Origin of the sequence: Bartonella sp. Raccoon60, assembly GCF_002022585.1 — a bacterium.
GTDB lineage: Bacteria > Pseudomonadota > Alphaproteobacteria > Rhizobiales > Rhizobiaceae > Bartonella > Bartonella rochalimae.
Map to the genome: position 1 here is coordinate 1,538,357 of NZ_CP019786.1, position 57,671 is coordinate 1,596,027.

The window sequence follows — 57,671 nt, forward strand, 5'->3', positions numbered from 1 at the left end:
TTTCCCATTGTTTAAGTGTTTGTTTGGGGCGTGCGTAAATTAAGTCAAAAGATAAACGTGGGAAAATTTCACGTGCTAAATTAATAGCATGAAGAGCTTGCTTAACGTTATGGAGACGACCAAGTTGTTGTAATGCTTTATCATTGAGTGCTTGTACACCTAAAGATAAACGGTTAACACCTGCTAACTGATAACTACGGAAGCGATTTGCTTCTACACTAGAAGGATTAGCTTCAAGTGTGATTTCAGCTTTGTCATCGATTGTCCAGTTTTTTGCGACAGCTTGTAATAAACGATCAACAGTTTGAGGTGCCATAAGGGAAGGTGTTCCTCCTCCAATAAAAATGCTTGTAATGTGGCGAGGGCCTATTTCCTTAGCTTGTGTTGTTATTTCACGTTCAAAAGCGTTTGCAAAACGGGGTTGATCTACTCCATTTATACGAACATATGAATTAAAATCACAATAAGGACATTTGCTCGTGCAAAATGGCCAATGAATGTAAATGCCAAAGGGTTTCGTCATGAGAGAACTAAAAGATTTTCCGCAAAGAGTTTAAAGGCCCGTGCGCGATGCGAAAGAGGAGTTTGACCATGAAGTTTCCAACTGTGTTTTTGTTCTGTTGACATTTCACCAAAGGTATTTTCGTATCCATCAGGTAAAAAAATAGGATCAAAGCCAAAACCTTTATTTCCTCGTGGTGGCCAAATGAATGTACCTTCAACACTACCGCGAAAATAATCCGCATGTCCATCGGGATATGCAAGGCAAACAACCGATATAAATCGACCTTTACGTTGATTTTTTTTCAGAGGGTCAACTTTTTGTAATTCATTTTCTACTTTTTGCATAGCCTTTACAAAATCACGTGTACCATCGGGTTGGAGAGCCCAATCAGCTGTATAAACACCGGGTGCACCATTTAAGGCGTCTATTTCCATGCCGGAATCATCAGATAAAGCAGGAAAATTTGTGGCTTTTGCGGCTGCAAAAGCTTTGATATAAGCATTTTCTTCGAATGTTGTTCCTGTTTCTTTTGGTTCGGGCAAGCCAAGTTCTTTTACCGATTGTGTTGTTATACCAAAAGGAGCAATCAATGTGGTAATTTCATGGAGTTTACCAGTGTTATGCGTAGCAATAATAAGTTTTTTGATTGTGATATTTCTCATGTGTATGTTTCCTGAAATAAGGCAATAATCTCGGTTTAACTCAGCGTTTATTTATAGAATAAAAATTGGTAACAGTGATTTTGACAATTCGCATACAACGAAACAATGCAACATCATTAAAATTTTTTAGTAGTTGCTTAAATTTTTTATATCAATGTATTGATTCATTAAATAATAAAATTGATATCAATTTTAATTTGTAAATTTTTATAGCATGGATTAATATTTTATATATCGTAAAGAATAAATTTCAAATGATTTTTAAAAATTTATTGCAGAGTACAATGAGCTGTATTTGTCATCAGTTCGATAATTATAAAAAGAATTATTTTTTATTTTCATGAGACATAATTCTGCATATTTTTATATTTATTTTTAGGTGATTATTCATATTTAATAATGGTATTATTGTAATAGATATTCGATATATTTTTTGCACTGTATTTAGATTATTTGACCATATCTTTGAAAAACTTATATAATCTTATATAATAAAGAAGGATTTTTAAAATAGTGAAACAGTTGTGATGAAGAAAATATCCCTTGATGACTCCTTAAAAAATCTTGATAAGCGTTCACGTGATATTTTTTGTCATATTGTTGAGGCTTATCTTAATGATGGTGAACCGGTGGGTTCACGTAATCTTTCGCGCCTTTTACAACAAACGTTATCACCTGCAACAATTCGCAATGTAATGAGTGATCTTGAGCATCTTGGTTTAATTTATGCGCCGCATGTGTCTGCAGGGAGAATGCCAACACAATCAGGTTTGCGATTTTTTGTTGATGCATTTATGGAAGTAGGTGATTTACCAACCGAGGAACGTGAAAACATTGAAAATAAAGTTAAAGAAGTTGGTAATGCACAATCAGTTGAACATTTTTTAATTCAAGCAAGTCAAATTCTTTCGGATCTTTCACGAGGAGCAGGATTGGTTCTCGCAACGAAACAGGAAGGTACACTGAAACATATCGAGTTTGTACGTCTTGATAGAGAACACGCTCTTGCAATTTTAGTGACACAAAAAGGCGATGTTGAGAATCGTATTATTCAGTTACCAGAAGGTGTGACTCATGCACAATTGACAGAAGCAACAAATTTTCTCAATGCTCATATACAGGGATGTACACTTAATGAAGCAAAAGCAGAAGTTGCACGTTTATGCTCAGAGACACGAGCTGCTCTTCATCAATTGTCTCAACATCTTGTTGAAACTGGTTTAGCTCTCTGGGGAGGGGAAGATTCAGATAATAAAATACATCTTATTGTTCGGGGGCGGGGCAACTTACTTGAAGATGTGAAGGCAGGAGAAGATTTAGAGCGGCTGAGATATTTGTTTGATGACCTTGAAACACGTGAAAGCATGGCGCAGTTACTTGATTTAGCAGATGAAGGATCAGGAGTGCGTATTTTTATTGGTTCAGAAAATAAATTATTTTCACTTTCTGGTTCTTCTTTAGTGGTAGCCCCTTATTGTGATACACAGAAAAGAGTCATTGGTGCTGTAGGTGTTATTGGACCAACACGTCTTAATTATGCAAGGATTGTCCCTATGGTTGATTATACAGCTCAACTTGTATCACAATTATTACGTTAGCATAGTTGAATGTTGTCTTAGGAGCGATCATTGTGCTAACCGATAAGTAAAAAGCTCTTGATTTTTGTTTGAAAAATTTCGATATCAGGAGTATAAATTTTATGAAGGAATAGAATTTTTATGTTTGATGAAAAGAACAAATTTGCTGATGCTTCATTTGAAAATTGTGATTTGAAGAATCCAATTGATTGTGATGTACTTAAACAAGATTCTGATGAGTTTTTAAAGATACATGAGGGAGAAAGTGACCCAAATGCTGAGGTAGAGGAAATTCAGTCTGCTGACCCTTTGGTTATTTTGCAGGATGAAAATAAGCAGCTAAAAGATCAAATTTTACGTCTTGCAGCAGATATGGAAAATCTTCGACGTCGAACAGCTCGTGATGTAGCTGATGCTAAAGCATATTCAATTGCTAATTTTGCTCGTGATATGTTGTCTGTTTCTGACGATTTGCATCGCGCATTGGCAGCAATTCCAAAAGATGCAGGTGAGAATAATTCCGGTTTGAAAACATTAGTGGAAGGTGTTGAAATGACCGAGCGTGCAATGATGACAGCTTTAGAGCGTCATGGGGTCAAAAAAATTGATCCAGAAGGACAAAAATTTGATCCTCATTTCCATCAAGCAATGTTTGAAATTCCCAATGCTGATGTGCCAGAAAACACTGTTCAACAAGTTGTTCAAGCAGGTTATATTATTGGTGAACGTGTCTTACGCCCGGCAATAGTTGGCGTAACTAAGGGGGCAGTAAAAGAAGTTTCTGTTGAATCTGAAACGGTGTAAATATATTGGAAAAAAATTTTATCGTGAAATGCCAATTTTTAAATCTACATTCGTATAAAGTATTGCATTGAATGGTTTAAAACTATTCCGATTTTGAAGATATAAAACAATTCAATTATTTTGTAGAGCCTTTTATGCAAAAAATTATACTTGAGATTCAAGATATAAAAACGATGAGATTATTTGAGAAAGTTCTTAGGCTTTCAATTAATTGAGATCTGCAGCTATTAGTTGTATTATAAAGAATTTAAACTCTTTCACTTATTTCTTAATTTTCAATTTAAAAATATCTTTGCATATTATTTGATTTTACGAGGATTTATAATTAATTATTCTTGTTTTGTACCTAAATGAGTATAGAAAATTATTATTTTCTTTTTCATTTGAAAGGGAAATTATTTGGTAAGTGGAAGGGTGATAATAAATCGAGCACCAATTTTTTCTTTTTTAGATTTGGGATCAATAATATTTTCAGCCATGAGAGTTCCATTATGAGCTTCAATGATTTGCTGACTAATTGCAAGGCCAAGACCTGAATGTTTCCCAAAAGCATCTTTGCCTGACCGATCAGTATAGAAACGTTCAAAAATACGTTCAATATTTTCTGAACGAATACCTGGTCCATTGTCTTCGACAGTTAAAATGAGATTTGAAGCATTATTTTTCATTGTAATACAAATTTTACCATTTTTACGAGGTACAAAAGAACGTGCATTTTCAATGAGATTGGAAATCACCTGCCCTAAACGTAATTCATGCCCTACAATTAGGTAAGGTTTGCCATTAATTCGTGGAATAATATTCAAATTAATATCAATATTTTGTTTATTACAATGGATTTCACGAATAGCTTGAATAAGGCTTTTTAACAATGAACCCATATCAACTATTTTAGCAGTTTCGCGAACAAGTTCTGCATCTAATCGCGATGCGTCAGAAATATCGGTAATTAAACGATCAAGGCGATGCACGTCATGTTGGATAATTTCAAGTAATTGTGTCTGTTGTGCTTTATTTTTAGCCAGTGGTAATGTTTCAACGGCACTGCGCAGCGAGGTAAGAGGATTCTTTAATTCATGACTTACATCGGCTGCAAAACGTTCAATGGCTTCAATGCGTGTATAAAGAGCGTTGGTCATATCACGAATAGAGGTAGAAAGACGACCAATTTCATCTTCACGTTTTGAAAAATCAGGAATTGTTATTCTCTTACTGCGACCATGACGCACGCGATTAGCGGAGGAAGATAATTTACTTAGTGGATGCGCAATAGTATGAGCTAAAAATAGAGAAAGAACCAAGAAAACACTTCCAACAACGGCAAAGATTTTAAAAATTCCTAATCTTTCACTTTCCACAATATCATCAATGTCTGTACCAATAGTTGAAAGCAAAAGAGCACCAACGACTGCACGATAACGTTGAACAGGTACAGCAACTGAAACAATTAATTGACCTTGCCTGTTACGTCGTTTAGCAGTGGCAGAAGAGCCATTTAATGCTAGATAAACTTCAGGATGAAGAGCTTCATTATCTTTTGCTTGTCTTCTATCAACAGCAATACCGTTGCCATAGAGTGTATTAAAAAACAATAATTTTAAGTGCTCCCATAAATTTTGTTTTGTTTGGATAGGAGGTAAATCATAAGTAAAAACCTCACCACTCGAATAAAGAACACGTGAATCAAGAAGCAAAGTTGCGTCACGGTCATATATCCGTGCTCTTGTTGTTTTTGGTGTAATAAGACGTCGTAAAAGTGGAGCAACTTGTTCGGAATTAATGGGAAAATCCCAAGTATCAGTGGATTGAAGCATTGGTGTAACACTTTCTCCAGCTTGTAATTCCAACAGTTTTTGAGGGTCAATTAAAATAGAGTTTGTGTCTATTGTTGCAGAAGCAGCAATAGCTCCAGCAATAATTTTTCCTTGGGTGCGTAAACTTTCAATTTTTGCTTCAATCAAACCATTACGAAATTGGTTAAGATACAAAATACTTATAACTAGAATACCAAGGGCAGCAAGATTTAAAATCACAATACGGCGTGTGAGACTGGAAAAGAACAATTGTCTCAAAAGTCGCTGTATCTGAAAATACAAATGAAAAAACATAGAAAGCTGTATCGGAGAAGTATTATTTGATGATTTATTTAGTAGAGTATTTTTTCTCATCGAGTTCTTCGCCGTTTAACCTATTGTGGCAAAATGGTTTCATACTTCATGAAAACGGTAACCTACACCATAAAGCGTTTCAATCATTGCAAAATCATTATCTACTTGTTTAAATTTTTTACGCAAACGCTTAATGTGGCTGTCAATGGTACGATCATCTACATAAATTTGATCGTTATAGACAGCATCCATTAAAGCATCACGACTTTTAACAACTCCTGGCCGTTGCGCTAAAGTTTGCAGAATTAAAAACTCTGTAACTGTTAATATAACAGGTTTGTTTTTCCATGTACATATATGGCGTTCTTGGTCCATAACAAGATCACCACGTTTGAGAGAAGAAGCTGGTGTTGTGCCTACCGGAAGTGGTTGGTTGCGAGCATTAGAACGACGCAAAACAGCTTTTACTCGCTCAATAAGAAGACGTTGAGAAAAAGGTTTTGTAATGAAATCATCAGCTCCCATCTTGAGACCAAAAAGTTCATCAATTTCATCGTCTTTAGAGGTTAGAAAAATAACTGGAAGATCAGATTTTTGACGCAAACGGCGCAAAAGCTCCATACCATCCATTCGTGGCATTTTAATATCAAAAATAGCTAAATGTGGAGGGTGAAGTGTTAAGTTTTTAAGTGCAGCTGATCCATCTGTATAACTTTCAACCCGATAACCTTCTGTTTCAAGGGCAAAAGATAAAGATGTTAAAATATTACAATCATCGTCAACCAGTACAATCGTTTGGGTGACGGTTGGAGTATCTTTCATGGTTTCTTAAACCTTTCTCACTATAGAAGCGAACCTTTCATATTATATATATGGGAGTTCACATTTTATTTGCAAAACAAATATGGAACAAATTGTAGCAAAGACAAGAACCTTTTGTTTTGTAGCAAAGGTTATTTTTCTTTACAATTTTGTAATGCTTGTGTGCGTATTAAGATCCCTTTTTTCGATATAAAATTTTTATTAAGATGTTTTTTATCAAATTTTACTCTGTTTCTGCCTAAAAAAATAGAGTAAGTTTATTCAATTTATCTATCTGTTATTTAAAATAATAGTTTATAATAATATCAAAAAAGTGCACTTTTTGCGAAAAAGGAAACAATTTTGAAGGTACATTTGATAAATTTCAACTTGAGATAGAAAAAGGAATATTAAGATTAAAAGGGAGATAATGAATGATTATTTGCAAAGTGTTGTTTTGTTTACAGTGATAAATGAAAGATAATAGGACTTTTTACAAAAGTATACATCTTATAAGAAAGTGAAATATTGGGAATTTTAACATAATCAAATTAAATAATTACGAAAAAACTTATTTAGAAGGAAATGTTGCTCCTGTTGTTTTGGCCAAAAAGTCAACTTCGATTATTCCTGCTTTTTCAAAAATTAATTTTGCATTAATTTTTTCATTGTGTTGAAATGGTTTTGAAAGCCCTATAAACATAATATGATTACCGCCAGGTTTAAGGATGATTTCACCCTTTCCTGGAATTTCAATGCCATTTGGTATCTTTTTCATTTGCATAATATTATTAGTTACTGACATAGAATGAATTTCTGTTTCTTTTGCTCTATTTGTCGAAATGGCAATCAACTGGTCAGGAGTATCGCTATGATTAATAATGTAAAGATAACCACTACCCACTTTTGCATTTTTAGCTGTTGTACGTGTCCAAGGGTCAATGATTTCCAAATTACCGAGTTTATATTGGTGGGCGTTTGTAGCTGAGGGACAAGCTATAAAAATAAAAACACACAAGAGATTCAGAATATTATTTTTGTTTAAGTATTTTACAGTGGTGTTATATATAAAGAAATCTTTTATTCTTTTGGTAATAAAAGTCATGATTATTTGGTCCTCTTTTTTATCTTCCTTTTATATAAATGCTTTTTTATTTAGAGCAAGAACTTTATTCAAAATAAAGGAGAGTGTTGTTTGCATTATATTGATTTATGAGAGAGTGAAAAGTATGTACATATTGGTTAAACAACTAAAAATAATTATAAGAGATTATAAAGACAAACGATTTAATTTTATGTTTCTGCAAATTTTAAAAAATGTCTTTAACAATATAATTAAAATAAAAAACGCTTTGTCTCAATATAGATCACATTATAATCAAATATGATTATATATAATAATTTGCGATGAACTATTTTTTGTAACGAATATTTACTTGATATTTTTTATAGCTATGAGAAGAAAAAGAAAAAGCTAAAAACTAATTCTATCCTTGATAATTTTATTATAAATTCATGTTTTTATAAGAGTTGTAAGAGGAATACAGTATTCTATTTAATTTTATGCTGTAAAAATGGTTTTGAAATGAAGGTATTAAGGGTAAATTTTTATTTTAGTGATGTTTCTTTCGTTATTCTCTTGTAGGGATCAAGAGATATTCTTATATACCAAGAAACAAGCTTGTTATGATTCTCAATTTATTATTTGTTTAATTTAAAATTAATGTAAGATATAAAATGTGATAAGGAGCTGTCAAAGAAAAATGCTTGATAAAGATTGCTTGATAAAGATTTAGACAGCTTGCTGAGTGGAGATTAAAATATGGCAAAAGTAATTGGTATTGATTTGGGAACAACTAACTCCTGTGTTTCTGTTATGGATGGCACGAATTCAAAGGTTATTGAAAACTCAGAAGGAGCGCGGACAACACCTTCAGTTGTTGCTTTCACTGATAGTGGAGAACGGCTTGTTGGACAACCTGCTAAACGGCAAGCGGTTACAAATCCTGAAGGGACAGTTTTTGCAGTTAAACGTTTGATTGGGCGTCGTTTTGATGATCCTATGGTTGAAAAAGATAAAGCGCTTGTACCTTACAAAATTGTTAAAGGTGACAATGGCGATGCATGGGTTGAGGAAGCAGGTAAAAAATATTCTCCATCACAAATTTCAGCAATGATTTTGCAAAAGATGAAAGAAACTGCCGAGTCCTATTTGGGTGAAAAGGTTGAGCAAGCTGTCATTACTGTCCCTGCTTACTTTAATGATGCACAGCGCCAAGCTACTAAAGATGCTGGTAAAATTGCTGGGCTTGAGGTTTTACGGATTATCAATGAGCCTACAGCAGCGGCTTTAGCTTACGGTTTAGATAAGAAAGATGGAAAAACAATAGCTGTTTATGATCTTGGTGGTGGTACATTTGATATTTCTGTTCTTGAAATTGGAGATGGTGTTTTTGAAGTTAAATCAACCAACGGAGATACATTCTTAGGTGGTGAAGACTTTGATATGCGCCTAGTTAGTTATTTTGCAGAGGAATTCAAGAAAGAGCAAGGGATTGATCTGAAAAATGATAAACTAGCGTTGCAGCGTTTGAAGGAAGCTGCAGAAAAAGCGAAGATAGAGCTTTCTTCTTCACAACAAACTGAAGTTAATTTACCGTTTATTACAGCTGATCAGTCTGGTCCTAAGCATTTAACGATGAAATTGACACGAGCGAAGTTTGAATCTTTAGTTGAAGATTTAGTCCAGCGAACTATTGAGCCCTGTAAAGCAGCATTAAAAGATGCAGGATTGAGTGCAAGTGAGATTGATGAAGTTGTTTTAGTGGGTGGTATGACCCGTATGCCTAAGATACAGGAAGTTGTACAAAATTTCTTTGGTAAAGATCCACATAAAGGTGTTAATCCTGATGAAGTTGTTGCTATGGGTGCGGCTATTCAAGGGGGGGTGTTGCAAGGTGATGTAAAAGATGTATTGCTTCTAGACGTAACACCTTTGTCTTTAGGTATTGAAACATTGGGTGGAGTATTTACGCGTTTAATTGAACGTAATACCACTATTCCTACTAAAAAGTCGCAAACTTTTTCAACGGCTGATGATAATCAGAATGCTGTGACTATTCGTGTGTTTCAGGGTGAACGTGAAATGGCTAATGATAATAAGTTATTAGCTCAATTTGATCTCGTTGGTATTCCGCCAGCACCACGTGGCGTTCCTCAGATTGAAGTTACTTTTGATATTGATGCGAATGGTATTGTGAATGTTTCTGCTAAGGATAAAGGAACTGGTAAGGAACATCAGATTCGTATTCAAGCATCGGGTGGTTTAAGTGATGCTGATATAGAAAAGATGGTTCAGGATGCAGAAGCACACGCTGCTGAAGATAAAAAACGTCGTGAAAATGTTGAAACTAGAAATCAAGCGGAGTCTCTTGTCCATTCAACTGAGAAGTCATTGAATGAGTATGGTGATAAGTTGTCAGCTGAAGACAAAGGTCAGATTGAAACCGCGATAGCTGATCTGAAAACAGCTCTTGAGAGTAATGATGCTGAAGAAGTCACCACAAAAATGCAAAAATTAGCAGAAGTTAGTATGAAACTTGGGCAGGCTATGTATGAAGATTCGTCAGCTAAGACTAATGCTGAAACAGATACGAAAAATGATGATGTTGTTGATGCTGATTTTGAAGAAATTAATGATAAGAAGAAATAGTTAAAGCAAATGCATTGGTGAATTAATAACCCGGCCTGTGAGATATAAGGCTGGGCTTTATTGTTTAGTTGCAGTTTTTTCTATGTTTTTCAAAAAACTAAATTAAAACAAGTGTTATCTAGAATGGGTAACAAAAAATTTATCGGGAATACATGATGAAGGTTGATTATTATGAAATTCTTGGCGTAACCCGTGGGTGTGATGATAAAAAGCTGAAATCTGCTTTTCGTAAGCTAGCGATGCAGTATCACCCGGATCGTAATGCAGGGGATAAAGAAGCGGAACAGAAATTTAAAGAAATTGTTGAAGCCTATGAAATTCTTAAAGATCCTCAAAAACGAGCGGCTTATGATCGATTTGGTCATGCAGCTTTTGAAAATAATAGCCGCGAAGGATCTCATCCATTTGGTGGTGGATTCGCTGATATTTTCGAAGACTTTTTTGGTGAAATTATGGGAGGTGGGAATCGTAAACGTAGTGATGGCCGTGAACGTGGAGCTGATTTAAGCTATAATATGGAAGTGACATTGGAAGAGGCTTTTACGGGAAAAACTGCGCAGATTAATATTCCAAGTTCTATTGTTTGTGATGCTTGTGAAGGATTAGGTACAAAAAAAGGTTCTAAACCAACAACTTGTGGGGCTTGTCATGGAGCTGGGCGCGTACGTGCCGCACAAGGGTTTTTTTCTATTGAACGGACATGTCCAGTTTGTCATGGTCGTGGCGAAATTATTACGGATCCATGTTTAAAGTGTCATGGGACAAGAAGAGTTGAAGAAAATCGTTCATTGCATGTCAATATTCCAGCAGGTATTGAAGATGGTACGCGTATTCGTCTTTCTGGTGAAGGAGATGCAGGTATTGGTGGTGGTTCTGCAGGTGATCTTTATATTTTTCTTTCTATTAAAGCACATGAATTTTTTCAGAGAGATGGCGCCGATCTTCATTGTCGTGTGCCTATTTCAATGGTTACAGCTGCTTTGGGGGGTGAATTTGAGGTTTCCAGCCTTGATGGTGTTAAAGCACGGGTTAAAGTTCCTGAGGGTACACAAAATGGGCGTCAATTCCGCTTAAAAGGTAAGGGAATGCCTATGTTACGTCAACAAGCCAAGGGTGATCTTTATATTCACATCACTATTGAAACACCACAAAAATTGACTCAAGAACAACGCGCATTATTACAAGAATTTGATAAGCTTTCAAATCATGAAAATTCACCCCAATCACATGGTTTTTTTGCACGTATGAAGGAGTTTTTTGATAATATTGCTAATCAAAATTAAATAAATTTAGTGTAAAGAAAACCTAAAAAGCTAATGTATAATTTTTAATAACAACTCAAAATTATTAATTATATATTTGATCATTTTAAGTAAGTTATGCTTATTTGTTTTTCATTATTATTTAAGGTGGTTTTGATAAAAATTATTGATTTTCAATGGATTGCATAGTTAAAACTTGTTTTTACTTTTCCGAAACTCTATTAATAAAAGGTAGAAATGATGCGGAGACTCTTTGATGAGTAATATCAAGAAAAATGATGAAAAAGTTTTTGAAAAACAGGCAGCATTTTTATCATCTGCTTTACCTTATATGCAAAAGTATGAAAATGAAACAATTGTTGTGAAGTATGGTGGGAATGCTATGGGCGATCCTGCTTTAGGACAAGCTTTTGCTCGTGATATTGCTTTGTTAAAACAGTCCGGCATTAATCCTATTGTTGTTCATGGTGGAGGTCCTCAAATTGCTGAAATCTTAACTAAAATGGGGGTTGAATCACGATTTGAAGATGGTTTACGTGTAACCGATGAAAAAATTGTTGAAGTCGTTGAAATGGTTTTAGCAGGCTCAATAAATAAGAAAATTGTAGCCCTTATCAATGCTGAGGGTGAATGGGCAATTGGACTTTGTGGTAAAGATGGTAATATGGTTTTTGCTGAAAAGTCTTATAAGACTGTAATTGATCCTGATTCACATATTGAACGTATTGTAGATTTAGGATTTGTTGGTGAACCTGTTAAAGTTGATCGAACATTGCTTGATCTTTTAGCATGTTCTGAAATGATTCCGGTTATTGCTCCTGTTGCTCCAGGACGAGATGGTAAAACTTATAATATTAATGCTGATATTTTTGCTGGAGCAATTGCTGGTGCTGTAAAAGCAAAACGTCTTTTATTTTTAACGGATGTTTCTGGTGTTTTGGATAAAGAAAAGAAACTCTTAAAGGAATTGACCATTTCTAAAGCTAAAAAACTTATCAAAGATGGAACAATTTCAGGAGGTATGATTCCAAAAGTAGAAACTTGTATTAAAGCTATTCAAGAAGGTGTAGAGGGTGTAGTGATTTTGAATGGAAAAACGCCTCATTCTATTTTGCTTGAACTTTTTACTGAACATGGAGCAGGAACGTTCATTGTTTCGTAAGTAATATAGGATGAATTTGAAAGATGAAGCCTTTTATAGCTAGAATGAAACAATCGAGATATCTCCTATTTAGTAAGCAAGAATTGGCATTGTTTTTTGCGACAGTATTGTGGGGTATTACGTTTCTCATTATTCATATTGCGGTACGTTATAGTGGGCCTCTGTTTTTTGTAGGATTTCGTTTTATTGTTGCAACACTTATAACTACAGTGATTTTTTGGCGATCTATAAAAGATATAACTGTTTATGAAATTTTTGCTGGAATGGCTATAGGTTTTGGAATATTTCTTGGTTGTACTTTTCAAACGGCAGGGCTTCAGACTGTTATTAGTAGTCAGGCAGCTTTTATTACTGCGATGTATGTTCCGATAGTTCCAATTTTACAATGGATTTTTTTTAGAAAGCTACCCCATTTATGTAGTTGGATTGGTACTGTGTTTGCTTTTGTTGGACTCATACTAATTTCTGGACAAAATTTCAAAGATATTCATTTTTCAAAAGGTGAAATTTTTATTCTGCTGGGAGCTTTGGCAATTGCTGGAGAAATTATACTGATCGGATTTTTTGCAAATAAGGTTGATAGCCGACGTATAACAATTATACAGTTATTTTTTTGTAGCCTCTTTGCATTTTGCTTTATGCCTTTAATGGGTGAAAGTATTCCTGAATTTTCGTGGGTTTGGTTTAATGTAGGTTTGGGATTGGCATTAATGAGTGCGGTTATCCAATTGACTATGAATTGGGCGCAGAAATCTATTTCACCCACTCGGGCAACAGTTATTTATGCTGGTGAGCCTGTATGGGCTGGTATTATTGGGCGTTTAGCTGGGGAGTATTTATCTCCCTCAGCTTTATTGGGTGGTTTGTTTATTATAATAGGGATTGTAGTGGCTGAGTTACGACCTTCACAATGGCGTAAAAAAAATAAAATAACTGAAAAAAAGTAATTAGTCTGTTTTTTTTTGTAATATTTAATCTTACCGTGATTATTCTTTAAACATCATACTAAGATTCTGTAGAGTTTACACACCTGAATGTAGCATTAACAATGCTCTATATGGATTAAGATAATTTCAAAATATTTCTATTTATATATATTCACATAAAGAACATATTTTTAGCTTGGTACAATAACTATTTTTCAAGATTCAATACTGGTGTTTTTATTTGTTGGGATATTTCTTTAGATTTTTGAGCAACTTTTATGATTGCTGCTGCTTTATCTTCTGAGATGCCAACACTTTTAGCAAATTGTTGATGATTACTTTCATGGATATTTTTATGCTCGCTTGGTGAAAGACGAGCATTGAGTGCTTTCATAAATTCCTTGAGTTCTTTGCCAATCGAAGAAGATAACTTTTTATTTGATAAAAATTCCTTCCGTTTTTCTTCTGGTAAGTTAAGAATGTCTCGTAATGCTGCACTAGGTAGTTTTACCGTTGTTTGACGGCGTTTTTGTTCTGATTGGTGCTCTTGAATTATTGTTGTCTCAACATTTTTTACAGCAGACGCGTAACTGTCAATTGAATTAGCGAGTTTGATAATATGATTTTCAGCTTTTTTACGTGCCAAGTTTTTCATACCCAATATTCCTATACCAGCAAGATTAGCAATAGAATTAGGAGAAGACATAATTTGTGTGGAAAGCTGTTTGCTTACCTTTGGATTATTAGTAATCATCTTGATCTGTTCATTTAATATTTTGGGGTTGCCATAAACAATTTTTGATAAATGCGTAATTTGCCTTAGTTTAGCTTGGATACAGGCATCTTTTATAATACTTTTAGTTATTTCACTCTTTGTTAAAGAGGGAAATTTTTCTTTTGGAATGAGAGTGTTTTTAAGATTTTGTTGCATTGGAATTGTAAAGGTGTATTCATTATTAAGCTTTAATGTTTTTAGTTGTTCTGGTGCTAAATAATCTTTGCTACAGACTGTGTAGATATTGTCCGTTTTGATTACAATGCTATTTGGGCTTTCACCTTTATAAATTCCTGTATAAGTTGCACCTTCATCTTCTGTTACAATAATACAGTTATTAATATCCTCTTGATCAAGATTTTGTGTATTACTTATGAATTCTTTTAAAATAGCCGTTTTTTTGGGATCAGAGATATCATCAAAAAGCTTTTTCATAGGTTCTAGATTGCCATCTTGCGCTGCTGCAATACTAACCTCAGACATACGCTCTTTTGTTACAATTGAAAAATCAAGATTATAATTTGCAGCTTGAGCAAGTTTTTCACAAAATATCCGTTGTGTACGTCCATTGCCTTCTCTGAAAGGATGCGTGTAGTTGAGAGAAGCAAATATTTCTGCTAGATGATGAATAAATTCTCGACGCGGTAAGTTTTGTAAATTGTTTTTTTCGACAAGTATTCTATCTATATTTCTTAAACCATCTTGAACTTTATTGCCAGTTGCAAAAATAATTGGTTGGTCTGTTTTCCAATTTGATCTCATCATTTCTGGCATAACCGCGACTGTACCATCTTTAAATGCAAAAGGGATATCGCGGGTACACCCAGCCCACTCGAATGTATTCTCAAATAAGCATTTGTGAAGATATTCTAAATAGGAAGAATTAAATTCTTTTGGCAGTGCTTCTTGACGCAAATTAATAGCTGCTTTTGCTGAATCATGGGCACATTTATCCGTAAACTCTTTATGATCTATTATACCATATTTATTCTTTAGTGTAAGACTATTGGGATAGGTATAATGACTAGGTAAAGGCGGCTTGAATGATAATTCTGTTTCTATTGCTATTGCTTCATTTGAGAGTATCTCTTTCATTATTCTCTCCTTATAGTGTAATTTTTTCTATAGAATGTTTAATCAATGTTTTTTTACAGCTGGTAGTATAACAATTTGAATACGCTCATTATTTGGCAAAGTAGCGGATAATATTGGGTTTTTATCGGAAATACTTTGCTTAGAATAGGCCGCGATCACTTTAGCCATACCCATGAGCTCATTAAAGGAGAATTCTGGTACTTCTATTGTTTTCCATCCTGAAATTCCTTCAATCATGATTTGATAGGGACGATTAATAACGATCTCAAAAAGACTTTCATCTTTGAGAAAGTTATCAATTGGTTTAAGTTTTGTTAAAACGATAGCAGTGGCTTCATCGCTTAAATTTTGGAAGTTTTGTTTCATTTTAATGTCACTGTAGAATTTTTATGAAAGTCTCCTGAAAAGGCACGACGAATGACCTGTTTATTATTTTCAACAATTTTCAATTTATATACAGTTGAGAAATCCAGGTCGCGGGCAACAAAAACATTAACCATTTCACCCTGATTTTTGGTCAAGGTTGGAGGGATATTAGCGTAATTGTCCGCGATAATCTTTGCCATATATGTTCCTGCAGAAAGGGTATATTTTTCTGAAGACACGGTATCTGTTGTTTGTTCTTGTGTTGTTGGCATTTTTAGTGAATCTAGCTGGTTATTTAAATAATTTGTTCCATCTCTGACGATTGAAACAAGAAGTGCAGAACCAAGTCGTTCAAACCAATGATTGTCAATATCGCCATCAACACCTGATCGACCTAAGAAATCTGTTGCGGGTGAGGATAATGTTATAATAATACCGTCTGGTGTTTTGGCTCTATTCCATAATATAAAGAGACGCGATTGGCCTCTTTTTAAACCCGCACGATATTCACCAATGATTTGCGTTCCTTTATCGAGCAAGACGACACGACCATTGTCTGATAAGATATCTCTAGAAACGATACAGCTCACAAACCCTTGTTGTTCACTACTGATTGCTGTTTCTAAGATACATGGGATGGAAGCTCCCATTGCAATGATGTAATTTCGGTTACCAAGCGTTGATGCACGAACACCATCTAACTTTGTTGGTTCGAGAAGTTGATTAAAGGATTGTGTTGTTTTATTCGATTTATCATTGCTTTGGTTAGAAGGCACGCTATTATTTTCTGGAATACCCTGTTGCTGATTTGGATTAAAATAGGCTAAAACGGGAGCACGTTGCGCTGCTTCTAATAGTTTATGATCAGATTTTGGCTGATTGATTGTTGGCGCTGGTATTTCAACCTTAGGCAGCAGGGGGGTATTTTTATCAGCTAGCTCTAGAGGAGCTATTGTTGGTTTTATCGATTGGAAAAGCTCTGTTTGTCTGCTTCTTTCTTCTTTCGGCAATTCTATGGGCTGTTTTTTTGTGTCTTTTGAAGTTGAAAGGATTGCATATATTAAATAAATACAGACACCAAAGAGAATAAGAAGAGCAATGGCTTTTCCTAAATTAAAGCCCTCTTTTTTTTCTTGACCATCCTTTATTGTATCGCGGTCATTAAGATTTATTTCGTCCAATTCATCATTATTCATGGCTATTTCTCTACGTTTATTTCACGTTGGACAGAAGGTGATGTTGTACCGGTTTCTGGGTTAATTCCTCTTGGTATGAACCCTTTATTAAAGATACACAGGACTTCGTTACCACGTCGCAAAGTGAATTGCATGGCTATGGCGTGAACAATGACCTGGTTTCCTTTAATTGATTTTGGAACGATAGTTTCTTGTCCATCAAGTGTGACAAGATAAATGGCGGGGATTTCATTATTGTCTAAAAAGGTAAATGTTGTAGTTTTACCATTATCATAGACTGAACTTGGTTCAATGAGGGGTGAACCTTGAGCGACATAAGCCCAATTGCGTGGTCCAAAATGTTCATGCATATTGAGGATATTATCGACAAATTCTTCTTCATTTTTTTGTGCTTTGGCTTGTTCAGCTAATTGTTTACGCAATGCTTCATCTTCTGGATAACGAAACTTTACAAGGAAATATGTGTCATTACCGACGGAAACATCACCTTCACGCACTTGAAGTTCAAATTGATAAGATCGTTTTGTTCCATCTTGACGAGTTGTGATGATTTGTAGATTGGTAATCGGCTGAACTTCACGCGGTTTGAGAAAGACAAAGTGACCAGCTGGTGCTACTTGCCAAGCAACTGAATTGCCAATTCCAATATAGGCAATATTTTCATCATTAGCGAATTCAATCTGTACTGAAGAGCGAATAGATCCAATGATTTTTGTCACATTGTGTGGATCATAATTAATAAATCTAATTCGGTTGTCTTTATGTGCGCTTACGGGAGAAATTTCTGCCCATAAGAAAGACATATGACAGTTTATTGCAACGAGGAGAGTTAAAAAAAATATTTTTATGACTCTAGTCATTGGACCACCTCTGGATCAGATCTATATGCTGATACTTGAAAGCCAAGCGGGTTAATTAAGCGATCTTCTACTGAAATGCGTGCATTAACGTAAGAAAAATTTAAGACTGAAACCCAATGGAAAATATCTTCTTTTCCATTGGAGTCTCTAATTGTTTTATAGTAACGTACTTGAACGAGATCTTTACTTAAAAAAGAGATCGATTTTATTGTGATTGTCACGGACATATTTTTATAGATATTTTGCGGACTGTCTGGATTATTTCCAGAATACCATTTGGCAAAGCGATTTTGTTCTTCTAGGGAAGATAAAAGAGAAACGATACGAAAGTTATTTTCTGTCTCTGATAATTGGAAACCTTCGCGTGCACGAATATATTTGCTGGCGAAGTAGCGCGTTATTACTTCATCGTAGTTTTGGGGTTCTTCTTTTAGAACACTGACAACATCGACAATACCTGTAGAATTATCCACACGAATAACGAAAGGCTCTACGGTTTTTAAGGGTGTTAATGCCACTACAGCTAAGGCTAAAGCGATTGTCATCAACCCAAAAAGCACAGTCAAGGCTACAGCAATTTTCATTTGTAGTCGCGTACTACGCATACGGTCAATATCAAATGACCGCGCTTCTCTTATATATTCTTTAAATTCATCACTTTTCATGTGTGATCTCCGCATTTTTATAAGAGGGCATTTGATGGTTTATTGTGTCTACAGAAGATGCGGGGAGTCCAATATGAGCTTTTGGTGCCTCATTTTCTTGTGTATTTAGGATAATAGGAGTTGTAATGGGTTTGATCGCCGTATTGTGAATGATGTTATAATGATTCCAGTTCCACTTACCATGATTGAGCATACGAGCGTTCTGTCCATTACAGCGTGGAAGTTTTTGGGCTCCACTTTTTAAAGAAGCACAACCAGTAAGTGTTATCAAAAGGATCAAAATGATAGTGATTTTTAGTTGCATCATTTGGACTCGCAAACATTTTGAAAAATAAAACATTGGTGTTTTTCAGTCCATGATTTTACGAAAACATGAACACTAATCTTTTGAAAAAGCTGAGAGAGCTTTGCATGGATTGTGCATACAGTTAATATCTTGTGTGTGAAGGTATTGACTATAGCTACATTGAAGAGACGTTTGAGATTAAAATGAGCCACGTCCACCCCCTCGCATCATTTGCGCAGCTTGTGCAGCGTGTTGTGCAGCCGTAGAACCTCTCGTTGCTGCTGCTGCACTTGCTGCACTTCTACCGGCACCAAAGCCTCTTCCAACAAAACCCAAAGTATTAGAAGCCATTGAGATCATTTGTGATCCTGTTGATACTCCAGCATGATGATATGGTCCTCCACTAGAAAGTGCAGAAGCAATGGTGGGAAGTGATTGGAAGAGAACTACGCCCACTATTGAGACGACAAGAACAGGGGGGAGCAAGAAATAGATTGAAGTATATGAACTCTCGAAAACATAAAGCATAATTTTGCACATCATTGTTCCAAGCATCATTACGAGAACTTGCAAAATTGTAAAATTAACTAATGTTGTAATCCATGCATCAGCATATCTGCGGGTTACATTGAACAAATATAAACTAATAAAAAGAGGTCCAAGACCTATCACCATGATTAATGTAATTTTTGCAAACATTTGAATAATAAAACCGACTGTACAAAAAAAGATAACTGCCAAAAACATTAAACCACCAATCAGTGCAACCGTAATTTTATTGAAAAGTGAAGCATTATTTAGAAACTCTTGATAACGCGTATTTGTAATTAATAAGAGATAATCAAAAACATCAGAGTCGACCGGACTGCTATTAAACGCATTCCCAATAGCATTGGCTAAATTACCGAAAAATATATCTTTGATATAAATATTAAATAGGTCTGCATTAGTTGCCATTGTTGTCACAACAACGATTTTAATAACATTATTAAGAAGACTATGCATTGAAAGGGCGACGTGGCCAGTCATAACATTGTAACCATATAAAAAGATAAAAATAATGGCCGCAAGATTTAATGGTGCTGCAATAGCAGAAGATAAGCTACTGACTGTTGTATCTATGACATCATTGAGTGGTGTCAAAATATACGAAGAAACAGTTTCGAATGGAGTAAATTTAAAATCTGACTCCTGAGTTGTCGTATTCATCAATTTCATCAGTTTTATCTCATTCCAATTTTATTTTTAATGTTTGATAAATATGAATTTATGATCTTTTGTTGCATTTTCTCCATGCTCTTTCTGTGATTGATGATTTCCATTTAATAATAGAAAGAGCTTGAATGAGAGTATTCATTTGAAGATTAGCCAACTACATTTGAAGAGCTTCCTTTTCTTCTTTTTGACTAACTGGAGTTAATTTAATACTTGACCTTAGCTTTAGCTTGATCCAATTTGTCTTGCAGTGTTTGTTGAAGAGCTTCCTGATTTTTCTGTTCTTCTTTTTCACGTTCTTGTTCTTTTGATTGAGCATTTTCCGATTTCATAATAGAAGAAGCCTGAAGTTTTAGAGTATCTACTTGAAGATTAGCTTGAAGAATAGCCAACTCCCTTTGAAGAGCTTCTTTTTCTTCTGGTTTAAGAGTCTGTGATGAAAATTTGTTATTGATTTCTTGAATCTTTTTCTGATTTTCAACTGCTGAAGTATAAATAGATTCAGCTATTTCTGATGTGGGCCGACTATCTTCTGATAGGGGTGTTCCTTGTTGTGTGACATTTTGATAATATGAATCAACTTCTGTGCTTCCCGATTGCGATATTGCATGAGAGATAAAGCATAATGATAAAAACATAATCAGATATTTTTTCATTGGGTTTGTTTCCTTTTGTAAAATATAGGTAGCCATATATCCGGATTTGCTCCATATTCACTTATAATTTGGTTGACGAGTTCAACATTTCTACTTGTTCCGCTTAAGACAGCAATTTCGTTATCCATTCCACGTAAATTAAGTTCTGCAACAATGGAACTTTGGCCTTGTTTAATGAGAAAACGACGAGATTCCCTGCTTAATTCTGATTGGATTAGCTCAAATTCACGTTCAGTGAGTTTAAAGTTTTCAACATAATCATTGTAATTGGCTTTTTGATTTGGAAAAAACAGTTGGGTAGGACATTGCTCAATGATTGTGTGAGCAATTGTTGAATTCAAAGCATCTCTGGGGCTTTGTGTGGCAAAGAGCATCATGCCATTTTGTTTACGAATCGTTTTGAGACGATCTTGAGTAAAAGCTTTAAATGAATCATCTTCAAGGGCTTTCCAGAATTCATCGATAACAATAATGATACGTCGACCATCAATAAGATCGAGAATGCGGTTAAACAAATACATCATCAAAGGGCGACGAATTTCTTCATTATCTAAGAAATCCGTCATGTCATAACCTATAAATTGAGCATCTAAATTGAGATCATCGTGATCATTATCAAAGACCCACCCTAAAGCATTACCTTTGATCCAACGTTGTAAACGTATGGCAATACCTTCTGTGGAAGTATTATCAAAAAACAGTTGAAGCGCACTGAGGGAGCGTTGTGATAGAGGAAGACTTTCTAAGGAATTAATCGCTCTAGCGATATCCTGCCGCTCTTGTTCTGTTACTGTTTGGCCATCCGCGGTAACTAATTTTAAGACCCAGTGCTGAAGAAAGAGTTTGTTTTTTTCAGTGTATTCCATCCCTTTTAATGGAGCAATACCAATAGGTTGACCATTTTTCAGAGGCTTATATTTGCCTCCTCCAGCACGAACAAAGATCTCTGCTCCTTGATCTTTATCAAAAAAGACTATTGTTGGGTTGTGTTTTTGCAATTGTGCAAGAAGAAAATTAACAATGACTGTTTTTCCAGACCCTGATGGACCACATACAAAGGTATTACCAACATCACCAAAATGAAAATTAAAATAATAAGGAGAGCCAGCCTGTGTTTGTAATAAGGCGACGGCAGAACCCCAAACATTACCTTTGAGTTTGCCAATAGGAAAGGAATGGAAGGGGGATAATGCTGCAAAATTCCTGCTGCTAATAGCTCCAGAACGTGCTCGATAGTTAAAGTTCCCAGGAAGTTGTGCCCACCATGCTGCTTCTAACCCTAAATCTTCTCTGGCTATAACGGCCCCACCATTAGTAAGGTATGAACGGGCTTTCGACAGATATTCTGTCAATTCTTGTGGACGATCAGAAAAAACAGCTAAAGAGAGATGATGTTCTCCCAAAACAAAACGATTCGATTCTAAATCATCAAGGGCCTCATCAAGGCCATCAATTTGTGAGCTGGCACGATCAGCTACATTAATCATTTGATTTTGTTTACGGCTCATAATAGCGCTTGCAACTGCTTTACTTTTAAAAACAAAGGATTGCGTTAAGATGAATTCAAAGGGCGCCGTCAACAAGCCATCTGTCATACCAGGACGCGTTTTAGAAGGATATTCTTTCCATCCAAACATACCAACAAAGCGTTCATTGCTTTCATGACGAATTTCAATAATTTCTTTGCCGAAAATAACACGATCTGAATAAATCGTTGAGGCAATAGTACCAAATGTAAGGGGTATGCGCTCACGCCTTCCTCCCACCAATTGATGAAGAAATTCACTTTGCTCAGAAAATACAACATCATTGTATTCGTAAGTAGATAAAAGCCGTGCTCCATAACACTCCAGACCTTGTATAAGATCTTGACTTAACTCTTCAATTTTCCGAATAGCTTCAGAATCTGGTTCCGATTGCATCTTCTTTGCTTGCGTTAAGCGGTGAAAAAAAGAAGCTAACTGTTCAGTTTTATCTGCTGCAGGATTCCAGATAACCGAAAGGAATAGATCATTTCGATAAAGATCTTGCAAAATCATTTTTTGTTTGTATTGCCGATCTAAAGCTGTTGCAAAAGATGAAGAAAATTGACTCTCTGGGTAAATTTTTTCGCGTCGGCGAATGATGTGAGAATATAAAGCGACACGTTCATCTGCTATATTTTTCAAAAGCGTGTTTAATTGGGTATGTAAAGAATTTAATTGGCTGATATCTGCAGTATCAAAATTGATTCCTTCGATAGAAATCACTGTCATCAAGCAACGGGAGTCTAATGCAATCACATGCTGATTGACATGACGAACATAAGGAATAAATTCCTCAGGTAGAGATTCCCGTTTCATCACTGACAGTTGTCTCACTTATTTTAGCTCCTTGTATGTACGGACAAGACGGAGAGGAGACGTAGATCCTCCACCCCATCTTGTCAGGTTTTTTTGTTTCCCTCGAGTATTGAGCCACGCGAATAAAACACGAAATTGGTTATGATCGCGTTTTGTGATTTCGCGTAAAATAAAATGCAAACCAACTCCAAGACCGATCATTGAAAAGCTGCTTGTTATGATAAAAAGAGTAGATGTTGCCATGACATTTAAGGCCATTGCTTCTACGGTAACACCTGCAAACATCGCTGGTCGTGTGCAAGCAAGAAAAAGAGTATCTTCATTCATTTATGATGAACTCCCCATTAATAGCGTAACAAGAGCCGAAGCACCAAAAACAATACCAATACCAAGAACACAATATGCTGCTTTGCGTAAATCAATAACACCATACATCCAACCAATACCCACAGCGGCAACACAGATCGTTGCAATGAGCTTCGCTGTTGTCCCTGTCATCATTGTAACAATATTCCGCAAAACCGTATCAAGATTTCCCATACCGGCAGCAGCAGAATTAGCATACGCAGGGGTTAACACTGCAAACATTGATAAAAGTAGCGCAAAAGCGATATAATAAATATGCTTAGATATAATGTTTGGCATTTAATCTCCTCTTCAGAAAGAATATTGATTACAAACTGACATCATATTGCCTCTAAGTTTAGAAATTTCTACTGCCTTAGATTCACAGCTTAACTCTTAATGAATGATCTTCATTCTGTTAAAAAATTTTGATATTAAATTTTCTTCCCCCTCAAAATACCTAAGAAATAGGATATTTTTCATTCTATTATTTAATATAGACAATTTTAAGTTATGCTTTTTTATCAAAACGACAATATCAAGAGTGCAAGATAATGTTTTTCTTTGCAAAATGTGTTTAATTTGCAACAAATGCTGTTGAGACGCTTTCTTTAAGATCTAGGAAAAAAGCAGAGATGCATAAAAAATTATAGGATATAGAAACAATAAGGATTGAGCAAATGCGATTTAAATTAATTATTATTGTCTATATTATCTGTTCTGTATTATGAAATATTGATCACAATAAAGATAAAATTGCTTTAAACATTTTTCAGATATTAAAGAGCAAAAGTATAATTGATATCAATTTGGAACACAATTAGCAAAAAGATCATTTAAATTATAAGCATTGGCTTATGTAATAAATTCGATGTTTGGTATTATTGGTTGCAGTTTGAAAAATATGTACATCAAGAAACTAAGGTGATTTATTTTCATCGTTACAGATTGAAGTAATACAGAATTCAAAATATTGAGACCTAGAAAAATAATGTGAGTATAAAAATTTAGTGTTTTTCTCTTAGAGAGCTATCTTGTACTCTTTCTTAGTCATTTTATTGACTGCATGTATTTCTTCATGTAACATAAATCGTCAAGAATAAATCTTGGTATTTTTGACTGTTTAATGGGTTTTTGGTAGTGACTAGTCTCATACAACTTGAAGAAATTATTGAAAGAGCTTTTAATAATAGAGATTCTATCAATTCTGCTACAAAAGGCGAAATTCGTGAGAGTGTTGAGCACATATTGAATCTTCTCGATAAAGGTGAGATTCGTGTAGCTCAACGTCAAGATAATGGTCAATGGCGCGTTCATCAATGGTTAAAAAAGGCTGTTCTTTTGTCCTTTCGACTTCATTCTATGTGTATCATTGCTGGTGGTGCAAATGAATCATATTGGTGGGATAAAATACCTTCAAAATTCTCTGGTTGGCGAGAAGTTGATTTTAAAAAAGCCAATTTTCGTTCAGTTCCAGGAGCAATTGTACGTCATTCCGCTTATATTGCTCCTCATGTGATATTAATGCCTTCTTTTGTTAATGTTGGTGCCTATGTTGGAGAAGGAACGATGGTTGATACATGGGCATCTGTTGGTTCATGCGCACAAATTGGTCAGTATGTTCATTTGTCTGGTGGTGTAGGTATTGGAGGTGTTTTAGAACCGCTACAGGAAAGTCCAACAATTATTGAAGATCATTGTTTTATTGGTGCACGCTCTGAAATTGTTGAGGGCTGTATTATTCGTGAAGGTGCTGTTTTAGGCATGGGAGTTTTTATTGGAAAGTCCACTAAAATTATTGATCGTACAACAGGTGAAGTTTTTCTCGGTGAAGTTCCTGCTTACTCAGTTGTTGTTCCAGGTTCGTGCTGTGGGAAACCACTGCCAAATGGTGAAATGGGTCCAAATCTTTATTGTGCTGTTATTGTTAAGCGCGTTGATAAAAAAACACGAGAAAAAGCATCAATTAATGATTTATTGCGTGATTAAAAGCATTTCCTAAAAATTATTCATTGATAATAGAATTAAAAAAAGAAAAAAACAGAGTTATTTACTCATCTTAAGTGCTTCAATAAAAGCCGACTGGGGAATTTCTACTTTCCCAAATTGACGCATCCGTTTTTTACCTGCTTTTTGCTTTTCAAGCAGTTTACGTTTACGGGTAATATCACCACCATAACACTTCGCTGTGACGTCTTTTCGTAAAGCGCGAATTGTCTCACGAGCAATAATTTTACCACCAATTGCTGCTTGAATTGGGATCTGAAACATGTGTTGAGGAATAAGATCTTTAAGTTTTTCACACATAGAACGGCCACGTTTTTCGGCTATGCTACGGTGCACAAGCATTGATAATGCGTCAATAGATTCTCCATTGACCAAAATGGACATTTTAACCAAATCGCCTTCAGAATAATCAGTTACTTGATAATCAAAAGAAGCATATCCTTTTGAGATGGACTTTAAACGATCATAAAAATCAAAAATTACTTCATTCAAAGGTAAATCATAGGTCACCATAGACCGTGTACCAACATAGGATAAACCCGTTTGTAACCCACGCCGTTCTTGACAAAGTTCTAAAATAGCTCCGAGATAATTATCAGGCGTCATAATCGTTGCCCGAATCCATGGTTCTTCAATAGAAATAACTTTAACAATATCAGGCATATCCGCTGGATTATGTAATTCCTTAACAGAACCGTCATTCATATTCATGCGATAAATAACAGAAGGTGCAGTTGCAATTAAATCTAAATTAAATTCGCGTTCTAGCCGTTCTTGAATAATTTCAAGATGTAAAAGACCTAAGAAGCCACAACGAAAGCCGAAACCTAAAGCAGCTGATGTTTCCATCTCAAAAGAAAAGCTTGCGTCATTTAAACGTAATTTACCCATAGCTGTACGTAAATTTTCAAAATCGGCTGCATCAACTGGAAAAATACCACAAAAAACAACGGGTTGAGCAGGCTTAAAACCAGGCAATACGTCTTCACAAGGGCGGCGATCTTCAGTAATAGTATCCCCTACTCGTGTGTCAGCAACCTCTTTTATAGAGGCTGTTATAAAGCCAATCTCCCCTGGGCCTAATTCATCAACTGAAATCATTTTGGGAGTGAACACTCCAACTCGTTCAACAGGATATTTTGCTCCTGTCCCCATCATACGAATGGTCTGACCTTTTTTTAAAACACCATCAATCACTCGGACCAGAACGATAACACCGAGATAAGCATCGTACCAACTGTCAACCAGCATCACCTTTAAAGGATCTGTAGTATTGCCAGTATGTGGAGGTGGCAATTGTGTAATAATTTCTTCCAAAACATCAGAAATACCTAAACCCGTTTTCGCTGATATTTCTACTGCCCTAGACGTATCAATACCGATTACATCTTCAATTTGCTCTTTCACACGCTCTGGTTCTGCAGCTGGAAGGTCTATTTTATTAAGCACTACAACTAATTCATGAGAATTATCAATAGCTTGGTAAACATTCGCTAATGTTTGTGCTTCTACTCCTTGACTTGCATCTACTACTAAGAGTGATCCTTCACAAGCTGCCAATGAGCGCGATACTTCGTAAGCAAAATCAACATGGCCAGGTGTATCAATAAGATTTAAGATATAAGTTTCACCATTTTTTGCTTTATAGTTTAGACGTACTGTTTGAGCTTTAATAGTGATTCCGCGTTCGCGCTCAATATCCATAGAATCGAGCACTTGCTCTTTCATTTCCCTTGTTTCAAGACCGCCTGTCATTTGAATTAAACGATCAGCCAAAGTCGACTTTCCGTGGTCGATATGAGCTACAATGGAGAAATTACGAATATAATTGCGATCTATTGTCATACAAGGCGATTTAGCAAAGAATAATACAAAACGCAAAGACCAATTACAGACTTTCAAAAACCTTTTAAAAAGATCAATAAAAATGTGACTGGAGAAAAATGTTAGTTTTTAAAAGTGTGAATTTTCTTTCTATTGTAATATAGTGGTTTCTCAATTCGATACTTGATCTTCATTGATGACAATCTCTAAATTTTTTTATAAAGTTCTTGGCTATTATTAATAGCTCGTGAAAACAATTTTAATAAAGCAGTTAATAGTCAACTTTCATCAGATAAAGTCCTGAGGGAGGAGCTACGACACCACAGCGGGCCCGATTTCTCGCGTGAAGAGCTGCTTCGAGATCTTCAGCTGTCCAACGTCCAATACCAACTTCCATCAAGCTTCCTGCAAATGAACGAATTTGATGATGAAGAAAAGAACGAGCCTGTGCATAAAGGAAAATTTCATCTCCTTCTCTTTGAATGTCCAAGCGTTCAAGGGTACGGACAGGACTTTTTGCTTGGCAATAAGCTGATCGGAAAGTGGTAAAATCATGCTGCCCTACAAGTTTTTGAGCTGCTTTATGCATAGCATCGGCATCTAGTGGTTTTGGTAACCACCAAACACGTTTAGTATTGAGAGCTGGTGGTGAGCGGCGATTGAGAATTTTAAAAAGATAGTGGCGTTTAGTCGCACAAAATCGCGCGTCAAAGTTATCAGGAACATTCTGAACATTGAGAACAGCAATATCTTCGCCTTGTTTCTGCAAATGAGCATTGAGAGCATCACGTACAGTATTCGTATTCCAATTTTTCTCAAAATCAATGTGAGCAACTTGTCCCATAGCGTGGACTCCAGCATCGGTTCTTCCAGCTGTAGTGATAGTTAGTTTTTGTCCGCTAAAGTGAAAAATAGCGTTTTCAATGGAACCTTGTATAGTACGAAGATTCTTCTGGCGTTGCCAGCCAGCATAATTGGAGCCATCATATTCAAGAGTGAGTTTAAAGCGTACCATATTAGAAAACTGCAGAAATATTAGCTCCTCTCAAAAATGTTGCGCGATCAAGAAGTTTTCCACCGGATCTTTGTAGATGAGTTATTTCTATACATCCTTGTCCACAGTGAATAATCAATTGCTCTGGTTCTATTTTTCCAATTTCGATAGATTTTTTCTCTATTAAGCGACTTCCGAGAATTTTCACTCGTTCTTGTTTTCCATTGATATTCATGTTGCACCAACAACCAGGAGTAGGAGAAAGAGCGCAGATGTGTTTATGAATGAATTTGGCAGACTGCGTCCAATCAATTTGAGTTTCTTCTTTTTTGATTTTAACAGCATAGGTTACTCCTTTTGATGATTGTGGAGTAAGTTTCAGTTGATTTTTTTCGAGAGCTGATAAAGTGTCTATGATAAGTTTTGCTCCTATATGTGATAGTTTCTCTGAAAGTTCATAAGCTGTCATGTTATCAGTGATAGCAATTGAATGCGATAAAGCAATAGGTCCTGTGTCTAATCCTTCATCCATTTTCATAATCATCATTCCTGTTTCCTGGTCGTTAGCCATAATTGCACGTTGAATAGGTGCAGCGCCACGCCAGCGGGGTAATAGGGAAGCGTGAGCATTAAAACAACCAAAGCGTGGTGCTTCAAGAATGGGTTTGGGCAATAATAATCCATAAGCGACAACAACAGCAACATCAACAGAAAGTTCTGCAAATTTGATTTGTTCTTCAGTTGTTTTGAGAGTTTGAGGCGTAAAAACAGGAATCGATTTCTCCTGTGCTGCAATTTGAACAGGAGAAGGAAATAATTTGAGACCGCGCCGTCCTGCTGGACGAGGAGGTTGACTATAAACCGCTACAATATCATGACCAGCTTCTAATAAAGCATGGAGAATGGGTACAGAAAAATTCGGTGTTCCCATAAAGCTTAATCGTAATGCCATTATAAAGCTGCTTTCGATGCATTTTGCATTTTTGCACGTTTTTTGAATTTTCGTATTACCATATCACGTTTGGTTTTTGAAATGTGGTCAATAAAAAGACACCCATTTAAATGATCAATTTCGTGTTGTAAGCAAGTAGCTAAAAGATCATTTGCTTCAATTTCTACTTGTTTTCCTTCACGATCTCTATAGCACATGCGGAGGCATTTGGGACGTTCAACTTCTGCAAAATAGTCAGGAATAGAAAGGCAACCTTCTTTATAAACGCTCCGTTCATCTGATACCCATAAAATTTCTGGATTAATAATAACAAGCGGATTTTTAGGAGCATCTTTTGAGTGGATATCTACAACTAACATCCGTAATGGTACACCAACTTGAACAGCTGCAAGTCCGATACCTTGGGCGTTATACATAGTTTCTAGCATATCATCAGCTAATTTTTGAATAATTGGATCAATACGCTCAACTGGCTTTGAAACTTCACGTAAAATAGGATCAGGTAAAATAACTAAAGACTTTATTGACATAATAAATAGTTTTACAAATCGATGTTTAAGTTATTAAAAGTAAGTATTGAAATTGAATAAGCGCATGTATTTTTTTGCGATAAAACCACTATATTATTCTTATGTTTGATTCGCTTTTTTTAATAATGCCCTTTGGTAAGCACTATAGTCAACTGGTCGTTTTCTTTGTTCTAGTTTGTGGAGTGCTTTTAATTATTATACATAATAACCGGAAAAGAACCATTTGGGAACGTGACGTGGCTGAACGTGCTCGTGAGGCGCAAACACAGATGGCTGCACTGTTGCGAACACAAGTTGAAATGCAAGGGCGTATGCAAACAATGGCAGAGATTTTTAGTCAAAGGCAGTTTGAATTGAATCAATCGATTTGTGAACAACTTAATGGAATGAGAACTAATTTAGGGCAGACTCTTCAGGTGCAAACTAAGTCTACTTATGAGAACTTGACTCGTTTACAAGAACGTTTGGCAGTGATAGATGCAGCACAGAATAATATTCAATCGCTTACTGGACAGGTTGTTCAATTACAAGCTATTTTAAATAATAAGCAAACACGAGGTGCTTTTGGACAGGGACGGATGGAGGCAATTATTTCTGATGCTTTACCATCTAGTGCTTACGTTTTTCAAACTACTCTTTCAAATGGAAAACGACCAGATTGTCTTATTTATATGCCTAATAAGGCACCAGCTCTTGTTATTGATGCTAAATTTCCTTTGGAGGCTTGGAATGCAATGCGTGAGGCATCATCATCTCAAGAACGTCAGGAAGCTGAACGCCAATTTCGTAATGATATGGATGTTCATATTCGCGATATTACGAACAAATATTTAATTCCTGGGGAAACACATGATACAGCCTTTCTTTTTGTGCCATCAGAATCGATTTTTGCCACAATCTATGAGGATTTTGAGTCATTAGTGCAAAAGGCTAATCGAGCACATGTGATTATTGTATCGCCTTCTTTATTAATGTTATCTGTTCAAGTTGTACAAACTATTATGAAAGATGCAAGGATGCGTGAACAAGCGCATTTAATCCAGTCAGAAGTAGTAAGATTAATGGAAGATTTTGAACGAATGAATATACGTGTTCGCTCTTTACAGAAACATTTTTATAAAACGAGTGAAGATATTGAAGCAATTTTAACATCATCCTCTAAAATTATGAAGCGAGCTAATCGCATTGAAGCTTTTGAATTAAAAGAAAATGATTCTATATCAAAATCAATAGCAGTACATTCTCAGTCACAAACCCTACACTTAGATGATAAGGAATAAAAGAAAGGTATCAAAATATCATATTGATTTTTTTTATTTGTAAATTTAATTAAAGTTTTTAATAATGTTTCATTTAGTTTTTAGGATTAAGGAAAACAGTTGATAGGGCGCTTTTTTTTATTAGGCGGGTGTTTGTTTCTGTTGGGAAGTTGTTCTATAAAACCTCCTGTACAGATTAACAACGCTTGCGCTATTTTAGCTCAAAAAGATAGTTTTTTTAATAATTGGAGAAAAGCCGCTAAAAATGCGGAGTTACTTCATGGAATTCCTATGCCTATTATTCTTGCGACTATTCGTATAGAATCAAATTTTCGGCATAATGCACGTCCTCCGCGTAAAAAACTTCTCGGTTTTATTCCATGGAAGCGCCCTTCAACCGCTTACGGTTATGCTCAAGCGCTTGATGAAACATGGGATCATTATATTCGTTCTACAGGAAAAGTTTTTGCGTGGCGTACTAATTTCGCGGATACAGCAGATTTTATTGCTTGGTATCATCGTCAAAGTGTTCGACGTAATAACATTAGCCCAAATGATGCCTATAATCTCTATTTAAATTATCATATGGGACATGGTGCTTATGCACGTTACAGGGGTCCTTCATCTGCTAATATTGCAAAAAAAGCAAAATATGTGGAATCACTTTCTAGACTTTATAATCAGCAATTAAAAGCATGTGGACGGCGCTAAAAGCACTATGAGATTTTTTTATCATACCTATTGTAGTGATTGCTGAGAATATGGATATAAATCATCTCTAATCCCTATTTTTAAGTTTTAGAATAATATTTCTTTTGCTGTGTTTACTTCTATTATAGAGCAATTTTTATCGAATTCTGGTTTTTTATTGAGGAATAATCCAGAATTTTAAAACGAGTCTATTGAAGCGTTACAATTTGTAGTTCATGCTCATTAGCACCTGCAAGAGCTATGGAACGCTCATCGGATAAAATAATTGGGTGACCTGTTTCTCCGAAGAGAGCCCATATCGTAATGCCTGGAATCATTGGTGGAAGATCTGGAAAATTTTTGGCTAGATCATCTGTACAAACTTCTTTTAAGTAAGCAATTTGTCGCGCATCAGGAAAGATCGTATTTTGTAACGGTAAAATTTGTTTACGCTCTTTCATTGTATTGATCCTTTATGCATTACCTTCTATTACTTTGATTGCTACTGGTTTTGATTTTAATTATGATTATAAAGATTAATAGATAAAAGACAATTTTTCAACTCAGCATTTGTAATATGTATTATTCCTAGTAAGAAAAGATACATTGAAATTGGATTAGAGACCAAATTATAAAATAAATACTGATATTTTTAGTTTTTTTGTGTTTCACTAAATAATCAGTTGAGTGCTTTTATTAAGATCACTGATCTTAAATTTAATAACAGATAAAAGACATGTATATAATTTTATAATTATTTTAACGAAAACAATTAACTTTACAGATATATTGTCATGTTTTTTGATTATCTACAATTTAAAAAAGTAAATACGATAGATATATATCGTTGTGGTAATTTTATAAGGCAGCCATTGAGCAAAATGAAACAAAAACGTTGGAAAAGAAGATCTAATAGAGTGTAATGACTGAAAAAGTGATCAAATCATTAGAGGTATACAAAAATACTAAGACAATTTATGGAGAGGATGAAATTGCAGAAATATTTCGTCGTTTTTCTGTTCAGCGTCCTACACCTAGGAGTGATCTTAATTATACCAATGTTTTCACTCTTTTGGTTGCGGTTGTTCTGTCTGCTCAAACTACGGATGTGAGTGTTAACAAAGTTACAAAAAAATTGTTTTGCTTTGCTGATCGACCAGAAAAAATGATTACATTAGGAAAAGAAGGAATTGCACAGCATATTCGTTCGATTGGTCTTTGGCGTGCAAAAGCGCATAATGTTTATGCACTTTGTTGTCGTTTGATTGATCAATATGGTGGACAAGTTCCTGATAATCGTGAAGCACTTATGACACTCCCTGGTGTAGGACGTAAAACTGCGAATGTTGTTTTGAACATTGCTTTTGGACAGCCTACTATGGCAGTGGATACGCATATTTTGCGTCTTGGAAATCGTCTTGGTTTAGCATCAGGAAAAACACCGGAAGAGGTCGAAGAAAAATTAGTAAAAATTATTCCAGATTGTTATCTACAGTATGCGCATCATTGGCTCATTTTACATGGACGTTATATTTGCAAGGCGCGTAAAGTAGAATGTGTACAGTGCATCATTGCAGATCTCTGCAAAGCGGCGATTAAAACGAATGCGGTTCCAGCACCTTTAGTTGAAGTTAAAGGCAATGGAGCTCCAGTTTTTTTTTAACACGGACTTGCTATTTTATGTATACTGGCTTATGAAAATGCAATCAGAACTGCCCGGCAGGGCATGCCGTGGCTGTTCAAATGTTTACTCGAGCTTTGATCAGCTTGATCGAATTTAAACGTATAACGTATGGAGTAACGAAATGCCCAAAATGAAAACAAAATCATCTGCTAAAAAGCGATTTAAAGTTACTGCAACAGGCAAAGTTAAAGCAGCTGCTGCAGGTAAACGGCATGGTATGATTAAACGTTCTAATAAGTTTATTCGTGATGCACGTGGAATGATGGTATTGGCTGAACCAGATGCTAAAAAAGTTATTCAGTGTTATTTACCAAATGGCCTTTAAGCCTTGCTTTGATTTTGTAGGAGATTATTTATGGCACGTGTAAAAAGAGGTGTTGTAGCTCACGCTAAGCACAAGAAGGTTCTCAAACAGGCTAAAGGTTTTTATGGTCGTCGTAAAAACACCATTCGTGCAGCTAAAGCAGCAGTTGACCGTTCAAAGCAATATGCTTATCGTGATCGTAAAAACAGAAAACGTACTTTTCGTGCTTTGTGGATTCAAAGAATCAATGCTGCTGTTCGTGTAGAGGGCTTGACTTATGGGCGTTTTATTGATGGTTTAACAAAGGCTGGTATTGAGATAGATCGTAAGATTCTCTCTGATATAGCTATTTATGATCCAACAGTATTTATTGCTTTGGTAGATTCTGCAAAGAAAGCTTTAGAGTATTTAAAAGACACAACGCCTAATGCTTTTGAAAGCGCTGTCAAGTAGCCAGCTGCGTTCTCTTTAGGCATTCATTTATTCGAGATTCCGCGCTGGTTATTACTGGTGCGGTTTTTTTATTGAAAAAATAGGCAGAAATTATGAACGATAACGATATTGAGCATTTGGAACAAAAAATTTGTTGTGCTTTAGAAGCAGCGAATGATGAACAAACACTTGAAGCAGTGCGTATTGGAGCTTTAGGGAAGAAGGGGAGCATTTCTGAAAAATTAAAGACATTAGGCAATATGAGTGCTGATGAGCGGCATAAACTAGGCCCGGCACTTAATGGATTAAAAAAACGCGTGTTAGAATTATGGATGCAAAAGCGTGATGCTCTCAAAAATCAAGCAATGGCTATACGTCTTTCTAATGAAACCGTTGATGTCACTTTACCTGTTCGTTCATCACCTATAGAGCGGGGCCGTATTCATCCTATTTCACAGGTGATTGATGAAATTGTAACCATTTATACGGATCTGGGTTTCTCTATTGCAGAAGGGCCAGATATTGAAACGGACTATTATAATTTTACTGCGTTAAATTTTCCTGAAGGTCATCCCGCACGTGAGATGCATGATACCTTCTTTTTTGATGTTGATGAAATGGGAAATCGAAAATTGTTGCGTACACATACATCACCGGTGCAAATTCGTGTGATGGAAAAAAAACAGACACCGATACGTATTATTATTCCTGGAAAAACATATCGTATGGATTCTGATGCAACTCATTCACCAATGTTTCACCAGGTAGAAGGATTAGTGATTGATAAAGTTTCTAACATTGCACATATGATGTGGCTTCATGAAACTTTTTGTAAATCCTTTTTTGAAGTACCTTCGGTAAAGATGCGTTTTCGCCCTTCTTTCTTTCCTTTTACTGAGCCTTCTATGGAAGTGGACATTCAATGTGATCGTTCTGGTTTGGAAGTAAAATTTGGCGAAGGTCGTGATTGGTTAGAAATTTTAGGATGTGGAATGGTGCATCCTCATGTTTTGGGGAATGCTGGTTTTGATCCGGATGAATATCAAGGCTTTGCATGGGGAATGGGTATTGATCGTATTGCTATGTTAAAATATGGTATGCCTGATTTACGAGCTTTTTTTGATGCTGATGTTCGTTGGTTAAATCATTATGGTTTTCGCTGTTTTGACATCTCTCTTTTATTTTCTGGTTTAAATAGTGTGTGATCTTATAGCCGTTGTCGTGTGAGGTTTGAAAATGAAGTTTACATTATCTTGGTTGAAAGATCACTTAGAGACAAGTGCGTCTTTGGATGAAATTTGCGATAAACTGGTAGCAATTGGCCTTGAGGTTGATCATATTGAAGATCGTTCTTCTTTAGCCGGTTTTGTAATTGCAAAAGTTTTAACTGCTATTAAACATCCTGATGCGGATAAATTACAGGTTTTATCAGTAGATATAGGGTCTGATTCGCCTATCCAAGTTGTATGTGGTGCGTCAAATGCACGTCCTGGACTTGTTGGTGTTCTTGCGTTGCCAGGCACTTATGTTCCTGGACTTGATGTGACATTATCTGTAGGGAAAATTCGTGGTGTTGAAAGTTTTGGTATGATGTGCTCACAAGCAGAGCTTGGTTTATTCGATGAGGATTGTAGGATTATTGAACTTTCGAAAGATGCACCTATTGGGATGTCATTTGTAACTTATGCAGGATTAGATGACCCAGTGATTGATATTGGTTTAACACCTAATCGCTCTGATTGTACAGGTGTTAGAGGAATTGCGCGTGATTTGGCTGCAACTGGAATTGGAAGATTAAAAAAATTATCTTTACCACAACTGTCTTCGTTTTTTGAAACATCAGTTCAAGTATCTTTGAATTATCCGCAGGACTTATCATTATGCTCAGGTTTTTCTTGGTGTGAGATTCGCAATGTACAAAATGGCAGGTCGCCGCAATGGATGCAACAGCGTTTGAATGCTATTGGTTTGCGATCAATAAATGCCTTGATTGATATAACAAATTATATCAGTTTTGATTTCGGTCGTCCCCTTCATGTTTTTGATGCGGATAAGCTTAAGGGGAAATTGAGCGTCCGTCTTGGTCGTGAGGGTGAACAATTTCAAGCATTAAATGGTAAAGTTTACAATTTAGGTCTTGAAAATTGTGTTATTGCGGATGAAGAGGGTGTTATTGCCATTGCCGGTATTATGGGTGGTGAAAGAACTGGTTGTGATGACAAAACACGTCGTGTCATTATTGAATCAGCGCTTTGGGATTCAAAGAATATTGCACGCACAGGTCGTTCATTGGGACTTATTAGTGATGCGCGTTATCGATTTGAACGGGGTGTTGACCCGGCTTTTATGGAATCGGGTCTTGAGATTGCTGCGGAATTAGTTTTGCGTTTTTGTGGTGGTGAAGCATCAACAACACAAGTCATTGGGTATAAAAAGCCAGAAATTAAAAAGATAGTTTTTCCATTTTCTGAAATTAAGCGTTTAACCAATTTAGAGATAGAACCAGAGCAAGCTTTTACTCTTTTGACACAACTTGGATTTGGCCTTGAAGGAAAAGGGGATGTGGTTACGGTTACAGTACCAACTTGGCGTCTTGATATTGTTGGTAAGGCTGATTTAGTAGAAGAAATCATGCGAATTTATGGATTAGATAAGATACAGCCTATACCGTTGGAAAGTTTAGCTGAAGTTAAGCAGAAAACGTTTACATTTTTGCAGATTTGTTCACATACTGCTCGTCGGATTTTAGCGTATCGAGGTATGATGGAAGCCATAACATGGTCATTTATTTCTAAAAATCAGGCATTAGCTTTTGGGGGCGGTCAGGCACAGCTTAAATTAGTGAATCCTATTGCTTCTGATATGTCTGTAATGCGTCCTTCTCTTTTACCTGGCTTACTTGTTGCTGCACAGCGAAATATTGATCGTGGTTTTTCAGATTTTGCTTTGTTTGAAGTTTCCAACATTTATGAAAGTGATACACCGGATAAGCAACGGAATGTTGCTAGTGGTATTCGTTGTGGTACGGAAAAGTTTGAAGGAGGTGGACGCTTTTGGACTGGAAATGCAAAGGCAGTGGATGTTTTTGATGCTAAAGCGGATGCATTTGCTGTTTTAGAAACATGTGGTATGGATAGCAATAAAGTGCAAATTGAAATTGGAGCACCTCATTGGTATCACCCTGGTTGTTCGGGTGTTATCAAACTTGGACCAAAGGTTATTCTTGGTTTTTTTGGTATTTTTCATCCTACTACTCTGGAAAAGTTAGGTGTAAGTGGTCCTATATGCGGTTTTGAAATTTTCCTTGATCGAATTCCAGAGCCCAAAAAAAAGGTTACTAAAATTCGTCCTTCTTTAAGTTTATCACCTTTTCAAAGGGTACGACGTGATTTCGCATTTGTTGTTGATAAAGGAGTTGCAGCCTCTCTTATTATTCGTGCTGTGAGTGGAGCGGATAAAAAACTTATTCATTCAGTACAGGTTTTTGATCTTTTTGAAGATCCAAGTCTTGGTCATGATAAAAAATCTGTTGCAATTGAAGTGACTATTCAGCCTATGGAACGGACTTTAACTGATGAAGATCTTGAAAGATTGACTTTAAAAATAATTGAGAATGTCGCGAAAACAACAGGCGCATATTTGCGTCATTAATTATTATATTGTGCAGACATAGTTTTGTTTTCTTGGATATGAAACAAATATTTCACTATTCTCTTTTTTAAAATAGCTAGAAAAGACATTATTTTTAAAATTATTGCAAAGTTAGAAATTAACTGTTATTTGTATATGATAATGCAAATCATTAGCAATAGAAAGAAAATCAATGCAACTGAAAGCTTTTTTTATCGCATGTTTTTGGGGTGTAATTCTTTTAACCCCCAGTACAGTTTTGAGCGCTGGTAAATTTAAAGCTGTTACAACTTTTACTATTATTGCCGATATGGCTCGTAATGTTGCAGGTGATGTTGCTGATGTTGAGTCAATTACCAAACCAGGTGCTGAAATTCATGAATATCAACCTACGCCACGCGATCTTATGCGAGCTCAAGGAGCTAACCTTATCTTATGGAATGGTTTAGAATTAGAACTTTGGTTTGAGAGATTTTTTCAAAATATCAAGGATGTTCCAAGTGTAGTTGTTTCAGAAGGTATTGCGACTATCAAAATTGGAGATGGGCCTTTTAGCGGTAAACCCAATCCTCATGCGTGGATGTCACCAATCTCTGCCTTGATTTATGTTGATAATATTCGTGATGCTTTTATAAAATATGATCCTAAGCATGCTGCTATTTATAATAAGAATGCTGAAGTTTATAAACAAAAAATTCGCTTGAGCATTGACCCAATTAAAGCTGAGTTGCAAACAATACCAGAAGATAAGCGTTGGCTTGTAACAAGTGAAGGTGCGTTTAGTTATTTGGCTCGTGATTTTGGTTTGAAAGAACTCTATTTATGGCCTATTAATGCTGATCAGCAAGGGACACCGCAGCAAATTAAGCGTGTCATTGACACAGTTCGGAAATATAATATTCCGGTTGTTTTTTCTGAAAGCACTGTTTCTGCTGCGCCTGCCAAACAGGTGGCAAGGGAAACAGGGGCTAAGTATGGGGGTGTTCTTTATGTTGATTCACTGAGTAGTAAGGATGGTGAGGTTCCTACTTATATTGATTTATTACATGTTACGAGTGCACGTATTACTAAGGCTTTGTCAGATGAGGTAAGAAGCCGATGACTGAGTCTGGAATATCTGCCCAAGATGTATCTGTGACTTATCGTAACGGGCATACAGCTTTGCGAGAAGTGAGTTTTGAAAGTCCTATGGGTTCTATTTCTGCATTGATTGGGGTTAATGGATCAGGGAAGTCTACATTATTTAAAGCTATTATGGGATTTGTAAAACCTTCAAAGGGGAAGATTTGCATTTTAGGTTTGTCAGTTAAAAAGGCTTTGAAACAAAATCTTATTGCATATGTTCCCCAAAGTGAGGATATTGATTGGGACTTTCCTGTTCTCGTTGAAGATGTTGTTCTGATGGGACGATATGGTCATATGAATTTTTTTCGCTATGCTCGAAAACAAGATCATGAAGCTGTTCGTATTGCGTTAGAACGTGTCGATATGTTGCCATTTGCTAAACGTCAGATTGGTGAGCTGTCTGGTGGACAAAAGAAACGCGTTTTTTTGGCACGTGCTCTTGCGCAACAAGCAAAGGCGATTTTACTCGATGAACCCTTTACAGGAGTTGATATCAAAACAGAGGATAAAATTATCACTTTGTTACAAGATTTGCGTAAAGAAGGTGCTGTTATATTAGTCTCGACTCACAATTTAGATTCCGTTACTGAATTTTGTGATCGAACGATTTTAATCAAGGGAACGGTTGTCGCTTCTGGAATAACAGAAGTGGTTTTTACACAAAAAAATCTTGAAAAATTTTTTGGTGGTTCTCTGCGTCATCATTATGCTGGTTCCCAAAATGCACAAAAAAATGATATTGCCACAGATGATAAGTCTTTATTTCATGATTGCAATCAAAAGCTGGAGCATATTTTATGATTCCTTGGTTGCTTGAACCTTTTGCCTATCAATATATGATTAATGCAATGTGGGTTTCAGGGTTAGTTGGCTGTGTTTGTGCCTTTCTTTCTGCTTTTTTAATGTTAAAAGGTTGGTCATTGATTGGTGATGCGCTTTCCCATTCGATTGTTCCTGGAGTTGCTGGCGCTTATCTTTTGGGACTCCCTTTTTCATTTGGAGCTTTTTTTTCTGGTGGGCTTGCTGCTGCGGCAATGTTATTTTTAAATTATCGAACAAAGCTAAAAGAAGATACAATTATTGGTTTAATTTTTTCTTCCTTTTTTGCATTTGGATTGTTCCTGAAATCATTAAGACCAATGTCTGTTAATATTGATACAATTGTTCTTGGAAATGTTTTAGCAGTTAGTTCATCAGATATTATGCAGTTAGCTTGTATTGGGTTCTTTTCTCTTTTTATATTGTGTATGAAATGGAAAGACTTGTTGGTTTTTTTATTTGATGAGAGTCATGCGTGCGCTATTGGACTAAATGTTACGCTATTAAAAATTCTCTTTTTTACACTTCTTGCTGCTTGTACTGTTGCGGCTATGCAAACAGTAGGAGCTTTTTTAGTGATTTGTCTTGTAATTACACCGGGGGCAACGGCTTATTTTTTAAGTGATCGTTTTGTAAATCTTTTGATCATTGCAGTTATGATTGGAACCTTTACAAGTATCTTGGGTGTTTATATGAGTTATTTTTTGAATGCGCAAACTGGTGGTGTTGTTGTACTTTTTCAAACGTTTTTATTTATAGTCGCCTTTATTTTTGCTCCTAAACACGGTTACATTGCTGCACGCTTACGTGTGAGAGCAGCAAAAAGGTGTGGTGACATATGATTGATCAATTGTTACTTCCTTTTCAGTTCTCTTTTATGATTAAAGGGATGATGGTTACCATTATTTTGGCTATTCCAATGGCTCTACTTTCTTGTTTCCTTATTTTAAAGGGATGGGCTCTTTTAGGAGATGCAATTTCTCACGCAGTCTTTCCTGGAGTAGTTGTTGGATATATGGCAACGCCATGGGCTATGACATTTTTGTCTTCTATGCCGTTTCTTTGGTTTCATGATGTACGTCCTGCTAATGTCACAATGACTTTGATTGCTTGTGGTGCTTTTTTAGCAGGTATGATTTGTGCCATTGTAACAGGTTTCTTAGGGAATAACAGTCGGATTAAACAGGACACTGTTATGGGGGTTGTGTTTTCATCCATGTTTGGTTTAGGGCTTGTTTTAGCAACAGCAATATATAGCGATTTAGATTTAAATCATATTTTATTTGGTAATCTTTTAGGTGTTAATTGGCTTGATATTACGCAAACAACAATAATTTCTGTTATTGTTACGATGGTTTTAGGTATAAAATGGCGTGATTTTATGTTGTACGTTTTTGATTCAGTTCAAGGACGTGCAATAGGGTTATCAATATCGGTGCTTCATTATACTTTTTTAACAATGATTTCTCTGACAATTGTTTCTGCGTTGCAGGCGGTTGGAATTATTTTAGTTATTTCTCTATTAATTGCACCAGGTGCTATTGCTTATCTCCTTACTAAGCATTTTTTTTCTATGCTTTTAATTGCTGTATTTATTGCAGTGTGTTCCAGTTTTCTAGGAATTTATCTCAGCTTATTTATTGGTTCTGATTCTGCTGCTACAATTGTATTGATTTTAACAATTATTTTTATTGTTATTTTTATATCCACTTCCTTTCGTCAGAGTACAGTTCAAAAAATTTAAATGTAATGGAAATTACGCATAGCAGCTATGCATTTTTGTATGTTGTTTCTAGCATATGTTTTCACTAAATAAGGGAGAGCTAGGTCATTTTCCTCCTAATGTCTAGTGGATGAATGCAGTATTACTCCTCCCAACACTGCATTCGTAATTACAAGGCTGCATTGATTTATCATGCAGCCTTTTTTTGGGAATTCTCTAAAAGAGTTAATTTTTATTGTTTGAAAACTTTAAAATTATTATCATATTGTATAGATTGTTCTTTGTTTTGGAAAACAATTATTCCTGAGAGTGCATTAGGTTAATGTATTATTTAGAGAGATGATGATCTATTAAATTTCGTAATAACAATATTTTGCATAATAGTATCTGAGTAAGAAAAAACAGCTATAAATAATGAAGAAAGATTTTAAGATATCTCGCCCTCTCCGTATTTGCTATTCTATATTAGGATGGGCAATGATTGTATTAGGTTTTATCGGTATCGTTTTACCTATTATGCCTACAGTACCCTTTTTATTAGTCGCTTCATGGTGTTTTGCTCGTTCATCGCCACGTTTTCATCATTGGTTGTGTAATCACAGAATTTTTGGTTCTCCTATTAAACAATGGGAGGAAAAGAAAGCTATTCCGCCATCTATCAAGATTTTTGCAGTGATAAGTATGCTAGGGGGTTTTTTATCGTTTTTGGTGATAATCCATCCAGCTTTATGGCTTATTTTATTGGTTGCAGTTATTTTATTGATGATAGCTCTTTATATTATAACACGTCCATCTTCTTAAATACGGTCGAAATGGAAAATTTTACTAAAAGAAGTATTTTTACTTTGATTTATTTTATAAAAGTTTAGCATTTATAAATACCGAAACGGTATTTCACTTTATAAGATTTTTCAAAATATTATAAGACTGCTGCATGCATTAAAGAGAATTGTTGTATCTTGGTATTAGGGAGCGCGATTGCAACGAGGCAAGATTGGATTATAATCTTATTTTATATTTAAAAAGGAATATTTTGTCGGTTAAATTTATTGTTCAGAAGTTATTTTTATACAAATTAATTAATGGTAAATTTTTACAGGTTTAGCAGTGCGTTGTTCATTCCCAAAAAAATTTAAGTAACGCTGTATTTCTTGTGGATCACCAATAACTTTTTCAGGATTATCTGAAAGTTTTACAGCTGGTCGGCCATTTGCATGGGTGACTTTACAGACAAGAGAGATGGCTTCAAGATTTGGAACATTTTTAGGTGCACAATTTTCAAAATCATTAGTGAGATTAGTTCCCCATCCAAAATACATACGGACTTTGCCATGAAAGTGGTGATAAGTTTTCTCAATGGTATCTATATCTAGAGCATCGGAAAAAATTAATAATTTTTCACGTGGGTTTTTTCCTTTTTCTTGCCACCATTTGATGATTCGCTCACCTCCTTCAATCGGGGGAGCGCTGTCGGGCCTGAAGCCTGTCCAGTCTGCTACCCATTCCGGAGCATTTCGTAAAAAAGCTTCTGTGCCAAAAGCATCAGGCAATACAATTAAAAGATTACCACCATAATAACGATTCCAATCTTGTAAGACTTTATAAGATGCTTTACGTAAATCATCGTCATTGTTGGTAAGAGCAGAAATAACCATTGGTAATTCATGGGCATTTGTACCAAGAGCTTCTACATCTGTATCCATGGCGAGAAGGACATTAGAAGTGCCTGTAAAAGAATTACCAATTCCTTCTTTTAAAGCTTCAACACACCAGCGTTGCCATAAAAAGGAGTGTCGACGTCTTGTACCAAAGTCAGATATTTTAATGTCAGGCAGTTTTTTAAGTCGTTCAATTTTGCTCCACATTTTTGTTTTGGCACGAGCATAAAGTACATCAAGTGCAAAAAGACCAAGATCTTTCATAGCAGCACGTGAACGTAATTCGCTAATGATAGCGAGAGCAGGAATTTCCCACATGGAACTGTAGGCCCATGGTCCATCAAAACGAAGAATATATTGACCATCTTTGCGGGTTAGTTCATATTCTGGAAGCTGAAATTTTTCAAGCCACTGTAGAAAATCTGGTTCAAAAATTCGTTTACGTCCATAAAATGTATTACCGGCAAGCCAGATCATTTCTTTCTTAGTAAAGCGCAAGCTAAGGGCATGATCAAGTTGAGCGCGCAATTCACTTTCATCAATATCATTGGCAAGACGAATTGTTTTTGTGCGGTTTATGAGAGAAAAAGTAGCATTAACATCTGGATACAATCCCCAGATCATCTGCACCATAAGAAGTTTATAAAAATCTGTATCAAGAAGAGAACGGATGATTGGATCAAGTTTCCACGTATGGTTATAGACACGTCTAGCAATATCTGTACAATTCATGAATTTTGTTCTTTTTCGTGAAGTAAAATTTAAAACTGTTGTGCATCCTGCATCATTACAAGGAATGAGTAAACTATAACAATTTTAGAGCTTTGAGCAATATAAAAAGCTTTTTTATTTATGATTCTAGAGTATATACAATTTCATGGTTGCCTGTTTTTTTTAATTTTATGCCTTGATCGATTTTGTTGTATTCTTTTCCGTCAATACTGAGCATGTTTTTATTTGCTCGTCTAATTGTAATTTTATAAACAGCGCTGTGAAATTTCATTTTTGCTTCATATGCAGGCCAGAAGGAGGGTAAATGTGGGCGTAAAAATAATTTTCCAGCTTGCAGATGAAGTCCAAGAATCGTTTGTGTTGCTGCATGATAAAGCCATCCTGCTGAGCCTGTATACCATGTCCAGCCACCTTGTCCACAATGTGGTTCAACTGTGTAAATATCTGCGGCCATGACATAAGGCTCAACGCGATAGATTTCTGGATTTTGACCATGATTGATAGGATTTATTTTTGAAAACAGTGTGTAAGCTTTATCTTCTTCTCCTATTTCAGCAAGTGCTAAAATGCTCCAAATAGCACCATGAGTATATTGCCCACCATTTTCTCGAATGCCAGGAGGATAACCCTTAATATAACCTGGCTCGAGGGAACTTTTGTTGAAAGGTGGCCAGAAAAGACGTATGAGACCAGTTTTTTCATCATAGAGGTGATCAAGCAGGGATGCCATTGCTTGTTTTTGACGGCTAGAATCTGCCATTTTGGAAATTACAGCCCATGATTGAGCAAGAGCATCAATTTGGCACTCATCATTTATTTTAGATCCCAAAGGAGTTGCATCATCGAAATAACCACGTCGGTACCAAGCACCATCCCATCCTTTTTCTTCTAAGGCTTTAGTGAGACGTTTTAAATATGCACTCCAAGCTTGTACGCGGCTATGATCATTACGATTTTTAGCGAGAGGAATGAATGCTTGTAAAGCAGTACCTAGAAACCATCCCAGCCAGATACTTTCACCTTTGCCTTCAATACCCACTAAGTTCATACCATCATTCCAATCACCACCTAGAATAAGGGGTAAATTATTGGGGCCACAGCGCTTAATAGCGAGATCTAAGGCTAAAGCACAATGTTCATACAGTGTTGTAATGTTGGAGGATTGTATAGGCTGGAAATAAGCATCTTGTTGCCCTGTGGTTAGGGGAGGGCCTTCGATGAAAGGAACAGGGGTATCAAGAAATGCATCCTCACCAGTGGTGCGAACATATAGAGCTGTTCCGTAAGCAAGCCAAACGATATCATCAGAAATAAGTGTCCGGACGCCAGCATTCGTATCAGGAAGCCACCAATGTTGCACATCTCCTTCAGGAAATTGGTGTGCTGCTGCATTTAGTAAGTGCTCACGCGCTAATTGTGGTTTAAGCAATAATAAAGATAAACTGTCTTGCAGTTGGTCACGGAAACCGAATGCTCCACTGGCTTGATAAAAAGCTGAGCGCGCCATTAAGCGGCATGCATAAATTTGATAAGGCAGCCAATGATTGACCATAATATCAAAAGAGGGATCAGGAGTTTTTACTTGTAGTGGAGAAACAAAATCATTCCATTGTTGTTTTTGTTGTGCAAAGACAATTTGAAAATCATCTTTACGAGCTTGATCAAGCAGTTTTTTAGCTTGTTGTATGCTTTCAGTATTGCCAAGATAGAAGATGATTTCTTTTGTTTGTCCTGGTTGTAAATCGATATCATAGGCGAGGGCTGAACAAGGATCACAACCGGGTTCTACTATATTTGAAAGTGGTTCAGCTTTACGAATAGCTTGTGGATGCTGAATTGTTCCTGTTGTACCGATAAATTCAGTACGATTAGTCGTAAAACTGGTTGGCATTTCGGATGCTGATAAAAAAGTAACCTGTTGAGATTTTTCAATGTGATAAGGATTCTGAATAAAATGTGCACCACGTTTAGAATCATAATGGGGAATAATAAAGGGCGCGTATTGTGTACGGATATTTCCTAAAACCCATTCGGCATAATTATAAAGGCGTAAGCTACGTGGTGTTTCTCCTTCATTTTTAATGATAAGACGAGAAAAACGAATTGGCTTTTCTCCATTAAGTGTATGGGTCAGTTCTAATGCAATGTCTGAATGTTTAGATTTAAAAGTTGAAAACCCAAAACCATGGCAAGCTTCATAAATGACTTTATTATCACATTCGACGGCAGAAACTGGAGAAAAGCATTTTAAAGATAGGCGATCGACAAGATAAAGCGCTTCCCCTGGACGATTGGTAACGGGATCATTACTCCAGGGCGTTAATTGATAGTCACGGCTATTATGAGCCCATGTGAAGAGTGATCCTTCGGCGGATACATGGAAGCCAAAACTATTGTTTGCAATTATGTTAATCCATGGATGTGGCGTTGTTTGACATCCATTCAGACGGACTACGTAATGGTTATGGTGATTAAAACCACCATAACCATTCCAGTAGCGCAAATCTTCACTCGGTACGGGGAAAGAAGAAGTGTTTTGTTGATCAATGAGAGCAATGGAAGAAAATAGGGTCTGTTTGATTTGTAGGGCTTTTTGTATTTTTTTATTAGATTTTTTGTAGTTTAATTTATTATTAGATTCTTGACTATGACTGCTAATAATTAAATCGGAATCAATATTTTCTATACGTTTCAATTGTTCAGATAAAGATCCATTCTGAGCATGCAGGATAATGCGAGCTGACGCGAGAAGTGTTTGAAAATTTTGTTCATTCATTTTATCGCGCTGGAGGATAAAAATATGATGTTGTCCGTCCATTTCTTTTGTACAGTGACGGTAAGACTCACATGCCCATTCAATGGCGCGTTGTGTATTTTGTAGATAAGAAAATGTCTGTTCATTTAAAATGACTAGATCAACAATAAGACCTCGCATACGCCAATATTCATATGCTTTAAGCAGTTCACGAAGTACAGTGATATCTGTTTCATTATCAAGTCTGAGAAGGCAAATAGGATAGTCTCCTGAAATAGACATTGGCCATAAATCAGATTGCTTTCCAAGAGTTTTTGCTAATATTTCCGGAGGAAGACGCCACGTTCGATCAGGGTAAATAAGTGGCGTTATATATTTTTGGTAAGTAATAGCTTCTCTAGGATTGATATTTTTTTGATACAGTGAAACTTGTGAATGCATCCATGCTTTTGATAAAGCTTGCTGGAACATATCAGGTTGTCGATAGGATTCAATATAGTTTTGTAATGTTTCTTTTGAATCGGCAGCAAAAGTCCAAAAGATAAGTTCTGCTTTTTCATGTGCTGGAACTTTTATACGACAACGGATTGAGATAATCGGATCAAGAACACACCCTTGATTACCTTTGAAACGAGTCTTTTGGTCAAAGATAATTGGGTGATGAATAGATCGACCACGGCCAATAAAAATGCGACGATCGGTTTCTGCTTCTGCTTCTGGGATAATTCCTGATGGATCAGTAACAAAGTGAGCAACGTGAATATTAGGATCATGAGGAGAGCGTTTGCGTCTTTTAGCTAAAATTGTTCCACCTGAATCAAGAATTTCTATTTCTATGAACATTCGCGAAAAAACAGGATGAGTAAAGTAATCTTTCATTGTTGCGAGTGCTAATTCACCATAAGAAGTTATTTCAATTATTCGGTCTTTGTTTGTTGTATTCATTAACTGTATACGTCGACCTTCACCGTCACCTTCAGAAGTAACAAGACATTCAAGTGTTGATTTCAGTCCATCAACTGTTTTTATATATTCAGCTTTCTCATCTGTAAAAATACTGACCGCTTCTTCTTCAGCTATACGTGTTGGTTCACTAGTGACAGACCACCAGCGTTTATTATGCGTATCTTGGACAAAGAACAGAGTTCCTTGTTGATCTTCGGATGCATCAGGAATAAAACGCGTGATAGCATAGTTATGCCAACGGCTATAACCAGAACCATTTGCTGTTGTCATTATGGAATAACAACCATTAGATAGAAGCAAAGTTGCTCGAGGTTGAAGAAGAGGACTTGTAATAATGCGTGCAGGGATATCATCAAAACCTTTAGAGTTTTTATGTATAGAATTGTTGATTTTAGTATGAATAACAGGAATTTGTCGTGGGGCTCTTTCCTGTAATAAGAGTTGTACAGCTTTTATAATTGGATCACGATGAAAGCGATTGCGCATACGTCCTTCAAAAACAACATTATCAATGGCAAGAATTGACATGCCATGATGATGTGCATAATAGTTACGTACGATAGCGTATTTTTTTCCTTTTTGTACACGCGAAGGAGTAAAATCAATAGCATCGTAATAACCGTATGTTCCTAAAGCACCAAGATTACGCAGGTATTTTAGATTAGCGATAGATTGAGTTGGCATATATTGTGCGGCTAAAAGACTAGCATAAGGAGCAATAACAGCGTTGCGTGATAAGCCACGTTGAAGCCCTAGTCTTGGAACACCAAAATTGGAATATTGGTAATTCATTAAATGGTCACGGCTATTAAATGCAGCTTCTGAAATACCCCATGGCAATCCTCGTTTGCGCGCATATTGTATTTGATGGCGAATAATGAGGCGATTTGTTTGATCGAGTATGGACCCTAAGGGTTCATGCATAATGAGAGAAGGCATAAGATATTCAAACATGGATCCTGACCATGATAATAGAGCACTTTTCCAACCAATTGGGATAAGTAATCGGCCAAGACGAAACCAATGTTTAAATTTAATGTCGCCCTTAGCGATAGCAAAGAGGCTTGAGAGACGCGCTTCTGAAGCTAAAAGATCATAGCAGCTTTCATCAAGTTTATTTTCCTGTACGCGATAACCAATAGATAAAAGTTGACGTTCAGTCTGTTCTAAAAAATCAAATTTCATATCTAAAGCTATTTGTCGGGCTTTTTCAGATAAAGTATTTAATTCTTTGCATAATTCTTTAATATCATAGTTATTGGTAATATCATGGTTATAAGCTTCACAGTTTTCTACCAGGCATTTAGCCCAGGATAACATATGAGCAGATTCTTTTGTTTGGATTATTTTATCCAGTTCATTGATTAAATGTACAATGTTACGAGCAGTAATCGAAAGATGAGAGATATTCATAACAGTTGCTGATTTTGCTTTGAGTTCACTAACAGAGTGGTGAAAATGAGCAATATGCTCTTTGATCTGTTGAGGGAATGGATGAAGAAACTTAAGGTTATCAGGAATTTCTTTTAAGATTTCTTCAAGAATATTACTAATATCGAATAAGCCATCTAGATCGCTTTGTAAAAAAGCATCAGGTACTTCAGCCCATTCGTTTAAAGCGGAAGATAGCGTTATTAAATGGCCAGCAAGATTACCTGAATCAACTGTTGAAACATAAGTTGGTAGAAGAGGTTTAAGTGTATCTGTTTCATACCAATTATAAAGATGACCTCGAAATTTTTCCATTTTTTCGAGAGTATTTAATGTGCACTTAATTCGCGTAATGGTATCTTCAAAGCTAATCCAACCGAAATCACGTGCGGCAATAATAGAAAGTAGGTAAACGCCAATATTGGTAGGTGATGTGCGTCGTGCAACAAGAGGTTCAGGATCTTCTTGAAAATTATCAGGTGGCAAATAATTATTTTCTGCATCAACAAAGGTTGCATAATAAAGCCATGTCCGTCGTGCAATGCTCCGCAGTATTTTTTTATCTGCAGAAGATATATCAAGAACATCTTGAAATGTTATTGGTTTACTAACAATCCATGCAATCAGCGGTGAGAAAAACCATAAAAGCCCAAAAGGTAAAGCAATCAATATTGTTGAATTATGAAAGAAGAGAGGTAATCCTATAGCTATAATACCAATAAATACTGCTGGCCACATAGTGATGATATAGAAGCTTAAACTATTAGGAATGGCTTTCATTGTGGCTGAAGTTTTCCATTCAAGAAGATATTGTTTGGAAATCATCATGCGATAGAGTGCACGAATGATTGCATCAGTCATAAAATAAGCTGAGTAGGCTATAAATGTGATTTTAAGCAATATTTCTAAGATCGTGGAGGAAATATTATTTAAAATTAATTGTAACTGTCCGCGTAAAGAATAATCGCTATTGGAGGAAATGAATGTACGAAGCAAACCTAAAATTGATGCAATAAAGGGGCTAAAAAGCAGAAATATTTGCCAAACAATTGCTATCTTTGACGGTAAAAAAGACCATCCTGCTGTTGCTGCAACAAGCCACATGAGTGGTGTAAGAGAACGGCGCAAATTATCCTGCATTTTCCAGCGCGTAGTGAGACTCACGCTATGGTGGTTTAAAAGATAAGGCAATAACTGCCAGTCACCACGGATCCAACGGTGATGACGAGCGACATCCACGTTATAGGCTGTTGGATAATCTTCAATGATTTCTACATCACTGACAAGTGCAGCACGTGCATAACTTCCTTCTAAAAGATCATGACTAAGAACAGTGTTTTCTTTGATTTTGTTCTTCAGTGCTTGTTCAAAGGCATCGATATTATAAAGACCTTTTCCGGTAAAAGTTCCTTCTCCCAAAAGATCTTGATAAATGTCAGATACACTAAAGACATAAGGATCAATTCCACGATTGGTAGAGAAAATCTGTTGCAAAATTGATGTTTCTTCTTCTGCTGTGAGAGGAGGTGTAATACGGGGTTGTAAAATGCTGTAGCCTTTTACAACCCTTCCATTTTTTTCAGAAAAAACGGGACAATTAAGTGGATGGTTGAGCTTACCAACGAGTTTAGTGACACTTTCAGGAGTTAGACGCGTATCTGAGTCTAAGGTCATAACAAAACGACAATCCATGGGAAGATGTGGATCTGGAGCATAAAAACTCGTATTTTTATTTCCTTGGAGTAAGAGATTAAGCTCATGAAGTTTTCCCCGTTTACGCTCCCATCCCATCCAACATTTTTCATGAGCGTTATAAAGACGTTGACGGTGGAGAAGAAAAAATAAAGGAATGTTATTACGCTGATAGCGCTGGTTTAGTTGAGCAATACCCTTTTTTGCATAGTGCAATAGATCAAGGTCGTTTTGTGTTTCTTCAAATGGAGAATCTGCCCAGTCTGTGATGAGAGCAAAATGAATGGCTCCCTGGGGATTAGAAAGGTAGTGTACTTCAAGATTATTTATTTGTTCATCAATATCATGACGTGATGTGATTAAAGTGGGGACAACAACCATAGTGCGCGCATCTTCAGGAATACCTTCTTTATATTCATAACCAATGAGCCGTTTTGGTGAAACAAACCATGAAACAACAGTGTTAAAAAAAGCAAAAGTAGCATCCATAGTAGGAAAAAGTGCTAGTGCAGTGAAAAGGAGTGTCATTAATGGTGTGAGACCAGATGTTCGTAATGAAATATAGATCGTGGACAAAAGAACCAGCATTAAAAGAGAAACAGGGATGGCAATAATTCCTATTTTTAAACGATGATAAGTTTGAATCCATTTTGTCAGAAATGATGGATTATATTGACAGGCTTCTTCAAAAATAGAGCGTCCGTCATCAACCAGGTACCACCCAACAGAGAAATTATTCTTACAGGCAACATCTTGAGAACAAGTTTTTGCCATTTCTACAGCTTTACATGCAATTTCTAACTCACTAAGAGGGGAGCGATGGGCGATTTTTTCGATGACTTGTCGATACGCATTACGTGAATGAGAATCAATTTCAGAAAAATCACTATTTTTACGCAGGATAAAGTCTACACAACTTACTGTTTCAAACCATGCCGTCCAATCAATATCATCCATAGTTTTGAGAGTACGAATAATATTGCCCATGGTGATACCATCTGTTGTTTGACGAGTATATTCATCAGCTGTTATCATTTCTGGACTACTGCCATGAAGATGCAACTGTTTTTCAAGCCAGGTTAACGCTATTGTTGCATCAACAGATGCACCTCGCAGACGGTAAAATAAATGAGCTGAAAAAATCGAATGAGAGGTTAGTGTTTCATAAAGGGTGAGAATATTTAATTGAGTTTCATTTTTTGTAAGGGCGATTTTATCGGCTGCTTGATTAGCAAGAAAGCGCATATAGCGTGCTTGTTCAATACGCAATGAAAGACGGCGGACATTTTCAATTAAGATTATACGAACAACAAAAGGAAGAGCCCATAATTCACTAATTTTTAGAGTACAAATTTTTTGAAAACCATTAACCATTGCTGTTAGCGTTTCTTGTGAAAATCTGCTATCTGTATGGGCAACATAAAGCCAAGCTAAAACAAAAATACGTGGAATTTCTTTTTTTTGTTCATAAAAGGGGAGTTGCTTGATGAACGATTTAGAAAAATTGCAGCGTAATTCCTGTATAGTTTTGTCAATGGTGTAATGATTATCAATAAGCCACTGGGCGGATGGTGCAATTGTTTCGTTATTTCGTGCAGCAACGTCATTGATGTGAAAGACATGGAGAATAAGTTTAGAATTTTCAATTAATCGTTTGCGAAAATTACTTTCTTCTTCTTTATATTCAGGAAGAAAGATTTTTTGGCCAGAGGCTATAGTGTAGCCTAACTTATAAAGCTCTTCTTCTGATTTGTTAGTTGAACGGATAGGCAAACTAATTTCATCGAGAGAGTGAATTTTTGTCTTTTCTGAAGAAAACCACTTCATGCGATGTAATTTGGGGACCATAATATTCTATTACTATTCGATGATGTGTTATTTATTCAATAGACTATTGGTATTTTCTCTCAATAAGTGAACACTTCATTTTTTAAGCTTTGAATTTTCTTGTCAAAAATTAAGGGATTAAAAGAGATTCTCTAATGAAGAATAAAAGGCCACTATATAATTAGTGGCCTTTTATTTCATGATTAATCTTGTTCTTGCTTTTTTAAAGCTGCGCCGAGAATATCACCAAGAGAAGCTCCTGAATCTGTAGAGCCATACTGAGCTACAGCTTCCTTTTCTTCTGCGATTTCTAAGGCTTTGATTGAGACTGAAAGCTTACGGTTTTTTTTGTCAAATGCAGTGATTTGAGCGTCAACTTTTTGTCCAATAGCAAAACGCTCAGGACGTTGCTCATCACGATCCCGTGCCAAATCAGTACGGCGGATGGTGACTTCAAGATCGTGTTCAATAAGCTTCACATCAACGCCATTTTCATTAATGCCTATTACTTCACATGTAACAGTGGCACCTTTCCGTAATTCTCCAGACGCTGCTGCTTCTCTCATTTTGTCACTGGATAGTTGTTTAATTCCTAAAGAAATACGTTCTTTTTCAACATCAACATCAAGAACAACAGCTTGAACAGTATCACCTTTATTGTAAATATCAATAACTTGTTCACCAGGACGATTCCAATCAAGATCAGAAAGATGAACCATACCATCGACATCACCTTCAAGACCAATGAAAAGACCAAATTCTGTTTTGTTTTTAATTTCGCCTGTAATTTGTGAATTCACTGGGTATTTATTCGCAAAAGCTACCCAAGGATTTTCAGATGTTTGCTTTAAACCAAGCGAAATACGGCGTTTAGAAGAATCAATTTCAAGAATAACAACTTCTACTTCTTGTGATATAGAAAGGAGTTTTCCAGGATGTATATTCTTTTTTGTCCAACTCATTTCAGAGACATGGATTAATCCTTCGATTCCTGGTTCGATTTCAACAAAACCACCATAATCAGTGATGTTTGTAACAGCACCAGTAATTTTTTTACCGACTGGATATTTAGTGTTAATATTATCCCATGGATCGTTTTCAAGTTGTTTCATTCCAAGCGAAATACGATGCGTGTCTTGATTGATACGAATGATCTGAACTTTAATAGTTTGGCCAATTGTTAAAACTTCAGATGGATGGTTGATACGCCGCCATGCCATATCTGTAACATGCAAAAGTCCATCAATACCACCGAGATCAACAAAGGCTCCATAATCTGTTATATTTTTGACAATACCTTCAACAATTTGGTTTTCTTCAAGATTTTGAACAATTTCTGAGCGCTGTTCAGCACGACTTTCTTCTAAGACAGCGCGACGTGAGACAACAATATTACCACGACGACGATCCATTTTTAAAATTTCAAAAAGTTGTGCATTATGCATTAAAGGTGCAACATCACGAATAGGTCGAATATCGACTTGACTACGAGGCAAGAAAGCAACAGCACCGTCGAGATCGACCGTAAAACCGCCTTTAACTTGACTAAAGATAATGCCTTCTACGCGTGTCCCAGCATTGAATTTTTCTTCAAGACGAATCCAGCTTTCTTCACGACGTGCTTTTTCACGCGATAAGACAATTTCACCTAGCGCATTTTCAATACGTTCAATGTAAACTTCAACTTCATCACCGATTTGTAAAGAACCATCTTTACTTTTGCTACCAAATTCCTTAAGTGGAATACGTCCTTCTACTTTAAGACCAGCATCAATAATGGCCATATCTTTTTCGATTGCAATGATGCGGCCTTTAACAACAGATCCTTCATTAAGGTCATTCGTTTGAAATGATTCCATTAAAAGGGTTTCAAAATCTGCTGTTGTGGGATTGTATTGTGACATGAGAACTCCTGATACATACCTTATGTTGCAAAAGGTATAAGCGCTAGGTTAGTGTTAATATGAGGTAACTCCACACCTTCTCCCTTTTCGTAAAAGAAAGATAAGCGCTAGGCTGGAAATCACCTTGATGATTTTATTTAACGGCATGCTTTTTTATAAGAGGATCAATAAAGGCGCAAGCAGTTTTCAATACCTCTTTTATACTCAATTCTGATGTGTCAAGCAAGTAGGCATTCTTAGCTGGTTTTAGAGGATGATATTTTCGAGTCATATCACGTTTGTCACGTTGTTCAAGATTGGCCAAAATTTCATGATAGTTTGCTTTTCCTCCTTTTTTTAGAATTTCTTGGTATCGACGTTTTGCACGTATTTGAGCATTCGCTAGGATATAAAATTTTATATCTGCGTGAGGACAGACAACAGTACCGATATCACGGCCATCAAGTACGCTTCCCGGTAATTTTTTGGCAAAATCACGTTGTTTGGAAACAAGAATTTCACGCACAGCTGGTATAGTTGCTACTTGTGATGCGGCTTCGCTAATATCAAGAGAACCGAGAAGAATTGGATCTAAAGTGTTAAAATCAAGCTCTTTAGCATATGCAACAGCATTTATGTGATCATCTAGGGGTAATTTTCGTTTTAAAAGCGAATAGCCAACACTGCGGTAAGTGAGACCAGTATCCAAATGGTGAAGATGATAATAGGCAGCAATTTGTTTTGCTAAAGTTCCTTTTCCAGATGCTGAAAGGCCATCAATTGCAATAATAAAAGGTTTCAATAGATTCGACCTCCAAGTTGATGCATTAAAGGAATAAATTCTGGACAATTGGTAATAATCATCTGTTTATCATCAATCATAACAGGTTTTTCTGAGACGAGTCCAAAAATAAGAAAACACATTGCAATTTGATGATCAAAATGTGTAGTAACGCGCCCACCTCCTAAATCTTTGGTAGAATTTTTCCCATGGATAATAAGAAAATCTTTACCATTTTCACAATGAATATGATTGATTTTTAATCCCTCAGCAAGGGTGGAAAGTCGATCTGATATTTTACAAAATAACCCTTCAATTCCTGAGATAATTGTTTTCCCTTTCGCAAAGGCTGCTGCTATTGCTAAAGCAGGATATTCATCAATTATTAATGGGGCTCGTTCTTTTGGTACAGTTACACCTTTTAACTCTGATGATTTAACGCGTATATCGACAATATTTTCTATACCTGTTTTGCGTTGGTTCAAGAGTTCAATTTTAGCACCCATTTCCCATAATGTTTGGATGAATTCCATTTTCTCGTCGTTGACGAGAACATTTTTAAGTGTGATATCAGAATTTTCTACAAGAAGAGCTGCAATAATTGGAAAAGCTGCTAGGGATAGGTCACCTGGAACATTAATGATTTGTCCAATAAGATGCGGCTGACCCTTAAGAGAAGTGAAACGTGTGCCTGTTTTATCTATTTTTATATCAATTTCAGCACCAAATGCTTGTAGCATTTTTTCTGTATGATCTTGTGTAAGAGTTTGCTCAATAATGGTTGTAGTACCGGCGGTATTAAGACCGGCAAGAAGGATTGCTGATTTTACTGGGGCGGAAGCCATAGGTATAGGGTACTGAATCGGGTTAGCCATTTTGGGACCGTAAAGCGTTAAAGGCAAGTGGTTACCAAGAGTTGGCTCAGTTTCAACTCCCATTAAACGCAATGGATTAAGGATATGCTCCATTGGATATCTAGAGAGTGAGGCACTGCCGAGAAAAGTCGTTTTCATATGGTAAGAGCTAACCAGTCCCATGATCAGGTGAGCACTTGTTCCAGAATTGCCAAAATTTAAAGGTGTTTGTGCTTGTAGTAAACAACCATTACCGGTTCCATGAATAATCCAAAGGTCATTTTTTTTGTAACATTGTGCTCCCATAGCTTGCATGATGGTAGCTATACGCAAAACACTATCATTTTCGAGAAGCCCATGAATATGTGATTCTCCATGCGCCAATCCTCCTAATATAAGTGCTTTATAGGAGATTGATTTATCTCCTGGCATTTTGATTGTGCCAGAAAGATTTGTTGATTTTTTAGCAGTTGCTGGTATTGCTTTATACATCGAGTCTTTATTTAATAAGATATAAATTTTAAAAAATTAGATGCCCTTTATCATATGTTTTGATAAGCGTCATGAGAAAATCCGTGTGGAACTATGTATTTGTCTTTGACAAGTGCATTGTTTTTTGTTTAAGCACCATGGAATTCGTTTTAATGCAATTTAACTAACCAAAGAGGCACGGTCTATGGCAAAGCCAGAACTTGGAACCAAACGTGTTGACCCGGAAACGGGAAAGAAATTTTATGATCTTAATCGTGATCCTATCGTGTCGCCTTATACAGGGCTTTCTTATCCGCGTTCTTATTTTGAGGTTGCAGCGGCTGAAGTAAGTAATGAAGAAGAGGTTGATACTGAAGAACTTGATACGGCACTTGAGAAGTCTGCCTTTATGTTGCTTGAAGAAGATGTCGATGTGTCTAAAGATGATGAGATCCCTGATTTGGATGATGACGATGTAGATCTTGTTGATGATGATACATTTTTGTCTCATGACGAAGGTGATGAAGATGATGATGTAACTGATATCCTTGGCAATGGTGTTTCTAACGATGATGATGTTTAAAAAAGCAAGAAGAGATTATGTTCTATTTATTGATATAGATTTTTCTTGATCTTCAGTTTGTCTCGTTCTAAGAACTCTGCGGAGAGTGTTTATTGTTTTTTGTGGGGCTATAGCTCAGCTGGGAGAGCGCTTGCATGGCATGCAAGAGGTCAGCGGTTCGATCCCGCTTAGCTCCACCAAAAAGATCAAATATTTTTCTTAGTACATAGATATTCAAAAATAAAGTTTGTCTATTCATCGAAAAATGAGATGTGTAATCGTATTTTCTTTGTTGTCTCTAGTAAAATTCATTTCATTATTGTTTAAACTCAAAAAGCTTTATAAAAATATCATGAAGTTTTTCCGTTATTTATAACGGTGAGATATAGTGATAATAAGCTAAAAGCTCCTTCATAAAGGATATATTTACAATTGTAACATTTCATTTTTATATTTGAAATTGATAGAGAAAGAGTATTGGCATTTTTCATGAAAATGCTTTGTTTATTGTAAATTATAGTTGTTGAGGGAACTTCATAAAATGGTCGAAAATTTTATGATTTCAATACCTAAAAACTCTGAATATTATTATAAATAAAATAATCAAACAGTATTGTCGCTTGTATTTTTTATAATATGAGTACTTATGCTATGAGCATGGAAAATAATTTTAAGTTATTTTTTGAATTTTTAATACAAATTAAAGATATTGTCATGCAATTTACTTTCTGTATAAAAAACTTTTAGGAATATAGCAGTTTATTAT

General features: G+C 36.0%; 45 protein-coding genes, 1 tRNA gene and 1 pseudogene (1 of these 47 cut by a window edge). 21 read left to right on the top strand and 26 right to left on the bottom strand.

Annotation, left to right across the window (positions count from 1 at the left end; all coding sequences use genetic code 11):
- Together hemW and rdgB are read right to left on the bottom strand one after the other, a co-directional pair.
- Positions 1 to 523 carry the 5' portion of a radical SAM family heme chaperone HemW gene (gene hemW / locus Bra60_RS06770; protein ID WP_078688176.1) on the bottom strand. 677 nt of this gene lie to the left of the window's left edge, so 523 of the gene's 1,200 nt are visible here — the first part of the coding sequence; its start codon is at positions 521 to 523; its stop codon lies beyond the left edge, outside the window.
- Complete coding sequence (gene rdgB, locus Bra60_RS06775; protein ID WP_078688177.1) at positions 520 to 1,167, bottom strand: RdgB/HAM1 family non-canonical purine NTP pyrophosphatase; 648 nt, start codon at positions 1,165 to 1,167, stop codon at positions 520 to 522. The genes hemW and rdgB overlap by 4 nt, the downstream gene beginning before the upstream one ends.
- A 527-nt stretch (positions 1,168 to 1,694) precedes the next feature.
- Between rdgB and hrcA the strand changes: the two genes are divergently transcribed.
- Both hrcA and grpE read left to right on the top strand, forming a co-directional pair.
- On the top strand, positions 1,695 to 2,765 hold the full coding sequence (hrcA, locus tag Bra60_RS06780) for a heat-inducible transcriptional repressor HrcA (protein ID WP_078688178.1): 1,071 nt from the start codon (positions 1,695 to 1,697) through the stop codon (positions 2,763 to 2,765).
- A gap of 120 nt (positions 2,766 to 2,885) precedes the next feature.
- On the top strand, positions 2,886 to 3,548 hold the full coding sequence (gene grpE / locus Bra60_RS06785; protein WP_035006359.1) for a nucleotide exchange factor GrpE: 663 nt from the start codon (positions 2,886 to 2,888) through the stop codon (positions 3,546 to 3,548).
- Positions 3,549 to 3,943: 395 nt separating this feature from the next.
- On the opposite strand, the gene Bra60_RS06790 is transcribed toward grpE, so the two are convergent.
- The 3 genes from Bra60_RS06790 to Bra60_RS06800 form a co-directional block, all read right to left on the bottom strand.
- Complete coding sequence (locus Bra60_RS06790) at positions 3,944 to 5,716, bottom strand: sensor histidine kinase (protein WP_078698189.1); 1,773 nt, start codon at positions 5,714 to 5,716, stop codon at positions 3,944 to 3,946.
- 39 nt (positions 5,717 to 5,755) lie between these two features.
- Positions 5,756 to 6,478: a response regulator transcription factor gene (locus Bra60_RS06795; RefSeq protein ID WP_078698190.1), complete on the bottom strand. Its 723-nt coding sequence runs from the start codon at positions 6,476 to 6,478 to the stop codon at positions 5,756 to 5,758.
- A 550-nt stretch (positions 6,479 to 7,028) separates the two neighbouring features.
- Positions 7,029 to 7,565, bottom strand: a complete 537-nt coding sequence (locus tag Bra60_RS06800) for a copper chaperone PCu(A)C (RefSeq protein WP_078698191.1) — start codon at positions 7,563 to 7,565, stop codon at positions 7,029 to 7,031.
- Positions 7,566 to 8,279: 714 nt separating this feature from the next.
- Between Bra60_RS06800 and dnaK the strand changes: the two genes are divergently transcribed.
- From dnaK to Bra60_RS06825, 4 genes are all read left to right on the top strand, one after another.
- Complete coding sequence (gene dnaK, locus Bra60_RS06810) at positions 8,280 to 10,169, top strand: molecular chaperone DnaK (protein ID WP_035006353.1); 1,890 nt, start codon at positions 8,280 to 8,282, stop codon at positions 10,167 to 10,169.
- A gap of 155 nt (positions 10,170 to 10,324) precedes the next feature.
- Positions 10,325 to 11,452, top strand: a complete 1,128-nt coding sequence (dnaJ, locus tag Bra60_RS06815) for a molecular chaperone DnaJ (RefSeq protein WP_078698193.1) — start codon at positions 10,325 to 10,327, stop codon at positions 11,450 to 11,452.
- A gap of 235 nt (positions 11,453 to 11,687) precedes the next feature.
- The gene (gene argB / locus Bra60_RS06820; protein WP_078688181.1) at positions 11,688 to 12,593 is read left to right on the top strand and encodes an acetylglutamate kinase; all 906 of its coding nucleotides are present in this window, start codon (positions 11,688 to 11,690) and stop codon (positions 12,591 to 12,593) included.
- A 23-nt stretch (positions 12,594 to 12,616) separates the two neighbouring features.
- Positions 12,617 to 13,540, top strand: a complete 924-nt coding sequence (locus Bra60_RS06825) for a DMT family transporter (RefSeq protein WP_236823918.1) — start codon at positions 12,617 to 12,619, stop codon at positions 13,538 to 13,540.
- Between the two features lie 187 nt (positions 13,541 to 13,727).
- Here the strand turns inward: Bra60_RS06825 and Bra60_RS06830 are convergent, their stop codons facing one another.
- The 11 genes and pseudogenes from Bra60_RS06830 to Bra60_RS06875 form a co-directional block, all read right to left on the bottom strand.
- Complete coding sequence (locus Bra60_RS06830; RefSeq protein ID WP_153300968.1) at positions 13,728 to 15,389, bottom strand: BID domain-containing T4SS effector; 1,662 nt, start codon at positions 15,387 to 15,389, stop codon at positions 13,728 to 13,730.
- Positions 15,390 to 15,437: 48 nt separating this feature from the next.
- Positions 15,438 to 15,755: pseudogene (locus tag Bra60_RS07185) on the bottom strand (P-type DNA transfer ATPase VirB11); the annotation flags it as partial.
- Positions 15,752 to 16,951 carry a type IV secretion system protein VirB10 gene (virB10, locus tag Bra60_RS06835; protein ID WP_078688630.1) on the bottom strand — a complete coding sequence of 400 codons (1,200 nt, stop codon included), beginning with the start codon at positions 16,949 to 16,951 and terminating at the stop codon, positions 15,752 to 15,754. The pseudogene Bra60_RS07185 and the gene virB10, both read right to left, overlap by 4 nt.
- A 2-nt stretch (positions 16,952 to 16,953) precedes the next feature.
- Positions 16,954 to 17,811 (bottom strand): P-type conjugative transfer protein VirB9, encoded by an 858-nt coding sequence (virB9, locus tag Bra60_RS06840; protein WP_078688182.1) that lies wholly within the window; start codon positions 17,809 to 17,811, stop codon positions 16,954 to 16,956.
- Entirely contained in the window at positions 17,808 to 18,476 is a 669-nt protein-coding gene (locus Bra60_RS06845; RefSeq protein WP_078673470.1) for a virB8 family protein, read from the bottom strand. Before Bra60_RS06845 ends, virB9 begins: the two co-directional genes overlap by 4 nt.
- The gene (locus Bra60_RS06850; RefSeq protein ID WP_236823919.1) at positions 18,466 to 18,783 is read right to left on the bottom strand and encodes a conjugal transfer protein TraJ; all 318 of its coding nucleotides are present in this window, start codon (positions 18,781 to 18,783) and stop codon (positions 18,466 to 18,468) included. Before Bra60_RS06850 ends, Bra60_RS06845 begins: the two co-directional genes overlap by 11 nt.
- 177 nt (positions 18,784 to 18,960) lie before the next feature.
- On the bottom strand, positions 18,961 to 19,980 hold the full coding sequence (locus Bra60_RS06855) for a type IV secretion system protein (protein ID WP_269466612.1): 1,020 nt from the start codon (positions 19,978 to 19,980) through the stop codon (positions 18,961 to 18,963).
- Positions 19,981 to 20,183: 203 nt separating this feature from the next.
- Positions 20,184 to 20,633 carry a type IV secretion system protein VirB5 gene (locus Bra60_RS06860; protein ID WP_194285020.1) on the bottom strand — a complete coding sequence of 150 codons (450 nt, stop codon included), beginning with the start codon at positions 20,631 to 20,633 and terminating at the stop codon, positions 20,184 to 20,186.
- Complete coding sequence (locus tag Bra60_RS06865) at positions 20,630 to 22,984, bottom strand: VirB4 family type IV secretion/conjugal transfer ATPase (protein ID WP_194284831.1); 2,355 nt, start codon at positions 22,982 to 22,984, stop codon at positions 20,630 to 20,632. Before Bra60_RS06865 ends, Bra60_RS06860 begins: the two co-directional genes overlap by 4 nt.
- Positions 22,985 to 22,993: 9 nt before the next feature.
- Positions 22,994 to 23,302 carry a type IV secretion system protein VirB3 gene (locus Bra60_RS06870; RefSeq protein WP_035006340.1) on the bottom strand — a complete coding sequence of 103 codons (309 nt, stop codon included), beginning with the start codon at positions 23,300 to 23,302 and terminating at the stop codon, positions 22,994 to 22,996.
- Positions 23,303 to 23,620, bottom strand: a complete 318-nt coding sequence (locus tag Bra60_RS06875; RefSeq protein WP_078688185.1) for a TrbC/VirB2 family protein — start codon at positions 23,618 to 23,620, stop codon at positions 23,303 to 23,305.
- A gap of 840 nt (positions 23,621 to 24,460) precedes the next feature.
- Here Bra60_RS06875 and dapD point away from each other — a divergent pair.
- Positions 24,461 to 25,309 carry a 2,3,4,5-tetrahydropyridine-2,6-dicarboxylate N-succinyltransferase gene (gene dapD / locus Bra60_RS06880; protein ID WP_078688186.1) on the top strand — a complete coding sequence of 283 codons (849 nt, stop codon included), beginning with the start codon at positions 24,461 to 24,463 and terminating at the stop codon, positions 25,307 to 25,309.
- 57 nt (positions 25,310 to 25,366) lie between these two features.
- Here dapD and lepA read toward each other — a convergent pair whose 3' ends face one another.
- From lepA to def, 4 genes are all read right to left on the bottom strand, one after another.
- Positions 25,367 to 27,172 carry a translation elongation factor 4 gene (lepA, locus tag Bra60_RS06885; protein WP_035006626.1) on the bottom strand — a complete coding sequence of 602 codons (1,806 nt, stop codon included), beginning with the start codon at positions 27,170 to 27,172 and terminating at the stop codon, positions 25,367 to 25,369.
- A 250-nt stretch (positions 27,173 to 27,422) separates the two neighbouring features.
- On the bottom strand, positions 27,423 to 28,166 hold the full coding sequence (gene truA / locus Bra60_RS06890; protein WP_035005470.1) for a tRNA pseudouridine(38-40) synthase TruA: 744 nt from the start codon (positions 28,164 to 28,166) through the stop codon (positions 27,423 to 27,425).
- A gap of 1 nt (position 28,167) precedes the next feature.
- Positions 28,168 to 29,097 carry a methionyl-tRNA formyltransferase gene (fmt, locus tag Bra60_RS06895; protein ID WP_078688188.1) on the bottom strand — a complete coding sequence of 310 codons (930 nt, stop codon included), beginning with the start codon at positions 29,095 to 29,097 and terminating at the stop codon, positions 28,168 to 28,170.
- Positions 29,097 to 29,627, bottom strand: a complete 531-nt coding sequence (def, locus tag Bra60_RS06900) for a peptide deformylase (protein ID WP_078698194.1) — start codon at positions 29,625 to 29,627, stop codon at positions 29,097 to 29,099. Before def ends, fmt begins: the two co-directional genes overlap by 1 nt.
- 101 nt (positions 29,628 to 29,728) lie before the next feature.
- On the opposite strand from def, the gene Bra60_RS06905 reads away from it, so the two are divergent.
- The gene (locus tag Bra60_RS06905) at positions 29,729 to 30,907 is read left to right on the top strand and encodes a DNA recombination protein RmuC (RefSeq protein WP_078688190.1); all 1,179 of its coding nucleotides are present in this window, start codon (positions 29,729 to 29,731) and stop codon (positions 30,905 to 30,907) included.
- A gap of 102 nt (positions 30,908 to 31,009) precedes the next feature.
- A complete protein-coding gene (locus tag Bra60_RS06910) occupies positions 31,010 to 31,597 on the top strand; it encodes a transglycosylase SLT domain-containing protein (protein WP_078689007.1) in 588 nt (195 codons plus the stop codon).
- Positions 31,598 to 31,785: 188 nt separating this feature from the next.
- Here Bra60_RS06910 and Bra60_RS06915 read toward each other — a convergent pair whose 3' ends face one another.
- Entirely contained in the window at positions 31,786 to 32,037 is a 252-nt protein-coding gene (locus Bra60_RS06915; RefSeq protein WP_035005475.1) for a DUF1150 family protein, read from the bottom strand.
- 461 nt (positions 32,038 to 32,498) lie between these two features.
- Between Bra60_RS06915 and nth the strand changes: the two genes are divergently transcribed.
- The 10 genes from nth (at position 32,499) to Bra60_RS06965 (ending at position 42,094) form a co-directional block, all read left to right on the top strand.
- On the top strand, positions 32,499 to 33,239 hold the full coding sequence (nth, locus tag Bra60_RS06920) for an endonuclease III (RefSeq protein WP_078698195.1): 741 nt from the start codon (positions 32,499 to 32,501) through the stop codon (positions 33,237 to 33,239).
- Positions 33,240 to 33,381: 142 nt separating this feature from the next.
- On the top strand, positions 33,382 to 33,585 hold the full coding sequence (gene rpmI, locus Bra60_RS06925; RefSeq protein ID WP_035005477.1) for a 50S ribosomal protein L35: 204 nt from the start codon (positions 33,382 to 33,384) through the stop codon (positions 33,583 to 33,585).
- 30 nt (positions 33,586 to 33,615) lie between these two features.
- The gene (gene rplT, locus Bra60_RS06930) at positions 33,616 to 34,017 is read left to right on the top strand and encodes a 50S ribosomal protein L20 (protein WP_035005479.1); all 402 of its coding nucleotides are present in this window, start codon (positions 33,616 to 33,618) and stop codon (positions 34,015 to 34,017) included.
- Positions 34,018 to 34,109: 92 nt separating this feature from the next.
- Positions 34,110 to 35,201, top strand: a complete 1,092-nt coding sequence (gene pheS / locus Bra60_RS06935; RefSeq protein ID WP_078688192.1) for a phenylalanine--tRNA ligase subunit alpha — start codon at positions 34,110 to 34,112, stop codon at positions 35,199 to 35,201.
- A gap of 31 nt (positions 35,202 to 35,232) precedes the next feature.
- Positions 35,233 to 37,647 carry a phenylalanine--tRNA ligase subunit beta gene (gene pheT / locus Bra60_RS06940; protein WP_078688193.1) on the top strand — a complete coding sequence of 805 codons (2,415 nt, stop codon included), beginning with the start codon at positions 35,233 to 35,235 and terminating at the stop codon, positions 37,645 to 37,647.
- 172 nt (positions 37,648 to 37,819) lie between these two features.
- Positions 37,820 to 38,728 carry a metal ABC transporter substrate-binding protein gene (locus Bra60_RS06945; protein WP_078688194.1) on the top strand — a complete coding sequence of 303 codons (909 nt, stop codon included), beginning with the start codon at positions 37,820 to 37,822 and terminating at the stop codon, positions 38,726 to 38,728.
- Positions 38,725 to 39,552: a manganese/iron ABC transporter ATP-binding protein gene (locus Bra60_RS06950; protein WP_078688195.1), complete on the top strand. Its 828-nt coding sequence runs from the start codon at positions 38,725 to 38,727 to the stop codon at positions 39,550 to 39,552. Before Bra60_RS06945 ends, Bra60_RS06950 begins: the two co-directional genes overlap by 4 nt.
- The gene (locus Bra60_RS06955; RefSeq protein WP_078688196.1) at positions 39,549 to 40,412 is read left to right on the top strand and encodes a metal ABC transporter permease; all 864 of its coding nucleotides are present in this window, start codon (positions 39,549 to 39,551) and stop codon (positions 40,410 to 40,412) included. The genes Bra60_RS06950 and Bra60_RS06955 overlap by 4 nt, the downstream gene beginning before the upstream one ends.
- Entirely contained in the window at positions 40,409 to 41,314 is a 906-nt protein-coding gene (locus Bra60_RS06960) for a metal ABC transporter permease (protein WP_078688197.1), read from the top strand. Before Bra60_RS06955 ends, Bra60_RS06960 begins: the two co-directional genes overlap by 4 nt.
- A 393-nt stretch (positions 41,315 to 41,707) precedes the next feature.
- Entirely contained in the window at positions 41,708 to 42,094 is a 387-nt protein-coding gene (locus Bra60_RS06965) for a YbaN family protein (RefSeq protein WP_035005496.1), read from the top strand.
- Positions 42,095 to 42,372: 278 nt separating this feature from the next.
- On the opposite strand, the gene pncB is transcribed toward Bra60_RS06965, so the two are convergent.
- The 5 genes from pncB to aroA all read right to left on the bottom strand — a co-directional run bounded on the left by pncB (position 42,373) and on the right by aroA (position 56,364).
- On the bottom strand, positions 42,373 to 43,683 hold the full coding sequence (gene pncB / locus Bra60_RS06970; RefSeq protein ID WP_078688198.1) for a nicotinate phosphoribosyltransferase: 1,311 nt from the start codon (positions 43,681 to 43,683) through the stop codon (positions 42,373 to 42,375).
- A 118-nt stretch (positions 43,684 to 43,801) separates the two neighbouring features.
- Entirely contained in the window at positions 43,802 to 52,375 is an 8,574-nt protein-coding gene (locus Bra60_RS06975) for a GH36-type glycosyl hydrolase domain-containing protein (protein ID WP_078698196.1), read from the bottom strand.
- Positions 52,376 to 52,557: 182 nt separating this feature from the next.
- On the bottom strand, positions 52,558 to 54,258 hold the full coding sequence (gene rpsA / locus Bra60_RS06980; protein WP_078688200.1) for a 30S ribosomal protein S1: 1,701 nt from the start codon (positions 54,256 to 54,258) through the stop codon (positions 52,558 to 52,560).
- A 133-nt stretch (positions 54,259 to 54,391) separates the two neighbouring features.
- Complete coding sequence (gene cmk, locus Bra60_RS06985) at positions 54,392 to 55,039, bottom strand: (d)CMP kinase (RefSeq protein WP_078688201.1); 648 nt, start codon at positions 55,037 to 55,039, stop codon at positions 54,392 to 54,394.
- Positions 55,036 to 56,364, bottom strand: coding sequence for a 3-phosphoshikimate 1-carboxyvinyltransferase (gene aroA, locus Bra60_RS06990; RefSeq protein WP_078688202.1), 1,329 nt, complete (start codon positions 56,362 to 56,364; stop codon positions 55,036 to 55,038). Before aroA ends, cmk begins: the two co-directional genes overlap by 4 nt.
- Before the next feature lie 184 nt (positions 56,365 to 56,548).
- On the opposite strand from aroA, the gene Bra60_RS06995 reads away from it, so the two are divergent.
- On the top strand, positions 56,549 to 56,926 hold the full coding sequence (locus tag Bra60_RS06995) for a TIGR02300 family protein (protein WP_035005508.1): 378 nt from the start codon (positions 56,549 to 56,551) through the stop codon (positions 56,924 to 56,926).
- Between the two features lie 103 nt (positions 56,927 to 57,029).
- Positions 57,030 to 57,105: transfer RNA gene (locus tag Bra60_RS07000), tRNA-Ala, on the top strand.
- The last annotated feature ends 566 nt before the right edge of the window (positions 57,106 to 57,671 follow it).

What these genes read in the sequence shown, in the direction of transcription:
- aroA (WP_078688202.1), bottom strand. Translation starts at nt 56,364, where the DNA reads ATGTATAAAGCAATACCAGCAACTGCTAAAAAATCAACAAATCTTTCT.
- pncB (WP_078688198.1), bottom strand. Translation starts at nt 43,683, where the DNA reads ATGAATTGTACAGATATTGCTAGACGTGTCTATAACCATACGTGGAAA.
- Bra60_RS06855 (WP_269466612.1), bottom strand. Translation starts at nt 19,980, where the DNA reads ATGAAATTGATGAATACGACAACTCAGGAGTCAGATTTTAAATTTACT.
- Bra60_RS06960 (WP_078688197.1), top strand. Translation starts at nt 40,409, where the DNA reads ATGATTGATCAATTGTTACTTCCTTTTCAGTTCTCTTTTATGATTAAA.
- Bra60_RS06795 (WP_078698190.1), bottom strand. Translation starts at nt 6,478, where the DNA reads ATGAAAGATACTCCAACCGTCACCCAAACGATTGTACTGGTTGACGAT.
- truA (WP_035005470.1), bottom strand. Translation starts at nt 28,166, where the DNA reads ATGGTACGCTTTAAACTCACTCTTGAATATGATGGCTCCAATTATGCT.
- rpsA (WP_078688200.1), bottom strand. Translation starts at nt 54,258, where the DNA reads ATGTCACAATACAATCCCACAACAGCAGATTTTGAAACCCTTTTAATG.
- pheS (WP_078688192.1), top strand. Translation starts at nt 34,110, where the DNA reads ATGAACGATAACGATATTGAGCATTTGGAACAAAAAATTTGTTGTGCT.
- Bra60_RS06950 (WP_078688195.1), top strand. Translation starts at nt 38,725, where the DNA reads ATGACTGAGTCTGGAATATCTGCCCAAGATGTATCTGTGACTTATCGT.
- Bra60_RS06945 (WP_078688194.1), top strand. Translation starts at nt 37,820, where the DNA reads ATGCAACTGAAAGCTTTTTTTATCGCATGTTTTTGGGGTGTAATTCTT.
- rpmI (WP_035005477.1), top strand. Translation starts at nt 33,382, where the DNA reads ATGCCCAAAATGAAAACAAAATCATCTGCTAAAAAGCGATTTAAAGTT.
- Bra60_RS06825 (WP_236823918.1), top strand. Translation starts at nt 12,617, where the DNA reads ATGAAGCCTTTTATAGCTAGAATGAAACAATCGAGATATCTCCTATTT.
- Bra60_RS06995 (WP_035005508.1), top strand. Translation starts at nt 56,549, where the DNA reads ATGGCAAAGCCAGAACTTGGAACCAAACGTGTTGACCCGGAAACGGGA.
- dnaK (WP_035006353.1), top strand. Translation starts at nt 8,280, where the DNA reads ATGGCAAAAGTAATTGGTATTGATTTGGGAACAACTAACTCCTGTGTT.
- lepA (WP_035006626.1), bottom strand. Translation starts at nt 27,172, where the DNA reads ATGACAATAGATCGCAATTATATTCGTAATTTCTCCATTGTAGCTCAT.
- hrcA (WP_078688178.1), top strand. Translation starts at nt 1,695, where the DNA reads ATGAAGAAAATATCCCTTGATGACTCCTTAAAAAATCTTGATAAGCGT.
- rdgB (WP_078688177.1), bottom strand. Translation starts at nt 1,167, where the DNA reads ATGAGAAATATCACAATCAAAAAACTTATTATTGCTACGCATAACACT.
- Bra60_RS06875 (WP_078688185.1), bottom strand. Translation starts at nt 23,620, where the DNA reads ATGCCAAACATTATATCTAAGCATATTTATTATATCGCTTTTGCGCTA.
- Bra60_RS06830 (WP_153300968.1), bottom strand. Translation starts at nt 15,389, where the DNA reads ATGAAAGAGATACTCTCAAATGAAGCAATAGCAATAGAAACAGAATTA.
- virB9 (WP_078688182.1), bottom strand. Translation starts at nt 17,811, where the DNA reads ATGACTAGAGTCATAAAAATATTTTTTTTAACTCTCCTCGTTGCAATA.
- def (WP_078698194.1), bottom strand. Translation starts at nt 29,627, where the DNA reads ATGTCAATAAAGTCTTTAGTTATTTTACCTGATCCTATTTTACGTGAA.
- virB10 (WP_078688630.1), bottom strand. Translation starts at nt 16,951, where the DNA reads ATGAATAATGATGAATTGGACGAAATAAATCTTAATGACCGCGATACA.
- pheT (WP_078688193.1), top strand. Translation starts at nt 35,233, where the DNA reads ATGAAGTTTACATTATCTTGGTTGAAAGATCACTTAGAGACAAGTGCG.
- Bra60_RS06845 (WP_078673470.1), bottom strand. Translation starts at nt 18,476, where the DNA reads ATGAAAAGTGATGAATTTAAAGAATATATAAGAGAAGCGCGGTCATTT.
- Bra60_RS06955 (WP_078688196.1), top strand. Translation starts at nt 39,549, where the DNA reads ATGATTCCTTGGTTGCTTGAACCTTTTGCCTATCAATATATGATTAAT.
- Bra60_RS06975 (WP_078698196.1), bottom strand. Translation starts at nt 52,375, where the DNA reads ATGGTCCCCAAATTACATCGCATGAAGTGGTTTTCTTCAGAAAAGACA.
- argB (WP_078688181.1), top strand. Translation starts at nt 11,688, where the DNA reads ATGAGTAATATCAAGAAAAATGATGAAAAAGTTTTTGAAAAACAGGCA.
- Bra60_RS06965 (WP_035005496.1), top strand. Translation starts at nt 41,708, where the DNA reads ATGAAGAAAGATTTTAAGATATCTCGCCCTCTCCGTATTTGCTATTCT.
- Bra60_RS06870 (WP_035006340.1), bottom strand. Translation starts at nt 23,302, where the DNA reads ATGAATGAAGATACTCTTTTTCTTGCTTGCACACGACCAGCGATGTTT.
- Bra60_RS06790 (WP_078698189.1), bottom strand. Translation starts at nt 5,716, where the DNA reads ATGAGAAAAAATACTCTACTAAATAAATCATCAAATAATACTTCTCCG.
- dnaJ (WP_078698193.1), top strand. Translation starts at nt 10,325, where the DNA reads ATGAAGGTTGATTATTATGAAATTCTTGGCGTAACCCGTGGGTGTGAT.
- fmt (WP_078688188.1), bottom strand. Translation starts at nt 29,097, where the DNA reads ATGGCATTACGATTAAGCTTTATGGGAACACCGAATTTTTCTGTACCC.
- grpE (WP_035006359.1), top strand. Translation starts at nt 2,886, where the DNA reads ATGTTTGATGAAAAGAACAAATTTGCTGATGCTTCATTTGAAAATTGT.
- rplT (WP_035005479.1), top strand. Translation starts at nt 33,616, where the DNA reads ATGGCACGTGTAAAAAGAGGTGTTGTAGCTCACGCTAAGCACAAGAAG.
- Bra60_RS06850 (WP_236823919.1), bottom strand. Translation starts at nt 18,783, where the DNA reads ATGATGCAACTAAAAATCACTATCATTTTGATCCTTTTGATAACACTT.
- Bra60_RS06860 (WP_194285020.1), bottom strand. Translation starts at nt 20,633, where the DNA reads ATGAAAAAATATCTGATTATGTTTTTATCATTATGCTTTATCTCTCAT.
- nth (WP_078698195.1), top strand. Translation starts at nt 32,499, where the DNA reads ATGACTGAAAAAGTGATCAAATCATTAGAGGTATACAAAAATACTAAG.
- Bra60_RS06905 (WP_078688190.1), top strand. Translation starts at nt 29,729, where the DNA reads ATGTTTGATTCGCTTTTTTTAATAATGCCCTTTGGTAAGCACTATAGT.
- Bra60_RS06915 (WP_035005475.1), bottom strand. Translation starts at nt 32,037, where the DNA reads ATGAAAGAGCGTAAACAAATTTTACCGTTACAAAATACGATCTTTCCT.